At 63.8% G+C, this 52867-nt stretch carries 44 protein-coding genes; 18 read left to right on the plus strand and 26 right to left on the minus strand.

Translation table 11 applies throughout. The features are described from left to right. The coding region (locus RT028_RS06080; RefSeq protein ID WP_312933526.1) for an AlgP family protein at window positions 1-557 on the minus strand (557 nt) is incomplete at its 3' end. Between the two features lie 190 nt (window positions 558-747). Between RT028_RS06080 and RT028_RS06085 the strand changes: the two genes are divergently transcribed. Continuing rightward, window positions 748-1413 carry an FKBP-type peptidyl-prolyl cis-trans isomerase gene (locus RT028_RS06085; protein WP_312933528.1) on the plus strand — a complete coding sequence of 222 codons (666 nt, stop codon included), beginning with the start codon at window positions 748-750 and terminating at the stop codon, window positions 1411-1413. Window positions 1414-1415: 2 nt separating this feature from the next. Here the strand turns inward: RT028_RS06085 and rsd are convergent, their stop codons facing one another. The 7 genes from rsd to RT028_RS06120 all read right to left on the minus strand — a co-directional run bounded on the left by rsd (window position 1416) and on the right by RT028_RS06120 (window position 7711). Beyond that, complete coding sequence (gene rsd, locus RT028_RS06090; protein WP_312933613.1) at window positions 1416-1886, minus strand: sigma D regulator; 471 nt, start codon at window positions 1884-1886, stop codon at window positions 1416-1418. A gap of 224 nt (window positions 1887-2110) precedes the next feature. Beyond that, a complete protein-coding gene (locus tag RT028_RS06095; protein WP_312933530.1) occupies window positions 2111-2623 on the minus strand; it encodes a disulfide bond formation protein B in 513 nt (170 codons plus the stop codon). 220 nt (window positions 2624-2843) lie between these two features. After that, window positions 2844-4082 (minus strand): heme biosynthesis HemY N-terminal domain-containing protein, encoded by a 1239-nt coding sequence (locus tag RT028_RS06100; protein ID WP_312933532.1) that lies wholly within the window; start codon window positions 4080-4082, stop codon window positions 2844-2846. Next, window positions 4079-5188, minus strand: coding sequence for a uroporphyrinogen-III C-methyltransferase (locus tag RT028_RS06105; protein ID WP_312933534.1), 1110 nt, complete (start codon window positions 5186-5188; stop codon window positions 4079-4081). Before RT028_RS06105 ends, RT028_RS06100 begins: the two co-directional genes overlap by 4 nt. Window positions 5189-5223: 35 nt before the next feature. Continuing rightward, window positions 5224-5907 (minus strand): uroporphyrinogen-III synthase, encoded by a 684-nt coding sequence (locus tag RT028_RS06110; RefSeq protein ID WP_312933536.1) that lies wholly within the window; start codon window positions 5905-5907, stop codon window positions 5224-5226. Further along, window positions 5904-6845 carry a hydroxymethylbilane synthase gene (hemC, locus tag RT028_RS06115; RefSeq protein WP_312933538.1) on the minus strand — a complete coding sequence of 314 codons (942 nt, stop codon included), beginning with the start codon at window positions 6843-6845 and terminating at the stop codon, window positions 5904-5906. Before hemC ends, RT028_RS06110 begins: the two co-directional genes overlap by 4 nt. A 119-nt stretch (window positions 6846-6964) precedes the next feature. Next, window positions 6965-7711: a LytTR family DNA-binding domain-containing protein gene (locus RT028_RS06120; RefSeq protein WP_312933540.1), complete on the minus strand. Its 747-nt coding sequence runs from the start codon at window positions 7709-7711 to the stop codon at window positions 6965-6967. Window positions 7712-8018: 307 nt separating this feature from the next. Between RT028_RS06120 and argH the strand changes: the two genes are divergently transcribed. After that, complete coding sequence (argH, locus tag RT028_RS06125) at window positions 8019-9413, plus strand: argininosuccinate lyase (RefSeq protein WP_312933542.1); 1395 nt, start codon at window positions 8019-8021, stop codon at window positions 9411-9413. A 54-nt stretch (window positions 9414-9467) separates the two neighbouring features. Here argH and RT028_RS06130 read toward each other — a convergent pair whose 3' ends face one another. After that, window positions 9468-10136 carry a glutathione S-transferase gene (locus tag RT028_RS06130; RefSeq protein WP_312933543.1) on the minus strand — a complete coding sequence of 223 codons (669 nt, stop codon included), beginning with the start codon at window positions 10134-10136 and terminating at the stop codon, window positions 9468-9470. Between the two features lie 147 nt (window positions 10137-10283). Between RT028_RS06130 and RT028_RS06135 the strand changes: the two genes are divergently transcribed. From RT028_RS06135 to RT028_RS06145, 3 genes are all read left to right on the plus strand, one after another. Further along, window positions 10284-10598 (plus strand): hypothetical protein, encoded by a 315-nt coding sequence (locus tag RT028_RS06135; protein WP_312933545.1) that lies wholly within the window; start codon window positions 10284-10286, stop codon window positions 10596-10598. Between the two features lie 78 nt (window positions 10599-10676). Continuing rightward, window positions 10677-10922 carry a TIGR02647 family protein gene (locus RT028_RS06140; protein WP_312933547.1) on the plus strand — a complete coding sequence of 82 codons (246 nt, stop codon included), beginning with the start codon at window positions 10677-10679 and terminating at the stop codon, window positions 10920-10922. Between the two features lie 139 nt (window positions 10923-11061). Then, entirely contained in the window at window positions 11062-12636 is a 1575-nt protein-coding gene (locus tag RT028_RS06145; protein WP_312933549.1) for a class I adenylate cyclase, read from the plus strand. Between the two features lie 69 nt (window positions 12637-12705). Here RT028_RS06145 and rnk read toward each other — a convergent pair whose 3' ends face one another. The 3 genes from rnk to cyaY form a co-directional block, all read right to left on the minus strand. Beyond that, window positions 12706-13116, minus strand: coding sequence for a nucleoside diphosphate kinase regulator (rnk, locus tag RT028_RS06150; RefSeq protein ID WP_312933551.1), 411 nt, complete (start codon window positions 13114-13116; stop codon window positions 12706-12708). A 315-nt stretch (window positions 13117-13431) separates the two neighbouring features. Then, window positions 13432-13641, minus strand: coding sequence for a DUF1289 domain-containing protein (locus RT028_RS06155; protein ID WP_312933553.1), 210 nt, complete (start codon window positions 13639-13641; stop codon window positions 13432-13434). A gap of 1 nt (window position 13642) precedes the next feature. Continuing rightward, window positions 13643-13975, minus strand: coding sequence for an iron donor protein CyaY (gene cyaY / locus RT028_RS06160; RefSeq protein WP_312933555.1), 333 nt, complete (start codon window positions 13973-13975; stop codon window positions 13643-13645). 186 nt (window positions 13976-14161) lie between these two features. Here cyaY and lptM point away from each other — a divergent pair, with 186 nt between their 5' ends. Genes lptM through RT028_RS06190 form a run of 6 tightly spaced genes read left to right on the plus strand, consistent with a single transcriptional unit; the run spans window position 14162 to window position 18703 of the window. Next, on the plus strand, window positions 14162-14305 hold the full coding sequence (gene lptM / locus RT028_RS06165) for an LPS translocon maturation chaperone LptM (RefSeq protein WP_312933557.1): 144 nt from the start codon (window positions 14162-14164) through the stop codon (window positions 14303-14305). A 9-nt stretch (window positions 14306-14314) separates the two neighbouring features. Then, window positions 14315-15562, plus strand: a complete 1248-nt coding sequence (lysA, locus tag RT028_RS06170) for a diaminopimelate decarboxylase (protein WP_312933559.1) — start codon at window positions 14315-14317, stop codon at window positions 15560-15562. 4 nt (window positions 15563-15566) lie between these two features. After that, entirely contained in the window at window positions 15567-16397 is an 831-nt protein-coding gene (dapF, locus tag RT028_RS06175; protein WP_312933560.1) for a diaminopimelate epimerase, read from the plus strand. Between the two features lie 13 nt (window positions 16398-16410). Next, on the plus strand, window positions 16411-17112 hold the full coding sequence (locus RT028_RS06180; RefSeq protein WP_312933562.1) for a DUF484 family protein: 702 nt from the start codon (window positions 16411-16413) through the stop codon (window positions 17110-17112). Continuing rightward, entirely contained in the window at window positions 17112-18011 is a 900-nt protein-coding gene (gene xerC, locus RT028_RS06185; protein ID WP_312933564.1) for a tyrosine recombinase XerC, read from the plus strand. Before RT028_RS06180 ends, xerC begins: the two co-directional genes overlap by 1 nt. Beyond that, window positions 18008-18703 (plus strand): HAD family hydrolase, encoded by a 696-nt coding sequence (locus RT028_RS06190; RefSeq protein ID WP_312933570.1) that lies wholly within the window; start codon window positions 18008-18010, stop codon window positions 18701-18703. The genes xerC and RT028_RS06190 overlap by 4 nt, the downstream gene beginning before the upstream one ends. 66 nt (window positions 18704-18769) lie before the next feature. On the opposite strand, the gene sutA is transcribed toward RT028_RS06190, so the two are convergent. From sutA to glnK, 3 genes are all read right to left on the minus strand, one after another. Beyond that, window positions 18770-19090, minus strand: a complete 321-nt coding sequence (gene sutA / locus RT028_RS06195) for a transcriptional regulator SutA (protein WP_312933572.1) — start codon at window positions 19088-19090, stop codon at window positions 18770-18772. Between the two features lie 504 nt (window positions 19091-19594). Then, entirely contained in the window at window positions 19595-20926 is a 1332-nt protein-coding gene (locus RT028_RS06200) for an ammonium transporter (RefSeq protein ID WP_312933574.1), read from the minus strand. A 48-nt stretch (window positions 20927-20974) separates the two neighbouring features. Further along, complete coding sequence (glnK, locus tag RT028_RS06205; RefSeq protein WP_002555808.1) at window positions 20975-21313, minus strand: P-II family nitrogen regulator; 339 nt, start codon at window positions 21311-21313, stop codon at window positions 20975-20977. 382 nt (window positions 21314-21695) lie between these two features. Here glnK and RT028_RS06210 point away from each other — a divergent pair, with 382 nt between their 5' ends. From RT028_RS06210 to RT028_RS06235, 6 genes are all read left to right on the plus strand, one after another. Then, entirely contained in the window at window positions 21696-21965 is a 270-nt protein-coding gene (locus tag RT028_RS06210) for an accessory factor UbiK family protein (protein WP_312933580.1), read from the plus strand. 878 nt (window positions 21966-22843) lie between these two features. Then, complete coding sequence (mgtA, locus tag RT028_RS06215) at window positions 22844-25540, plus strand: magnesium-translocating P-type ATPase (protein WP_312933582.1); 2697 nt, start codon at window positions 22844-22846, stop codon at window positions 25538-25540. Between the two features lie 142 nt (window positions 25541-25682). After that, window positions 25683-26207: a sigma-70 family RNA polymerase sigma factor gene (locus RT028_RS06220; RefSeq protein WP_312933584.1), complete on the plus strand. Its 525-nt coding sequence runs from the start codon at window positions 25683-25685 to the stop codon at window positions 26205-26207. Next, window positions 26204-27133, plus strand: coding sequence for a FecR family protein (locus RT028_RS06225; RefSeq protein ID WP_312933586.1), 930 nt, complete (start codon window positions 26204-26206; stop codon window positions 27131-27133). The genes RT028_RS06220 and RT028_RS06225 overlap by 4 nt, the downstream gene beginning before the upstream one ends. Window positions 27134-27208: 75 nt before the next feature. Next, a complete protein-coding gene (locus RT028_RS06230; RefSeq protein ID WP_312933588.1) occupies window positions 27209-29734 on the plus strand; it encodes a TonB-dependent siderophore receptor in 2526 nt (841 codons plus the stop codon). A gap of 187 nt (window positions 29735-29921) precedes the next feature. After that, window positions 29922-31409, plus strand: coding sequence for a YifB family Mg chelatase-like AAA ATPase (locus RT028_RS06235; protein ID WP_312933590.1), 1488 nt, complete (start codon window positions 29922-29924; stop codon window positions 31407-31409). A gap of 17 nt (window positions 31410-31426) precedes the next feature. On the opposite strand, the gene RT028_RS06240 is transcribed toward RT028_RS06235, so the two are convergent. The 11 genes from RT028_RS06240 to RT028_RS06290 form a co-directional block, all read right to left on the minus strand. Then, on the minus strand, window positions 31427-32563 hold the full coding sequence (locus RT028_RS06240; protein WP_312933592.1) for an alginate O-acetyltransferase AlgX-related protein: 1137 nt from the start codon (window positions 32561-32563) through the stop codon (window positions 31427-31429). 9 nt (window positions 32564-32572) lie between these two features. Continuing rightward, entirely contained in the window at window positions 32573-33988 is a 1416-nt protein-coding gene (locus tag RT028_RS06245; protein WP_312933594.1) for an MBOAT family O-acyltransferase, read from the minus strand. Between the two features lie 9 nt (window positions 33989-33997). Beyond that, entirely contained in the window at window positions 33998-34654 is a 657-nt protein-coding gene (locus RT028_RS06250; RefSeq protein ID WP_312933596.1) for an alginate O-acetyltransferase AlgF, read from the minus strand. After that, window positions 34654-35313: an SGNH/GDSL hydrolase family protein gene (locus tag RT028_RS06255; RefSeq protein ID WP_312933598.1), complete on the minus strand. Its 660-nt coding sequence runs from the start codon at window positions 35311-35313 to the stop codon at window positions 34654-34656. Before RT028_RS06255 ends, RT028_RS06250 begins: the two co-directional genes overlap by 1 nt. 24 nt (window positions 35314-35337) lie before the next feature. Then, window positions 35338-39198 (minus strand): cellulose biosynthesis protein BcsC, encoded by a 3861-nt coding sequence (locus RT028_RS06260; RefSeq protein ID WP_312933600.1) that lies wholly within the window; start codon window positions 39196-39198, stop codon window positions 35338-35340. Then, window positions 39177-40355: a cellulose synthase complex periplasmic endoglucanase BcsZ gene (gene bcsZ / locus RT028_RS06265; RefSeq protein WP_409567182.1), complete on the minus strand. Its 1179-nt coding sequence runs from the start codon at window positions 40353-40355 to the stop codon at window positions 39177-39179. Before bcsZ ends, RT028_RS06260 begins: the two co-directional genes overlap by 22 nt. A 2-nt stretch (window positions 40356-40357) precedes the next feature. Beyond that, window positions 40358-42604 carry a cellulose biosynthesis cyclic di-GMP-binding regulatory protein BcsB gene (gene bcsB, locus RT028_RS06270; RefSeq protein ID WP_312933602.1) on the minus strand — a complete coding sequence of 749 codons (2247 nt, stop codon included), beginning with the start codon at window positions 42602-42604 and terminating at the stop codon, window positions 40358-40360. Then, complete coding sequence (gene bcsA / locus RT028_RS06275; protein WP_312933604.1) at window positions 42601-44769, minus strand: UDP-forming cellulose synthase catalytic subunit; 2169 nt, start codon at window positions 44767-44769, stop codon at window positions 42601-42603. Before bcsA ends, bcsB begins: the two co-directional genes overlap by 4 nt. Next, window positions 44766-45944, minus strand: coding sequence for a cellulose biosynthesis protein BcsP (bcsP, locus tag RT028_RS06280; protein WP_312933606.1), 1179 nt, complete (start codon window positions 45942-45944; stop codon window positions 44766-44768). The genes bcsA and bcsP overlap by 4 nt, the downstream gene beginning before the upstream one ends. 467 nt (window positions 45945-46411) lie before the next feature. Beyond that, the gene (locus RT028_RS06285; protein ID WP_312933607.1) at window positions 46412-47788 is read right to left on the minus strand and encodes an HlyD family type I secretion periplasmic adaptor subunit; all 1377 of its coding nucleotides are present in this window, start codon (window positions 47786-47788) and stop codon (window positions 46412-46414) included. Beyond that, window positions 47778-49934, minus strand: a complete 2157-nt coding sequence (locus RT028_RS06290; protein ID WP_312933609.1) for a type I secretion system permease/ATPase — start codon at window positions 49932-49934, stop codon at window positions 47778-47780. The genes RT028_RS06285 and RT028_RS06290 overlap by 11 nt, the downstream gene beginning before the upstream one ends. A gap of 742 nt (window positions 49935-50676) precedes the next feature. Between RT028_RS06290 and RT028_RS06295 the strand changes: the two genes are divergently transcribed. Further along, a partial coding sequence (locus RT028_RS06295; RefSeq protein ID WP_312933611.1) for a retention module-containing protein occupies window positions 50677-52867 on the plus strand: 2191 nt, incomplete at its 3' end.

The raw sequence follows: 52867 nt of genomic DNA on the forward strand, positions 1-52867 counted from the left end.
GGCTTGCGACCGGCCGGTTGGGCAGCAGCAGGTTTGCCAGCAGCCGGCTTGCCAGCTGCCGCTTTAGCGGGTGCAGCCTTGCCAGGCGCAGGTTTACCTGGCGCAGGCTTGCCAGCGGCAGGCCTGGAAGCGGAAGCGCCGGGCTTGGCATCGGCGGCGCGCTGGTCCAGGGCCTTGCTGGCCGCTTCGCGCACTTTGCCGACGCCTTGAGCCAACTTCAGGCTCTCTTGGGCATCGCGCTTGAGGTGTTGGATGTAGGTGCGGGTTTCGGACTGCCGCTCTTTCAACGAGTCGAGCAAGGATTCAAGCTCACCTGCCGCTTTCTGCGCCTTGCCTTGCGCCTTGGCTTTACCGGCCTTGGCCGATTCCTGCAACTTGAGGCGCGCGTCGTGAAGTTTGTCCTGGGCTTTGACACGCTGTTTTTCCAGCTTGGTCAGGAGCTTTTCAGCATCGGCCAGCGCTTGCGTGCAGGCCTCTTCCAAATGTTCCAACAAGCTGCCCGAAAGTTGCTGGAGCAGGTGCAGCGGTGTACTGACAGGTTTCTTCTTTGCCGACATGATTCACACCCTGGCTGAGGAAAGTGCGACTCATACTATGCTTCTGCTGCGCAGCCCGCTAGAGCCTGCGCAAGCCAACGCTCGGGCTTGCGTCCATGACATTGCACGGGCAACTTTCGAATGGACACAGGTCAGGTGTTGACGATGATTCAACGCTGGCATACTTGCCGCTCGTTTCAAGGAGCTCGCCGTGTCTCGCCCACTGATGTTCGTCCTGTGCCTGTGCATGCCGTTGTCGTCCCTCGCGGCCGATCCGTCGCCATCCGATCAACACGACCTTGCCTACAGCCTCGGCGCAAGCCTGGGCGAGCGTCTGCGCCAGGAAGTACCGGACCTGCAAATCGAGGCGCTGCTGGAAGGACTGGGCCGGGCGTATCGCGGCCAGCCGCCCACGCTGGACGCCCAGCGCATGCAGGCACTGCTCGAACAGCATGAAGCACACGTCGGCGCGTTGGCCGGGCAAGCGCATACGGCTGACGCGCAGGCCGCCGAGCAACGGTTCATGGCCGGCGAACAGGGCCGCGCCGGGACTCATGCACTGCCCGGCGGATTGCTCTATAGCGAGCTGACGGCTGGCACGGGCGCGCAGCCGCAGGCCGATGGCAGGGTCCAGGTGCGTTACGTAGGGAAACTGCCTGATGGCAGCGTGTTCGACCGGAGCACCACCGCGCAGTGGTTCAACCTCAGCTCGGTGATCGAAGGCTGGCAGCTGGCGCTGCCGAGGATGAAGGCCGGCTCGACATGGCGCCTGGTGATTCCTTCGGCCCTGGCCTATGGCGCCGAGGGCGCCGGTGACCTCATCGCGCCTTACACGCCGCTGGTGTTCGAGATCACCCTGGTGGCCGTGGCCAGTTAGGCTTAGGCCTTCACTGCACCTTCTTCCTTGTGGGCGTTGTGCAGCACTTCGATCAGGCAGTCTTCCAACTCAAAACGCTCACGCAGCAAACTGCCCAGTTCTCCCAGCTTCTTGGCAAAACGCTCGGCGTCCTTGCATTCGGCCTGCTCGCAATGATCGTTGAACGCCAGCGCGATCTGGGTGATTTCATCGATGCGCGGGTTGATCTCGTCAGCCAGACGCAACGCACGATCATCGCCAAAGGCCTTGGCTTCGTTGATCAGTTGTTCGCAAATACCGAAGTGCCAGCCGGAGACGTAATCGACGAGTATTTCGCAGAAGCCGGTGTTGTGCTGCTTGTCGGCGAACGCCGGTTTGGCATCGCGCATCGCTCGGAAGGATTTGACCAATTCGTGGCGTTCTTCCAGCCAACGGTCAATCAGCTGGTGAACCCCGCCCCAGCGTTCCTGAGCATTCTGACAACTATCTAGCATGGCGGTCCCATCCTTCTGGATTGACGCCCCTGCACCTGGCGCCGCCACCGTGCGACACGCGGGTGACATCAGCAAAAGGGCATCTAACAGGTGTATTTTTCAGTAAGCGCTGTGGGAGATTATTCCCGCACGTCCCGGCCATCAAGGTACGCAGGGCACTAACTTCATACAAGTGTTTAATCCGCCCGGCCGCCACCACTGGTCGAACCAGGTGAACACGCCAGCTAGGCGTATTCATTCATCCAATAGCGAAACCGACCCGCCAGCAGGTAGGACAGCGGCAGGCAGGCCAGTGCCAGAAATGCCAACAGGCTCCATTCCGGCAAGGTGAGGTCGAGAAAGCTCCAGCCGATCGGTGAGCAGTCAGGTAAACCGAGCAACAGTTGTTGCAACAATTGCCCCATCGACAATTCGGCCAGCCCCGCAACCGGCGCCGCGCAGGCAGTCGTTGCCCACGACTCACCTTGCAGCCAGACCTGCCGGGCTGCCAACCAGCACCCCAGCGCAGCGCTCATGACCAGCGCCGAGGCATAGCGCCGATCGCCACCCTCACCCGGCGTATGGCCCAACGCGCACAGACTGATGAACAGATACAGACCCAGCACGCCTCGCTGGCTGTAACACAGCGCGCAGCCGTCGATGCCGGTGACCGGAAGCAGACAGAAAGAGCCGCCCAGCATGGCCAGGGATGCCAATGCGGCAGGAAGGAACAGGGTACGCAGCCGAGACAGCGACATTGTTGAGGACATTCCCGGATGTGAATTAGTGGCTTGAGACGGTAAGGAAAGATGTCCTCTGTTTCAAGGCGCTACACAACCGACAAGTCGCTGAATGATCAAGAAAGGAGGTATCGCGAGGTAGGAAGCTTCCTAGGATCGCCAGGTACAGGTTGTTTGCCGGGTAGGGAAAAGTGCATGAACCCCGGCTCCCCGGGGTTTGTGGGGAGCCGGGGGGCCTTCAGGCGCGTACCGTTTCAGGCAACGGCAACGCCAGCAGACGTTCGTCCAGCAGGTTCAACCCTTCCTGGAACAACTGATTGCTCCGTTCGGTTTCACCCAACGCTGCAAGCAGCCGCGCCAGCTCGGCGCAGGCTTCAGGGTTGCGCTCCAGGCGCAAGCTGCTCTCGAAGTAGTCACGCGCTTTGCCCCACAGGCGATTCTGCAGGCTCAGGCGTCCCAGGGTCAGCAACAGGCTGGGGTCACGCGGGTGGTCCTTCAGCCAGCCCTCTGCGGTCTGCAGTTGGCGCGCCGGATCTTCACCACGAACCAGCCCGTACAAGCGGGCAAGGTGACTTTCGTACTGGCGCTTGATGGCGGCACGCAACACCTGTTCGGACTCACCTTGCGCATTGGCCTGGCGCATCTGCTCGGCGTAGGCCAGCACCAGCTGCGGCTCCTGGCGCTGTGCGGCGGTCAACTGCTGCCAGGCGCGCTCCAGTGACTGACGGGCCGTGCTCGCGTCTTCGCCACGGGTCGCGGCCAGACCAAGATTCTGCCCCCAGGCACGCTGCTCCAGCTGTGCCAGCTCATTCGCCGGCAAGGCCTTGTGCTTGCGCAGGTCGGGCAGCAAGCGAATCAACGCCGACCAGTCACCCCGCTCAAGGTACAGCCGCTGCAGCAAACGCAGCACCTGGGCATTGTTCGGATGGCGCTCCTGCATGGCCTGCAGGGTGTTCAGCGCGCCATCGCTGTCGCCACGGTCCATTTGCAGTTGAGCGTGGGCGAGCGCGATGGCCAGCTCAGCCTGGGGCTGACGCTCCAGGGCACGCTCGAGCATGTGGTCACTTTCTTCGGTGCGGCCCAGCTCATTGGCTGCACGGGCCGCACCGAGGTAGAACAGCAGGGGCTGGCGTTCAGCTTCGGCAGCGCGGCGCAGGTGCTTGTGGGCACTGGCCCAGCGGCCTTCGGCAAGGTCCAGCTGGCCTTGCTCGATGGCAATGCGGGTGCGTCGGCTGCGATTGCGCCGCGACCACGGGTTGACCACCCCGGTGGAAGTCAGCAGCAGACCGATCAGGTAGCGCAGCAGCCACAGCGCCAGCACCAGCACCAGCAACGCACCCAGTGCCGCCCACAGGCCAGACTGATAGCGAAAGCCGCCGTAGGCGATCATCACGTAGCCGCTGTGTTTGGCGATGGCAATGCCCAGCGCCGCCGCCACGACGATCGCGATGACCGCCAGCAGGTATACGCGCTTCATGGCTTGGCCCCTTCGCTGTCCGCTGGCAGGTTACGGCGCTGAATGTAAGCCTGCACCGCCGCCAGGCTTTCGCCGAGGTCCGGCACCTTTACCGCCACGGGCTGCTCGGCCAGCTGGTTGAGGCTGTCGAGCATGGCCTTGCTTTGCGGGTTGTCAGGGTTGAAGTTGGCCAGCAGCACGCTGCGAGCGTCATCCAGTGCTTTTTCATAGACCTTGGCCTCGCCGTTGAGCGCCGCCCATTGGGCTTGCTCAAGGGTCAGGGTCAGGGCCAGGCGCAGCTGGTTCAGCGACTGGCCCGCCAGCAACGGCTTGACGTTCTTGTCGGCATCGAACTCGACCTGGAAGTACTTGGAGATCTGCGCCCACCACTGCGACAGCCGGGTCGATACATCGCCTTCGCGGGTGAGTGCGCCCATGGCGTCGGCATTGGCATCGAACTCGGGCGTTTGTGCGCTGAGCTGCGGTACCAGCTCACGCTGGGCCGCCAGCTTGAGGAACAGACCGGTGCGATCAGGCTGCTCGGTGCTGTCGAGCACTGCCTTGCTGCGGGCCAGTTGCTCACGGGCGCCGAACGAGCCAGGGTCGCTTTGCTCACGAAGAATCTCGTCGGCCCCTTCGACCAGCGCTCGGGCACTGGTGATGTCCTGCAGGGCCGACAGGCGCAGCGTGGCCAGACGCAGCAGGTGCTCGGCTTCCGCCAGACGCCATTCCTTGCGGCTCTCGCCCAGCACGGTCTCGACCTTCTGGCTCAAGCGTTGCTGGTCACCCTGCAGTTGAGCCACCAGGCGACGGCGGTCCTCCAGCTCACTGGCGGCCGGCAGGCTGGACAGCTGGGTGGTGAGCTGCTGTTCACGCTGCTGCAGCGCGTTGGCACGCTCGACCAACGCTTGCAGGCTCTGCCCTTGGCCCTGCTCACTGCCTTGCAACTGGCGCACCTGCCAGACACTCCACCCGCCGAAGGCCACGCCTGCCGCGCCCAGCAGCAGGGCGAAGGTCGCCAGGCCATTGCCCGAACGCCTGGCAGGTTTGACGGGCTTGGTCGGTGGGGCTTTCGGCGTTTCCGGCGCCGAGGGTTGATCGTTCTTGGACAAGACAGTTTCGCTCACGTATCCATCCTTCGCAGAGGGGCGCCGCGCACGGCTCAATGCCCTGTCAAGGCAGGTACAGCGGTTCGCTGTACAGCTGCCAGCAAGGCCGCGGCACTGGCGCCACGGCATTCCACAACCTGTCGCGCACCCGCCTCACGCGCCTGTTGGGCTACACGGGGGCTGGGTACGAACAACGGCATTCGTGACAGACGAGGCCAATCGGCACCCGCCAGTCGTTGCAAATGTTCAAGACCTTGCCCACTGCTGACCACCAGGCCATTGAGGCGTTCCCCAATGACCCGCTCAGCCAGGGCTGTATCAGAATAATGCGGCAGGCAACGGCGATACAGTTCCAGATAATCGACACTAGCACCTTGCCCTGCAAGACGCTCGGCCAGCAGTTCGCGACCTCCCACCCCGCGCACGATCAACACCCGCGGCCGCACGCCGGCCAACGCCTGATGCAGCGCCGGCAGCGCCAGCAGCGCTTCGCTGTCATCGCCGTCAGCAGGCCACGTCGCCTGCAGGCCGCGTGCCGTCAGAATGCGCCCGGTGGCCTCGCCGACGGTGAACCAATGGACGGTGGGGGGCGTTAGCCCGGCGGCAGCCTCGAGCACTACCGGCTCTAGCTCAAGCAGCGGCAGGCAGCTGGTGGCAACGCCTGCCGCATGCAACAGCTCGGCGACCGCCAGGCTGTCCTCACGCGATCGCGTCAGCAGCAGACGCCATTCGCTCACGGGTGACCGCTCTCGCCGTAGATAGCCTTGAGAATCGCTTCAGCGCCCTGCGCGAGCAGCGCCTCGGCGACCTGAATGCCCAAGGCCTCGGCTTCGGCGCGAGGCGCACGCGCTTGCGCCGTCAGCAACAGCCCGCCGTCTGGCTGACCGACCAGCCCGCGCAGCCACAGCTGCTCGCCCTCGAGCACGGCATACGACGCGATAGGCACCTGACAGCCCCCATTGAGGTGTTTGTTCAGGGCTCGCTCAGCGACCACGCGGTGGGCCGTATCGAGGTGGTTGAGCGGTGCCAGCAGGGCGTGGATTTCGCTGTCAGCGCTGCGACACTCGATACCCACCGCGCCCTGGCCACCGGCCGGCAGGCTGTCGTCGACGCTGATACTGGAGGTGATGCGGCCCTCGAACCCCAGGCGGATCAGGCCGGCAGCGGCCAGGATGATGGCGTCGTATTCGCCGGCATCGAGCTTGGCCAGGCGCGTATTGACGTTGCCGCGCAGGAAGTGGATCTGCAGATCAGGACGCCGCGCCAGCAACTGCGCTTGCCGGCGCAAACTGGAGGTGCCGACCACGCTGCCGGCAGGCAGCGCAGCAAGGCTGTCGAAGCGGTTGGAAACGAACGCATCGCGCGCGTCTTCACGTTCACAGATGCAGAACAGACCCAGCCCTTCGGGGAAGTCCATCGGCACGTCTTTCATGGAGTGGACGGCGATGTCGGCCTGCTGCTCCATGAGCGCGGTTTCCAGTTCCTTGACGAACAATCCCTTGCCACCAATCTTGGCCAGCGGCGAGTCGAGGAGCTTATCGCCCCGGCTGACCATGGGCACCAGGGTCACCTGCAGGCCAGGATGGGCCCGCTCCAGACGCGCCTTCACATACTCGGCCTGCCATAGGGCCAGGGCACTCTTACGGGTGGCAATGCGGATTTCGCGAGTAGACATGAAGCACACCGAAGCAGGGGAAATGCTGCCGATGATAGCAAATCAGCCCAGCGTGCCAGCAGACTCAGGTCATGCCGCGCCATCCTTGGCGCACAGGTATGGACGTTCAGAGGAAGGGGTCAGAGCGTCTGCATCATCTTGCGCACGCCGGCCACGTGCCGACGGCTGACGGTCAACGCCTCGCCATCGAGGCCACGCAGGTACAGCTGGAAATGCCCGAGCGGGGTGCGCTGCAGCCGCTCGATCCGTTCGCGGGCGACCAGCGCATTGCGGTGGATGCGCACGAACCGGTTGCCGAACTCGTCTTCCAGCGCCTTGAGCGGCTCATCGAGCAGCACTTCGCCACCCTCATGGCGCAAGGTCACGTACTTGTGGTCGGCAATGAAATAGATCACCTGCGGCAGCGGGATCAGCTCAATGCCTTTGCGAGTGCGCGCGCTGATATGGCTGCGCGGGCCGCCGCCGGCTTCGTTGGCAGGGCGAGTCAAGGCGGCCAGTTGCGCCCGGTTGGGTTTTTCTGCGGTGCGCAGTGCGTCACGCAGCGCGCTCGATTCGATCGGCTTGGTGACATGGCTGAGCGCGCTATCGGAAAACGCCTGGCTACCGTACTCATCGTCGCCTGTGCAAAACACCACGGCAGGTGGCGCTTCACGCTCGCAGAGCCGCGCGGCGACCTGCAAGCCATCGAGCCCTGACATGCCGATATCCAGCAGCACGACATCCGGCTTGAGACTATCAATCAGAGCCAGAGCCTCTTCGCCATTGGTGGCGCTGGGCTCCAGTACGGAATAACCCTCTAGTTCACCTAACAACCGACTGAGGCGATCGCGGGATTGGGGTTCATCATCAACGATCAGGACATTCATAATTACGCTGGATTCCTGAGTGAGTCTCGCACGGGTGTGACGTAGACGGGTGCCGAATAACCGGGACCACAATTCACGCTCTAGACCAATGCAATGGCCAAAGATTCAGTGCTCCGACAGTTTCTGCCGAGCCTCTGTGCAACTGTAGACGGTCCATGGAACGCTGCCGTTCAATCGGTAAATATCTCCCGGTGAAGTTAATGCTCATTTAGTCGGCGATATTCTTCGGACTAGCGTCCTGCGGCAGGCCCGGCAACCCTGATATGATCTGCGCCACTTTTTCTTCACGCCTGCAATGAGTGAATCCATGAGCACCGACAAGACCAATCAGTCGTGGGGCGGCCGCTTCAGCGAGCCGGTCGACGCATTCGTCGCCCGCTTCACCGCTTCGGTCGACTTCGACAAGCGCCTGTATCGCCACGACATCATGGGTTCGATCGCCCATGCCACCATGCTGGCCGATGTGGGTGTGCTGACCACCACCGAGCGCGACACCATCATCGATGGCCTGAAGACCATCCAGGGTGAAATCGAGGCTGGCCAGTTCGACTGGCGCGTCGAGCTCGAAGACGTGCACATGAACATCGAAGCGCGCCTGACCGATCGCATTGGCATCACCGGCAAGAAATTGCACACCGGGCGCAGCCGCAATGACCAGGTCGCCACCGACATCCGCCTGTGGCTGCGTGATGAAATCGACCTGATCCTCAGCGAAATCACCCGTTTGCAGCAGGGCCTGCTGGCCCAGGCAGAGCGCGAAGCCGACACCATCATGCCGGGTTTCACCCACCTGCAAACTGCGCAACCCGTGACTTTCGGCCATCACCTGCTGGCCTGGTTCGAAATGCTCAGCCGTGACCACGAGCGCCTGGTCGACTGCCGCAAGCGCACCAACCGCATGCCGTTGGGCAGCGCCGCGCTGGCTGGCACCACCTACCCCATCGACCGCAACCTGACGTGCTCGCTGCTGGGCTTCGAGGCGGTGTCGGGCAACTCGCTGGACGGTGTTTCGGACCGCGACTTCGCCATCGAATTCTGCGCGGCCGCCAGCCTGGCGATGATGCACCTGTCGCGCTTTTCCGAAGAGCTGGTGCTGTGGACCAGCGCGCAATTCCAGTTCATCGACCTGCCTGACCGCTTCTGCACCGGCAGCTCGATCATGCCGCAGAAGAAGAACCCCGATGTGCCAGAGCTGGTACGTGGCAAGAGCGGCCGCGTATTCGGCGCCCTGACCGGCCTGCTGACCCTGATGAAGGGCCAGCCGCTGGCCTACAACAAGGACAACCAGGAAGACAAGGAACCGCTGTTCGATGCCGCCGATACCCTGCGCGACTCGCTGCGGGCCTTCGCCGACATGATCCCGGCCATCAAACCCCGCCACGCCATCATGCGTGAAGCGGCGCTGCGGGGTTTCTCCACCGCAACCGACCTGGCTGACTACCTGGTACGCCGTGGCCTGCCGTTCCGTGATTGCCATGAAATCGTTGGCCATGCGGTCAAGTATGGCGTCGACAGCGGCAAGGACCTGGCCGAGATGAGCCTCGAAGAGCTGCGTCAGTTCAGCGATCAGATCGAGCAGGACGTGTTCGCCGTGCTGACCCTGGAAGGCTCGGTCAACGCCCGTGACCACATTGGCGGCACGGCACCTGCACAGGTGCGCGCGGCGGTCGCTCGCGGTCAAGCCCTGCTGGCGTCGCGCTGAAGCGGGTGGTGCTGCCGTAACAAGAAGGGGGCGCCAGAGCGCCCCCTTCTTGTTTCAATTGCCTTGCTTCTTGTTGCGCATCATCTCCAGGAAGCCAGGCATGGCTGCGTCCTTGTCGGCCTGGATCCTGGCCAGGTGCGGGTGTTCGCCGAGCTTGGCGAGCAACGCAGCGGCTTTCGGGAAATCAGCCAACAGGTCCAGGTTCAGCACTTTCTTCGCTGCAGCGACCGCCAGATCGACCGAAAACGCGAACATCACGTCAGCCAGGCTGAGCTGTGCGCCGGCCAGGTACGGCGCGAACTGGCCATTGCGCTCCACGGTGGCAAAACCTGCCAGCAACTCGCTGCGGGCTTTCTCCTTGACCAGCGGCTCCACGGGCATACCGAAGAATGCTTCGGCGTAACAGGTGCGCGCAGGCAGCTCGATGTACAGCTCGATCTCTTTCATCAGCTCATGCACCTTGGCCTGGGCGAACGGCTCGCTCGGCAGCAGCGGCGTGCCGCCCTGGGTGCGCTCGATGTAGTCGAGGATCGCGCTGGTTTCGCTCAGGAAGCCCTGCTCGGTTTCCAGCGCCGGCACCTTGCCGCGCGGGCTGACCGACAGCGACCCTGAGTCTTGCCCGGGAAAGAACAGCACTTCCTCGAAGGGCACGCCCTTCTCCAGCAATGCCAGCTTGACCATGTTGTAGTAGTTGCTTACAGGGAAACCATGCAGCTTGAGCATTGGAACAGCCTCCGGGCCGTGTGGGGTTGGGCCCAACGTTTATAGCCCCTGGCGGGTACGCTGACCAGCGTCATGCCTGTTGTCGATGGCCGGACATTGCCAGGAACGTCGTGGCAAACTGTCTGCTCAACCCCCAGGAGCCCTGCTATGAGCCAGCCCACCGACATCGACCGCGAAGACGATGAAGCCTTTGCCGAAGCCACCCTCACGCAAGCCGTGGAAAACCAGATCGAAAGCGGCGAGCCGCCAGCGGCCAAGGCCACCTTCAACAAGCTGAGCCTGGTGGGTTACTCACGCGAAGACAGCTTGATGCTGATGGCCATGGTGCTGGCATACGAGATCGACACGATGCTTGCCGAAGACCGCCCGTTCGACAACCAATGGTACGAAGGCGCGCTGCGTGCCCTGCCGGACCTGCCCCCGGAACTGGCCGCTGAGATGGATCAAGGCGACGACGAGTAACTGTGACTACACTCCACGCTCAGGCGCCCGGCTGTCATCGCCGGCGCCGTTCTCCATCCCTTGAAGTCTGGAGTCGCCATGTCCTTTACCCCTGAGCTGATCGCCGAACTCGAAGTCCTTGCCCTGTTCAATCTCGATAGCACCCAAGAAGGCATCAAAGTCCATAGCAACGCCACCCCTGACCTCATCCACGCCGCCAAGCGCCTGCACCAGAAGCAGCTGATCAGCCAGCCCGATGGCGGCTATCTGACCAGCCTGGGCATCGATGCGGCGCAAAGCGCCCAACAGCTCCTGACCATCCTCGGCGTCGCGCAGCCAGCCTGACGCGGCACAGCGCAAGGCAGGGCTGCCAAGCCCCTGCCTTGCGCCTGGGCGCTGTAAAAATGACGTCAATGCTCGCCAGGCACTGATTCTTCCTGCCCACTCGGGCTACACTCGCCGAGCCCCTGCCGCCGAGTGCGCAATGAATCATCCCCACGAGATTCGTCCCGACCTTGATCAAGGCATCGACCGCACGGTTCTGAACACCCTGCGCGCGCGCTTTCTCCAGCTCAGCCGAGGTCGCCTGACCCGAGCCCGGGAAGCACTTTCAAGTCGTCAGCAACAGGTGCTGACCCTCCTTCCCCTGCTGTTGCACGTCAATCACCCGCTGATGCCGGGCTATATTTCCAGCGTCACCCCTGCCGGCATTTGTGGATACGAGCCCGATTTCGCCACCTTGGCCGAAGCAAAGCGCCTGACCCGCGCGTTCAGCTACAAGTCGCCGCGCGCCGAGGCCATGCGCGCCCTGACCGGCCTGTACCTGATCGGCAGCCTCGGCACGCTGGCCCACGCCGAACAGAGCGACATGGACCTGTGGGTCTGCCACCGCGCCGGGCTGAGCATCGATGCCCTGGACGAACTGCGACGCAAATGCCAGCTGCTGGAAAGCTGGGCCGCCACCCTGGGCGCCGACGCTCACCTGTTCCTGATCGACGGCGAAGGCTTTGCCAAGGGCGAGCGTGACGGCCAGCTGGGCTCGGACGACTGCGGCACTACTCAGCACTACTTGCTGCTCGATGAGTTCTACCGCACCGCCATCTGGCTGGCCGGACAGACCCCGTTGTGGTGGCTGGTGCCCGTCTACGAGGAAGGCAATTACCACGCCTATGCCCAGACCCTGCTCGACAAGCGCCTCATTCGCCACGACGAGTACCTCGACCTGGGCCACCTGGCGCACATTCCTGCCATGGAGTTTCTCGGCGCCGGGCTATGGCAGCTCTTCAAGGGCATTGAGTCGCCCTACAAATCGCTGCTCAAACTGCTGCTGACCGAAGCCTATGCCAGTGAGCATCCGGCGCCATACTGCCTGAGCCTGGCGCTCAAAGAGCGGGTGTACGCCAATCGCCTCGATCTCGACGAACTCGACCCGTACGTGATGGTGTACCGGCGTATCGAACAGTACCTGCTGGGGCGTGGCGAGCACCGGCGGCTGGAGCTGGTGCGGCGCAGCTTGTACCTGAAGGTCGACCAGAAACTCAGCCAGCTGGCGCGCGGACGTGGCGGCTGGCAGCGCGGTCTGTTGCAGCGCCTGACCAGCGAGTGGGGATGGTCTGAGCACACGCTGCAAGTGCTCGACAGCCGCAGCCTGTGGAAGGCTGGCTACGTGCAGCAGATGCGCCGCGAGCTGGTGGCCGAGCTGCACCGCAGCTATCGATTTCTGGCCCGTTTCGCCCGTGCCAGCAGCGCCGACAGCCGCGGCAAGATCGACGTGATCAACCCAGGCATCGCCCCCGACCTGGCCGAAGACACCCTGACCCTTGTCCACGCCCCGAATCACCAAGCCCCCGGCAGCCATCACTGGCGGCTGTACAGCGGCAGCCTGGCGGCCCACCAGTGGCCTGCCATGACGCCGATCAGGCACAGCCCTGAACTGATCGAACTGCTGACCTGGGCTTATCGAAATGGCGTCATCGACGGCGGCACGCGCTTGGCCCTGCACCCCGAAACAGCGCTCAACAGCGCGTTGCAACAGGTGCAGGCTCAGCTCGACCTTTGAGACGCCGGGCAACGCCAGTCAAGCCCGAGCAGACGCCCCACGACTCAAGAAGATCGTGCAGCGGGTGAATCAGAGGTCGAAATCACCGGCCGCTTCAGGCTGGTACTCGACATCCAGCAGCTTGAGCTTGAGGGTCTTGCCGCCGGGCGCCGGCCAGTCGATCTCATCACCGACCGACAATCCCAGCAGCGCACCGCCGATGGGCGCGAGCACCGAGACGTTGTTTTCCTTGCCCGCATCCTTGGGATAGACCAGGGTCAGGTGGTAGTCCTTGCCGCTGCCCTGCTCCTGGCAGTGCACGCGGGAATTCATGGTCACCACGCCCGCCGGCACCTCTCCATGCCCCACCACCTGCTCGGCACGGTCGAGTTCGTCCTGAAGGGCCAGCACGCCGGGAACGGACTCATCGAGGCTGTCGATGAGTTGCTCGAGACGCTGTACGTCCAGTCGGGTCAGGGTAAGGGAAGGCTTGGTGCTCATAATCCAGTCAGGCTCCTTTGAACAGGGAAAAAGTCATCAGGCAAATAAAGCAAAACCCCGCCCAAGGGCGTAATGCTGTTCATTTAAGCGACTGGGGCCGCCTTGCAGCCCATCGCGGCTGAAGCCGCTCCCACAGAGTACGCATATCCTGTGGGAGCGGCTTCAGCCGCGATGGGCTGCAGAGCAGCCCCAAGTGATATCGATGTCGCTTAAGTAAACAGCGTTACGCCCAAGGGCGGGGTTTGTAGAGGCGATTGGCGTCGTCGACGCGTCAACCGACACTATCACAGCAGGGCAAATACTCAAGCCCGTGCGTCACTGCTGGCGACGCGCCTCGGCTTCGCGGCAGATTTCCCGACGACGCGGGTCGTCGGCCGAACGCCATTCGCGGATGTGCTCGACCGGGCGCTGGCAGCCGGTGCAGACCTTGTGCTCATCCAGCCGGCAGACACTGATGCAGGGCGACTTCACGGCCGGGCTGACGTTGCTGTAAAGCGGTTTGGGCGGGCGGGCAGGCGTGCTCATGTCAGATCTCGGAAAAATCCAGCTTCTCGCCCGCGCGCTCCCAGACGATGCGCTCCAGCATTTCGCCCAGCAGCTCGTCGCTCTTCTCGCAGCTCCACTGGCCGCTCTCCTCGTCGTAGTCGAAATGAAAGCCCCCGGAACGGTCGGCCAGCCACAGCTGGCGCAAGGGTTCTTGCCGGCTGAAGATCAGCTGGCTGCCATTCTCGAACTTGATGGTCAGCACACCCGCCGAGTTTTCCATGTCCAGGTCCATGTCGCTCTCGTCGAACAGGTCTTCGAGCGCCTGTTGCGTGGCGTCGACCAGGTCGTGGAAACGTGCTTCGCTCAAACTCATTGCGGGAACCTCGGAAATGGCAGCTGACGGGCAAGCCGGGCAAGATACGGGCGCTTTGCCATGAATGCAAAGGATAGCGACGATCGCGCCAATCAGGCCGTCAGACCGACCGGCGCTTACATAGGCAATCCGCTGGTCGCTCGGTATACTCGGGCGCAATACTGCATATTTCAAAGGATTTCGCCCATGAAGCGCCTGATTTCCTCCCTCGCGGCGCTGCTCGCCGTGGCTTGCCTCGTTTCCGCCTGCGGCCAGAAAGGCCCGTTGTTCCTGCCCGATGACAGCAAGGACGGCCAAGACACGCACTCGTCGCACAAGCACACGCAGTAAGGGATTTCCATGGACGCTTTCAATTACCGCGACGGTCAGCTGTTCGCGGAAAACGTGGGCTTGTCGGCCATCGCCGAACGCTTCGGCACACCGACCTACGTGTACTCGCGCGCCCACATCGAGGCGCAATACCGCAGCTATGTCGACGCCCTGCAAGGCACCTCGCACCTTGTCTGTTTCGCGGTAAAGGCCAATTCCAACCTGGGCGTGCTGAACGTCCTGGCGCGCCTGGGCGCAGGCTTTGACATCGTGTCGGGCGGCGAGCTGGAACGCGTGCTGGCCGCCGGTGGCCGTGCCGATCGCGTGGTCTTCTCGGGTGTCGGCAAGACCCGTGAAGACATGCGCCGCGCGCTGGAAGTGGGCGTGCACTGCTTCAACGTCGAGTCGGCCGATGAGCTGGAGCGCCTGCAGGTGGTGGCTGCCGAACTCGGCAAGCAGGCCCCTGTGTCGCTGCGGGTCAACCCGGACGTCGATGCCGGCACCCACCCCTACATATCCACCGGCCTGAAGGAAAACAAGTTCGGTATCGCCATCAGCGATGCTGAAGCCTTGTACGTGCGTGCTGCGCAGCTGCCGAACCTGGATGTCGTCGGCGTCGATTGCCACATCGGTTCGCAGTTGACCACCCTCGAACCGTTCCTCGATGCCGTAGACCGTCTGCTGATGCTGATCGACCGTCTGGGCGAGTGCGGCATTCACCTGCGTCACCTGGACCTGGGCGGCGGTGTCGGCGTGCGTTATCGCGACGAGCAGCCACCGTCGGTGGCTGACTACATCAACGCCGTGCGCGAGCGTGTCGGCGCGCGTGACCTGGCGCTGCTGTTCGAACCCGGCCGCTACATCGTCGCCAACGCCGGCGTGTTGCTGACCCGCGTGGAATACCTCAAGCACACCGAGCACAAGGACTTCGCCATCATCGATGCGGCGATGAACGACCTGATCCGCCCAGCGTTGTACCAGGCCTGGATGGACGTCAGCGCCGTGACCCCACGCGAGGGTCAGGGCCGCGAGTACGATGTGGTCGGGCCCATCTGCGAAACCGGCGATTTTCTCGCCAAGTCGCGCCAGCTGGCGCTCGCCGAAGGTGATCTGCTGGCCGTTGGCTCGGCTGGCGCCTATGGCTTCGTCATGAGTTCGAACTACAACACGCGCGGCCGTTGCGCCGAGGTGCTGGTCGATGGTGACCAGGCGTTCGAGGTGCGTCGCCGCGAAACCATCCCTGAACTGTTCGCCGGCGAAAGCCTGCTGCCGGAGTGAACCCATGCTGCTGCGTTTCACCAAGATGCACGGACTGGGCAACGACTTCATGGTCCTCGACCTGGTCAGCCAGCACGCTCACATCCAGCCCAAGCACGCGCGGCAATGGGGTGATCGCCACACCGGGATCGGCTTCGACCAACTGCTGATCGTCGAGGCGCCGAGCAATCCGGAAGTGGATTTCCGCTACCGGATCTTCAACGCTGACGGCTCCGAGGTCGAACAGTGCGGCAACGGCGCGCGCTGCTTTGCCCGCTTCGTGCTGGACAAGCGCCTGACCGCCAAGAAGCTCATCCGCGTGGAAACCAAGGGCGGCATCATCGAGCTCGATGTGCAGCAGGACGGCCAGGTGTGTGTCGACATGGGTCCGCCGCGACTCGTGCCGATCGACATCCCCTTCGTCGCTGAAGCCCAGGCGCTGAGCTACCCGCTGGAGATCGACGGCCAGGCCTACCCGATTGCCGCGCTGTCGATGGGCAACCCGCATGCCGTACTGCGTGTCGAAGATGTCCAGACCGCTCCGGTGCACGCCCTGGGGCCGAAAATCGAACACCACCCGCGCTTCCCGCAACGGGTCAACGCCGGCTTCATCCAGGTGGTCGATCGCCATCATGCCAACCTGCGCGTCTGGGAACGGGGTGCGGGCGAAACGCAGGCCTGCGGCACCGGCGCTTGCGCGGCGGCGGTGGCAGCGATCAGCCAAGGCTGGATGGATTCACCGGTTACCCTCGACCTGCCTGGCGGACGCCTGCACATTGAGTGGGCTGGCCCGGGCATGCCTGTGCGCATGACCGGCCCAGCCGTACGCGTCTATGAAGGCCAGGTCCGCCTCTAACCGAGTAAGCGCCATGACCGATCAGCCAACACCCCAGGCCGCAAGCCTCGATGCCGAGGACGTGATTGCCTACTTGCGCGAACACCCGACGTTCTTCGCCGCACACGACGATCTGCTTCTCGAACAGCTCATCCCCCACCAGCGCGGCGACAGCGTGTCGCTGGTGGAGCGTCAGCTCAAACTGCTGCGCGAGCGCAACATCGAGATGCGCCATCGGTTGTCTCAGCTGATGGACGTTGCCCGCGACAACGACCGGCTGTTCGACAAGACCCGCCGCCTGATTCTCGACCTGCTCGACGCCAACAGCCTCGAGGAGGTGGTCATGGCCGTAGAAGACAGCCTGCGTCAGGACTTCAAGGTGCCCTTCGTCAGCCTCATCCTGTTCGGCGACAACCCCATGCCGGTCGGCCGCTGGGTCTCCAGCAGCGAAGCGCAAGTCGCCATTGGCGCCTTGATCAGCAGCGGTAAACCCATTAGCGGCAACTTGCGTGATCACGAGCTGGCGTTCCTCTTCGGCGAGGAGCAGCGCAAGGATGTCGGCTCTTCGGCCGTGGCCACGCTCGAGCACCAGGGGCTGCATGGCGTACTGGCCATCGGCAGCCGCGATCCGCAGCACTACAAGAGCAGTGTGGGATCGCTGTTCCTTTGCCACATCGCCGAAGTGCTGAGCCGGCTGATCCCGCGGTTCACGCAAACCCTGCGCTCGGTGCGCTGATGAACGAACAGCTGGACGCTTATTGCGCGCACCTGCGCAATGAGCGCCAGGTGTCCGAGCACACCCGCCTGGCCTACCGCCGGGACCTGGAAAAGGTGCTGACGTACTGCGCCAAACAGCAGATCGAACAGTGGTCGGACCTGCAGCTGCAGCATGTGCGGCAGCTGGTAGCGCGTCTGCACCATGACGGGCAGTCTTCAGCCAGCCTGGCCCGACTGCTCTCGGCAGTGCGTGGGCTGTACCGCTACCTGATCCGCGAAGGCCTCAGCCAGCACGACCCGGCCGCCGGCCTGGCGCCGCCCAAGGGCGAGCGCCGCCTGCCCAAGACGCTGGACACCGACCGCGCCCTGCAACTGCTCGATGGCGGGGTTGACGACACCTTCATCGCCCGCCGCGACCAGGCCATGCTCGAACTGTTCTATTCGTCCGGCCTGCGCCTGTCCGAGCTGATCCAGCTCGACCGGGTGCACCTGGACCTCAGCGCAGGCCTGGTGCAAGTGCTCGGCAAGGGCAACAAGACACGCATCCTGCCGGTCGGGCGCAAAGCGCGCGAAGCCTTGCAAGCCTGGCTGAAGGTACGCGGCCTCGGCGCGCCTTGCGATGACGCACTGTTCATCAGCCGCCAGGGGCGCCGCATCAGCCCGCGAGCCGTCCAGCAGCGGCTCAAGCTCGCCGGCGAACGCGAGCTGGGCCAGCACCTGCACCCGCACATGCTCCGCCACTCCTTCGCCAGCCATGTACTGGAATCCTCCCAGGACCTGCGCGCCGTGCAAGAGATGCTCGGCCACGCCGACATCAGCACCACGCAGATCTATACCCACCTGGATTTCCAGCACCTGGCGTCGGTGTACGACAGCGCCCACCCGAGGGCCAAACGCACTAAAGGCACAGACTCATGAGCATCCAGCTGATCACCTTCGACCTCGATGACACCTTGTGGGACACCGCGCCAGTGATCGCCAGTGCCGAGGTCGTGCTGCGCGACTGGCTCAAGGCCAATGCGCCCAAGCTCTCGGCGCTGCCCGTCGAGCACCTGCACAGCGTGCGCGAGCGGCTGGTGCAGGCCGAGCCTGGCCTCAAACACCGTATCAGCGAACTGCGCCGGCGGGTACTGTTCCATGCCCTGGCCGACGTCGGCTACGACCCGCACACGGCGCAATCGATGGCCGCCGAAGGCTTCGAGACGTTCCTGCACGCACGCCATCAGCTGGAGATCTTCCCCGAGGTGCAGCCGATGCTGGAGGTGCTCAGCCAGCGTTATGCCCTGGGCGTGGTCACCAATGGCAACGCCGACGTGCGCCGCCTGGGGCTGGCGGACTACTTCGACTTTGCCCTGTGCGCCGAAGATGTCGGCATCGGCAAGCCCGACCCTGCCCCCTTCCTCGAAGCGCTTCGGCGCAGCGCGGTGTCGCCGGCAGCGGCGGTGCACGTGGGCGATCATCCGCGTGACGACATCGCCGGGGCGCAGCGCGCGGGCCTGAAAGCGGTGTGGTTCAACCCGCAGGGCAAGCACTGGGCCGGTGAGGCGCCACCCGACGCGCAGATTCAGTGCTTGTCGCAACTGCCGGGTGTGCTCGCGCGCTGGAACTGACAGGCGCTGTCACTGACACGCACAAAAAAGCCCGCAGCGACGGCGGGCTTTCCGGTGTAGCACCACTCAGATAGGGCGGCTGCCGTACTTGTTGTCCGGCTTCTTGGGCGGGTCAGCGACCACATTGGCCTCGACTTCCTGCACCTTGCCGCCACGGGAAAGAAACTCTTCCATGGCGCGGGCCAGTGCATCGCGCTCCTTCTGCTTGGCTTCCATGCTCGGCATTTCTTCTGCCGTTACGGCCTTGGACTTGCCCTTGGCAGCAGGTGCCGGGCTATCGTCTTCGGCTGCATCTTCTGCACCGTCATCGGCGGCGGTTTCAAGGCCATCATCAGCCTCGTCGTCGCCAGCTTCCAGTTCGTCGTTTTCCAGATCGTCGTCGCTCATGTTCTACCTCATGACTTGCGAAAAGCAGATTTAGTTGGTTTTTTCGCCTGGTGTCGCCGTAGACCGGCGAGCATCAGAAATAATTCCCGGCAGTGTGAGTCGATCCTGCCAGTCAGCGTTGCGCTTGGGCGGTGAGCCATAACTGGCGGTCTGTCGCAGATGAGCCTGCTCCCGCACGTCATGCAACAGCCGCTGTGGGCAAGTCGCCAGGCACCTGCGTACTGCAATGATGCGGGGCGTGCGAGCCTTGCTTTCAGCCCCCGCCACACCTTATGCATGACCGCGCCCGTTCAACCACGACCCACATCGCCAAGGAGGCGAAACGCAGTGTGGCGCGCATTCTAGCGTGCTCGCAGAAAAAGCAAAGCTCCCTTAATGCTCTGTTGCGTGTAAGTTTTTGCACCCGGGAAGCATTGCCAGGGATGCAAGGATTGCCAGCATGCTTTGTTGAATACGCAGACAAAAAAAAGCCCGGCGAACCGGGCAGTGACGAGAGCGTCGCGGTCAGAGGTTGTAGCCGCGCTCGTTGTGTTGAGCCAGGTCGAGACCGACCGCTTCTTCTTCTTCATTGACCCGCAGGCCCATCAGCACATCCAGCACCTTGAGAATCACGTAGGTGACGATTGCGGTGTAGATGACCGTGAACAGAACACCCTTGGTCTGTACCCAGACCTGCGCGGCGATGTCGGTCACTTCCCCGAAGCCGCCCAGTGCCGGTGCGGCGAATACACCGGTCAGAATCGCGCCGACGATCCCGCCGATACCGTGCACGCCAAATGCATCGAGCGAGTCGTCATAGCCCAGCTTGCGCTTGAGGCTGGTCGCGCAGAAGTAGCAGATCACACCTGAGGCCAGACCGATTGCCAGGGCGCCCATCGGGCCCACCGTGCCGGCTGCCGGGGTGATGGCCACCAGGCCAGCGACCACACCCGAAGCGATACCCAGGGCGCTGGGTTTGCCATGCCCGATCCACTCGGCGAACATCCAGCCCAGGGCCGCTGCAGCGGTCGCGATCTGGGTCACCAGCATGGCCATGCCGGCCGTGCCGTTGGCGGCTGCAGCAGACCCCGCGTTGAAGCCGAACCAGCCGATCCACAGCATGGCTGCGCCAATCAGGGTGTAGCCGAGGTTGTGCGGCGCCATCGGCGTGGTCGGGTAGCCTTTGCGCTTGCCCAGCACCAGGCAGCAGATCAGGCCGGCGACACCCGCATTGATGTGCACCACGGTGCCACCGGCGAAGTCCAGCACGCCCCAGTCCCACATCAGCGCACCGTCGCCGCTCCAGACCATGTGCGCGATTGGCGCATAGACCAGGGTGAACCAGATGGCCATGAATACCAGCATGGCCGAGAACTTCATGCGCTCGGCGAACGCACCGACGATCAACGCAGGCGTGATGATGGCGAAGGTCATCTGGAAGGTGATGAACACCGCTTCCGGGAACAGCGCCGTCGCCGACGTCAGGCTGCTGGGCGTAACGCCGCTGAGGAATGCCTTGGAAAGCCCACCGACGAAACTGTGGAGGTTGGTCACGCCCTTTTCCATGCCGCTGGTGTCGAAGGCCAGGCTGTAGCCGTAGATCATCCACAGCAGGCTGATCAGGCCGGTAATGGCAAAGCACTGCATCATCACCGAGAGCACGTTCTTCGAGCGCACCATGCCGCCGTAGAACAAGGCCAGGCCAGGAATGGTCATGAACAGCACCAGGGCGGTTGCCGTGAGCATCCAGGCGGTGTCACCGGAGTTGAGAACCGGGGCGGTTTCGTCTGCCAAGGCAAGGCCTGGCAGGACGAGAGGCAATAGGGCGCCAAGCCCTGCGATCTGACGCAGAGTCATGTTGTTTTCTCCTGGGGCGTTGGGGTTTGCTGAGGCGGTGGTGCGGTGTCAGATCGCGTCGGTATCGGTTTCGCCGGTACGGATGCGGATCGCCTGCTCCAGATTGACTACGAAGATCTTGCCGTCACCGATCTTGCCGGTGTTGGCGGCCTTGGTGATGGCTTCGATGACCCGGTCCAGGTCCTTGTCGTCGATGGCGACATCGATCTTGACCTTGGGCAGGAAGTCGACGACGTATTCGGCGCCACGGTACAGCTCGGTGTGGCCTTTCTGCCGACCGAAGCCTTTGACTTCAGTGACGGTGATGCCCTGCACGCCGATTTCCGACAGCGACTCACGGACGTCGTCCAACTTGAACGGCTTGATGATGGCAGTGACTAGTTTCATGCAACTCTCTCCCGATGTGGTGGACTTGCCCCAGGAAAACAAACCCGTCTCAAGTCTAAGCGCAGTGCCTGGCTTTGTAACGCGTCGTAAGCGACGTCCCGTCTGCTGCCGATGCACTGGCCGATTGCCCGTCTGCGGGCTCACTCAGCCTGTTGCCTGAACACCTGGCAGAGACCTAGCAGAAACCTTGCCAATTCCCTGCAGCCTACGGTCTAGACGCGTTGGCGTGGGTTCGGCAGATCCGAATCAAGTGCCATCATCTAGCCCATGCACAAGTGCAGTGCACGCACGTATTCCTCAGTGCTCGAAAACTGTGCACGACAGGCCTGTACAGGCTGCGTGGTACACTCGCGCACTCATTTCCCTTACGGACCGCTCGATCATGCTCGCGCCCAAAGCTTTCCTCGATGCGCTCAGCGACCAGGCTTCGCGCCTGTTCAGCGGCGATGCCTCTCAACCTCGCGCCGAAATCGAAAGCCAGTTCAACGCATTGATGCAGGGCGCGTTCAGCAAACTGGATCTGGTCAGCCGCGACGAATTCGACAGCCAGATGGTGGTGCTCGCGCGCACTCGCGCGCGTCTGGAAGCACTGGAGCAGCAAGTGGCCGAGCTCGAAGCGCGCATGGCGCCGGCTGCGCCAACTCAAGACTGACCCCCCCTCCCTCAACGTCGCGCGATGTGCGCGACGGTGCTTTCTTGCCTGTGATTGCTACTCCGTAATATTTCCTACAGGTTTTTAGGAATATCCAATAGATGAAAATTAATTAAAGTGCCGACTTCAGGTTGACGCGTACACGCTCTGTTAACTAAAGTTCGCTCGCTTCGCCAGCGAGGCGTTTTTCATTACTTGAAGAGTTCAATGGACACAGTCAATAGACGCAGCCTGGCTGTTGCGCGTCGCAACGGCCAGGTATCAGAACCCATCTTCCGGTTTCGACACCCAGGTCGGCCGAGTCACGCAGGCGCCTAGCCCTGCCGTCACTTGCCTGCTCCGGTATCAGACCGGCTGGAGGCAAGCCCATGCACCTCAATTTCTGCATGTCCTCGTGGTATCGCGCCCGTCATCCGGCGCCGCCTGCCCCTGTCCGAGCCTCGGACTCGCTACCTTCCAGCTCATTGCTGGCCCCACGCTGTCGGTTGCAGGCCGTATGGCATCGTGCGCCTGCGCATTGCTCGCCGCAGCTGCAATGGCAGCAACTCGATGGTGAAGAACCGCCCAGTCGGGGGCATCACCTTCAACTGTGGCGCTGAGTTCGACTCACACTTCAGCTGAAACACTACATTCAAACAGCTCACACTTTTCATAATTGAAAGTGTGCGATCTCCTGTCGCCTCGAATAACTAAACGAGATAAAAACGCATGGAAATTCCGAGTAGAAAGTTCGCCGCCCTTCATACCCTCGACACCCGGCTGCGAGCACTCAATCGTCGAACATTGCAACTTCATCGCCCAATCGTGTCGAGACCGGCCTGTGCTTCAGGATGATCCACAGCGCTGTCTCGTCACCTCCTGTCACAGGAGTACTGACAATGACCGTCAAAGACCGCACCCCCTCCTCCCCGAAACTGTCCATGCGCGCCGCCCGTGAGGCGCGTAACGGCCTGTCCGTCACGTACGCCAACCTCGACGCCACCGAGCATGGCCTGACCGAACGCGAAGCCGCCAAGCGCTTGCCGCGTGATGGTCGCAATGAGGTGGCCCATGACCGGCCACCTTCAGCTGCCACGCAATTTCTCCTGGCGCTGCACAACCCCTTCATCTATGTGCTGCTCACCCTCGCCGCCATCAGTTTCGTCACCGACTACTGGCTGCCGCTGCGTGCAGGTGAAACCGATGAGGCCGACCTGACCAAGGTCATCATCATCCTCACCATGGTCAACCTCAGCGCCGTGCTGCGTTTCTGGCAGGAATACCGCTCCGGCAAGGCCGCCGAGGCGCTCAAGGCCATGGTGCGGACAACCGCGAGCGTGCTGCGCCGCAAGCAAGGCCGCGATACTGCCACCCTGCGCGAAGTGCCCATGGGCGAACTGGTCGCCGGCGACATCGTGCAGTTGTCGGCCGGCGACATGATCCCCGCCGACCTGCGCCTGATCGAATCCCGTGACCTGTTCATCAGCCAGGCCGTGCTGACCGGCGAAGCCTTGCCGGTGGAAAAATACGACACCCTCGGCAACGTGGCGCAAAAATGCGCCGCAGACACGGTCAGCGATTCGGCGAACCTGCTCGATCTGCCCAATGTCTGCTTCATGGGCACCAATGTGGTCAGTGGGCGCGCACGCGCTGTGGTGGTGGCGACAGGACACCGTACCTACTTCGGCTCGCTGGCCAGGTCGTTGTCGGGCCATCGCAGCCAGACCGCCTTCGACCGCGGCGTGAACAGTGTCAGCCGCCTGTTGATTCGCTTCATGCTGGTCATGGTGCCGGTGGTGTTCATGATCAATGGTCTGGTCAAAGGCGATTGGGCGGATGCCTTCATGTTCGCCCTGGCGGTTGCCGTAGGCCTGACCCCGGAAATGCTGCCAATGATCGTCAGCGCCAACCTGGCCAAGGGAGCCCTGGCCATGGCCCGGCGCAAAGTGGTGGTCAAGCGCCTCAACGCCATTCAGAACCTGGGCTCGATGAATGTATTGTGCACTGACAAGACCGGCACCCTGACCCAGGACCGGATCATTCTGGAGCACCATGTCGACCCCAACGGCCAGCAAGACCCGCAGTTGCTGCAACTGGCCTGGCTGAACAGCCACCACCAGAGCGGCGTTCGCAACCTGATGGACCAGGCCGTGCTGAACTTTGCCCAGGCCACCGCCGGCTTCAAAGCGCCCTTTGCCTACGCCAAGGTCGACGAGCTGCCCTTCGACTTCGTCCGCCGGCGCTTGTCCGTGGTACTCGACAATGGCGCCGGCCATCACCTGCTGATCAGCAAGGGTGCCGTCGAGGAGATGCTGGCGGTCGCCAGCCAGATTCAGCAGGGCGAGGCTGTTCTACCGCTCGATGACGCACAGCGCGAAGCCCTGCTGGCACGAGCCAACAGCTTCAACGCGCAAGGTTTCCGTGTACTGCTCCTGGCCACCCGGGACATCCCGATGGCTCAGTGCAAGCGTCAGTACGCGGCCGAGGACGAGCGCGAACTGGTGGTGCGCGGCCTGCTGACCTTCCTCGATCCACCCAAGGAAACCGCCGGCCCGGCCATCGCCGCGCTGCGTGAAATGGGCGTGTGCGTCAAGGTACTGACCGGTGACAACGCGCTGGTGACCAGCACCGTATGCCGGCAGGTGGGCATCGACCCGGGTGAGCCGCTGCTCGGCCAGGAGGTCGAACGCCTGGGCGATCAGGCGCTGAAAGACCTGGTCGAACAGCGCACGGTCTTCGCCAAGCTCACCCCGCTGCAGAAGTCCCGCGTGCTCAAAGCCCTGCAGAGCAATGGCCACACCGTCGGCTTCCTGGGCGATGGCATCAATGACGCACCGGCCCTACGGGATGCCGATGTGGGGATCTCGGTCGACAGCGCGACCGACATCGCCAAGGAGTCGGCCGACATCATCCTCCTGGAAAAAAGCCTTCTGGTGCTCGAAGAGGGTGTGACCAAAGGCCGTGAGACCTTCGGCAATATCATGAAGTACCTGTGCATGACCGCCAGCTCCAACTTTGGCAACGTGTTCTCGGTGCTGGTGGCCAGCGCATTCATTCCGTTCATGCCCATGCTGGCGTTGCACCTGCTGCTGCAAAACCTGCTGTACGATTTCTCCCAGCTCTCGCTGCCCTGGGACAAGATGGACAAGGCGTTCCTGAGCCGTCCACGCAAGTGGGATGCTGGCAACATCGGACGCTTCATGCTGTGGATCGGGCCAACCTCGTCCATTTTCGACATCACCACCTTCGCCCTGATGTGGTACGTGTTCGCCGCCAACAGCGTGGAGATGCAGGCGCTGTTCCAGTCTGGCTGGTTCATCGAGGGCCTGCTGTCGCAGACGCTGGTCGTGCACATGCTCCGTACCCGCAAGGTGCCATTCTTCCAGAGCACGGCGGCATGGCCGGTGATTCTGGCTACCGGGCTGGTGATGGCCCTGGGCATCTACATTCCCTTCTCGGCACTCGGCGCGATGGTCGGCCTGGTGCCACTGCCGTGGGAGTACTTCCCTTGGCTGGTGGTGACACTGCTCGGCTACTGCATCGTCGCGCAGGGCATGAAGACCCTGTACATCCGCCGCTTCGGTCAGTGGTTCTGATCATCCAGACGCTGGGCTGAACCGAGCCCGGGGCCATTGATGGCACCGGGCTCAAACACACCTTGAGCCTGCTACCGGAAACGCCGTAGGATTGCGATCGATTCCCATCTGCATCCCAGCGTATCGCTCGCGAGGCTCCAGCGTGTCACCGACTCCTGCTCCCCTGTTTCCCGTGCCAGGCAGCGTCAATGCCCTGTACCACGACCATCACGCCTGGCTGTTGGGCTGGCTGCGCCGTCGTCTGCACCATGGTGATCAGGCCGCCGATCTGGTCCAGGACATCTTCGTGCAGGTGCTGGGCCGCCCTGAGCAGATCAACGGGCTGCGCCAACCCCGCGCGTGGCTGAGCAGTGTGGCCAAAGGCCTGATGATCGACCGTTTGCGCCGGCAGAAGATCGAAGCCAATTACCTGCAGGCACTGGCGCAACTGCCTGAGCCTGAAGCGCCGTCGCCCGAGCGGCAGTTGATCCTGCTGCAGACACTGATGCAGATCGATGCCCTGCTCAATGGCTTGAGTGGCAACGTGCGAACGGCGTTCTTGCTGTCGCGCCTGGAAGGCCTGACGTACCAGGCCATTGCCCTGCGCCTGGGCGTCAGCCTGAGTAGCGTGGAGAAATACATGGCCCAGGCCCTGCGCCATTGCTACCTGGCCAGGCTCGAACCGTGAGCGACACGGTGCTCGACCAGGCCATCGACTGGCTGGTGAAACTCGAGTCCTCGCAACACGCTCCCGGCCCCAGCGCGGCCTGCCTGGCCTGGCGACAGGCCGACCCCCGTCACGAAACCACCTGGCAGGCCTTGCAGGAGGCTCAGCATTGCTTCACCCAGGCCCGCGAACTACCCACCGGCGTGGCACTGCGCAGCTTGCACAGCCCGAACCGTCGCCACACCCTGAAAGTGCTGGCCCTGGGCATCCTCGCGACCGGCCTGGGCAGCGGCGCACTGCAGCAATCCCCCTGGCGTGTCAGCCTGGCGGACTACAGCACGGGCGTCGGCGAACGGCGGCGTATCACGCTGGCCGACGGCTCGCTGCTGCAACTCAACAGCCGCAGCGCCGTCGATGTGCACTTCACCGCCAGCCAGCGCCTGATCACGCTGCGCGAAGGCCAGATCCACCTGCGCTGCGCAGCTGATCCGACCAATCGCCTGCTCTGCGTCGACAGTGGCAGCGCCCGCCTCAGCACGCTCGATGCCACCTTCGATGTCAGCCTGCACGCCCAGCGCAGCCAACTGAGCGTGGATCACGGCGCTGTGGCCATTCAACTGCCGGGCCAGCGACCGCTGCGTGCCACCGCTGGCCAGCAGTACCTGCTCGATGAACACGCCGAGCGCCTGACCGATGCGCCACCCGAGGCGTCGGCGTGGACGCGCGGCCTGCTGGTCGCGCGGCACATGCCGTTGCAACAACTGGCGCAGACCCTGGGTCGGCAACGGGCCGGCTGGGTGAGCTGCGATCCGGCTGTTGCGGCGCTGCGGGTGTCTGGCGTGTTCCAGCTCGACGACAGCGCCAACGCCCTGCAAAGCCTGACGCACACGTTGCCAGTCCGACTCACCTGGCGCACGCCGCTCTGGGTGCGCATCGTTCCTGCCTGAAACATTCGCATTTCGATTACGGGTTTGTGCGCCTGCTTCGACATAGAGGAAACACCTGCCAGGAGCTTCCCGTCGATGGAACTGTTGTCCCGCTACCGCCCCCACCTGCTTGCCCACATCCTGCTCGTGGGCACCGGCCTGCCGGCGTGCCAATCCGCGCTGGCCGCCCCGGCCCCTCAGGCCGAGGTGCGTTACGACGTGCCGGCGGCGCCCCTGGCAGATGCACTCACCCGCTTCGCCGAGCAAAGTGGCATCAGCTTGCCCTACGACCCGACGCTGGTCGACGGCAAGCGCGGTCGCGCGGTGCAAGGGCAGATGCCGACCGACCTCGCCCTGAGCCTGCTTCTCGAAGGCACCGGCCTGACGGCCGTGCAGGCGAGCGATGGCAACTGGTCCCTGCAGCCGGCGGCGCTGACCACCGGGCAGACCGTGGAGCTGGGCAGTATCACCATTCAGGGCCAGGGCATGGGCGAAGCGACCGAGCATTCGCGCTCCTATACCACCGGCCGCGTGAGCATCGGCACGAAATCCCCGGTCAGCCTCAAGGATACGCCGCAGACGGTCTCGGTGATCAGCCAGAAACTGATCGAAGACCGCCACATCACCGACCTCAACGAGGCCATGAAGCGCACGCCAGGCATCACCGTGCGCAACGTCAACTTCAACACTCAGGAATTCGTTTCGCGCGGATTCGCCATTGAGAACGTGCAGATCGACGGCGCTGCGCCCATGGACATCGGCACCGGCCTGGGCACCTTCTACAGTGACCGCCAGTACGACATGGCCGCCTACGACCACGTCGAAGTGCTGCGCGGTGCAGCCGGGTTGCTCGGTGGCAGCGGCGATCCGGGCGGCATCGTCAACCTGGTGCGCAAGCGGCCACTGGACTACTACCAGCTCAAGCTCGAAGCCTCCGCCGGCTCCTGGGACAACTACCGCAGCCAGGTCGACCTCACCGGCCCGCTGGGCTTCGATGGCAAGTTGCGCGGCCGGGTGGTTGCGGCCTACACCGACCGTCATTACTTCACCGACTACCGCAGTACCGAACGGCCGTTCCTCTATGGCATCGTCGAGGCGGACGTCAGCGATGACACCACCCTGACGCTGGGCGGCAGCTATGACGAAGCCCACCACAACGGTACCGGCGACGGCCTGCCGCGCTACAGCACCGGCGGCGACGTGAAGCTGCCCCGCCACACCTGGTACACCACCAGCGACGCCTGGAGCGATGGCTACACCCGCGAGGTGTTCGCCAAGCTCGACCACCGATTCACGGATGCCTGGAAGCTAAACGTTTCCTACACGCACTCGTACAACAGCGCTGATACAGACGGCGTGATTCCCTACGGCTCGGTAGACGAAACCACCAACAGTGGCCCCTACTGGTGGGGCAGCTACGTCTCCAGCTGGAGCCGCCAGTCGGTGTTCGATGTCAACCTGTCGGGCACTTTCGAGGCCTTTGATCGCGAGCACGACCTGCTGATCGGTGCCGACTACGGCAAGGTCACCAGCCAATGGCGCGCCGCCCGCGGCAAGTTGGGCATCGGCGGTACCATCGACCTGTGGGACCCGAAAGCGACGCCACTGCCGACCAAGGCCACCAACCACAGTTTCTACCGCGACTACTCGCCCAACGCCCGTGAACAGTACGGCCTCTACTCGACCCTGCGCCTGCAACTGACCGACCCGCTCAAGCTGGTGGTGGGCGCTCGCGCGCAGCGCTACAAGTTCGAGCAGGCCTACCAGATGCGTGACCGTGACGGCACTGGCGAGTGGCAGCCACAGGATGACGTCGCCTACCGCGAGCCCACTACCCTGGTGCCTTTCGGTGGCCTGATCTACGCCCTGGACGACCAATGGTCCACTTACGCCAGCTACAGCGAGGTGTTCAAGCCCCAGGCGCAGAAACGCAAGGGCCCCCCGGAACACACCGGCACCCTGGAGCCGCTGGTGGGCAAGAGCTACGAAACTGGGGTAAAGGGCGAGCTGTTCAACGGCGCCCTGAACGTCAGTGCCGCGCTGTTCTATACCGAGCGCGAGAACGAGGCGCTGAGCGACCGCGCCTATCCGGACCCGGCCTTCAGCTACAGCAGCGCGTGTTGCTTCCTCAACCAGGGCAAGGTGGTCAGCAAGGGCATCGATCTGGAAGCCACCGGTGAAGTGCTGCCGGGCTGGGACGTGATGGCGTCCTACACCCTGAACCTGATGAAGAACGGCAGTGAAAATACCCTCTACAGCACCGTGACGCCCAAGCACCTGCTCAAGCTGTGGAGCACCTACACCCTGCCAGGCGCGTGGTCAAAATGGCGTGTCGGCGGCGGCGTGACGGCGCAGACCGCCAGCTACGTCACCGGCTCCGCCTACCGCTTCGACAACCAGGGCAACGCCATCGACGTGACCCCTTACGACTTCAGCCAGAGCGGCTACGCCATCTACGATGCACTGCTCGAGTACCAGGTCGACGATCACTGGACCGTGGCCCTGAACGGCAACAACCTGTTCGACCGCACCTACTATGCCAGTGTCGGCACCTCTGAATACGGCAATTACTACGGTGAACCGCGCAACTTCACCCTGACCCTGCGCGGCGTGTTCGACTGAACGCACCGCAGGTCTACCTCAGCCCATCAGGCGTTCGGCTTCGTCCAGGCGCCTGAAGGCGCTGCAGCGCCTCCCCCACCTGTAAAACCCCGACGCACTTCCTTCTCAGCCGTTCTGCCACCGCGCTCTATGCTTGCCCTGCCGCAGGATGCGGCAACCCTTTCCTCTTGGTGACAACGGAGTGTCCATGGCTCTAGCTCTCGTCCACAGTCGCGCGCAAGTCGGCGTGCAAGCGCCCGCCGTCAGCGTCGAAACCCACCTGGCCAACGGCCTGCCAACCCTCACCCTGGTGGGCTTGCCGGAAACCACGGTCAAGGAAAGCAAAGACCGCGTACGCAGCGCGATTGCCAATTCCGGGCTGCAATACCCGGCGCGGCGCATCACCCTGAGCCTGGCGCCTGCCGACCTGCCCAAGGACGGCGGGCGCTACGATCTGGCCATCGCGCTGGGTATCCTGGCAGCCAACGGCCAGGTGCCAGCAACGCACCTGGGGGACTACGAATGCCTGGGCGAACTGGCGTTGTCGGGTGCACTGCGCGCGGTGCAGGGCGTGTTGCCGGCCGCCCTGGCCACGCGAGAGGCCGGGCGCGCGCTGGTCGTGCCGAAGGAAAACGCCGAAGAAGCGAGCCTCGCCAGCGGCCTGGTGGTGTATGCGATCAGCCACCTGCTGGAGCTGGTCGGGCACCTCACCGGGCACACCCCGCTTACGCCCTACGCCGCCAACGGCCTGCTCCTGCAGAGCCACCCCTACCCCGACCTGTGCGATGTGCAAGGCCAGGTGGCGGCCAAGCGCGCGCTGATGGTCGCCGCCGCGGGCGCACACAACCTGCTCTTTACCGGCCCGCCTGGCACCGGCAAGACCCTGCTCGCCAGCCGCCTGCCCGGCCTGCTGCCGCCGCTGGATGAACACGAAGCGCTGGAGGTGGCGGCGATACGCTCGGTCAGTGGCCACGGCCCGCTGAACAGCTGGCCACAACGGCCGTTTCGCCACCCCCATCATTCCGCCTCCGGCCCGGCGCTGGTGGGCGGCGGCAGTCGGCCGCAACCCGGAGAAATCACCCTGGCGCACCATGGCGTGCTGTTTCTGGACGAGTTGCCGGAGTTCGAGCGCCGCGTGCTGGAGGTACTGCGCGAGCCGCTGGAGTCAGGCGAGATCGTCATTGCCAGAGCGCGCGACAAGACCCGTTTTCCCGCGCGTTTCCAGCTGGTTGCCGCGATGAACCCCTGCCCGTGCGGCTACCTGGGGGATCCTGGCGGCCGCTGCCGGTGCAGCGCCGAACAGGTCCAGCGCTACCGCAACAAACTTTCCGGCCCCCTGCTCGACCGCATTGACCTGCACCTCACCGTGGCCCGCGAAAACACCGTCCTCAGCCATGCCCCGAGCGGCGAGCGCAGCGCCGACATCGCTCAAGTGGTGGCGCGGGTGCGGGCGCTGCAACAACAGCGCCAGGGCCGGCCCAACGCTTTTCTCGACATGAAAGGGCTGCAGGCGCATTGCGCGCTCCAAGCCGAAGACCAGACCTGGCTGGAAACGGCGTGCGAGCGGCTGACGCTGTCGCTGCGCGCAGCGCACAGGTTGCTGAAGGTGGCACGGACGCTGGCAGACCTGGACGGCGCCCAGGCCATCGCCCGCGCGCACCTGGCCGAGGCGTTGCAGTATCGGCCGAGTCATTGAGCGCGTACGGCGAGGTGTCAGGGCAGAGTCAGGTCGTCCACAAAAGGCTTCTGCACGTCGCGCTCGTTGATCTCCCAGATCAGCAGCTGCGGTGGCGTCTGGCGGAAGGCCTCACTGGTGAAGTACGCCTTCGCCGCCCCGGAAAACTCGCCGCCGTCCTTGGCGAAGTTGCCGACCGGCGCACCGATGGCCTGCTCCAGGAACGGCACGAAGTTGCTGTTGCGCGAGAACGAGGTGCCGATCAGCGCGACATTCGGCAACTGCGCGTCGCCAAACAGGTCATCATCGCTGCCGGCACTCGTTTCGCCGCGCTGCTCGAACGTCGAGGCAGCGACCCGTTCGCCTTCGGGCTGCAGGCGCTCTGGCAGCGTCTCCAGCCCCGCCAGCCGCACCAGATCGCCTGGCCGGCGAGCGGCAGGCAGCACCGAGCGATGCAGAGACTGCGGGGGGGATGGCGCAACCCCCGAAGCCAGGACTGCGGCGCCGAGGCGCTGGGCGACCGCTTCGGCGCCCTGCTCGCTCCAGTGCGTGTCGGTGCGCAGGAAGGTGCCACTGCCCAACGCCTGCAGCGCAGCCACCGGGTTCACTGTCACGATGCCAGCCTGGCGCAACTGCCCGTCCCATGCGTCAAGACGCCCTGCCAGTTGCGCCGCCCGCGGCAGCCCGCACAGTTGGTCCGCTGCCATACGGCTCTTGTCTGGCACGGTCAGTACCAGCAAGCGGATGTTGCGCGCAGCCAGCCAGTCGCGCACTGCAGCCACCTTCGCCGCATGGGCCTCGGCGTTGCTCCGGGCATGCGGATAGATGCGCATTTCGTCACTGAGAAACAACCAGCCGGGGCAACCCGTACGCACCCGCGCACCGGTATCGCCCAGGGTCAGCCAGCTCAGGGCGCGCTCGAGGTTGGCGGCCTCCTGAGCCACGGCCACATGGGACAGTTCGTGGGCGATGTGATGGGTGATCTCCCCATTGCGCACCGCCTGCCAGTCGAGGTGGTCGGGCCACAGGTCGACCTTGCCGGTGACCATGGCCCATATGCACGCAACCAGGCCGACCGCCATGAACGCGAGCATGCTCAGCCCCGCCAGCGGGCTGAGGCGAATCATCAGCGGACTCGGCGGCACAGGCCGTAACGACGGATCGATCTTCGACATGGCTGCTCGCTAGAACTGGAAGTAGAGGAACGGTACGGTCTCGCGACTGGCGATCAGCGCGAACGACAACGCAAAGCCCAGCACCGGCCATAGCGCACCCACGGTGCGAAACACCAGGTGGTCGGCGAAGCGCTGCTCTGCCCATGGCTTGAGCAGGGGCAGCAGCAGGCAGGCGATGCCCAGCGCCGCTGCCAGGCCATGAACCGGGCGCAGGGTGGCCGCCAGCGCATCGCCCAAGGCATAGCCGTGCAAGCCGAACTGCCCGGCGTACATCTGCAGCGCGGTGGCAAAGTCGGGCGCGCGGAACAGCGTCCAGGCCAGACAGACGAACAGCAGCGTCACGCTGTGCGCCAACCAGGCCGGCAAGTCGGGCAGCCCGGCGCGGCTCCAGGCGCGATCGATGCACAACGCAGTGCCATGGGCAGCGCCCCACAACAGGTAGTTCCAGCTGTCGCCGCCATGCCACAGGCCGCCGATCAGCATGATCAGGAACAGGTTGCGGTAGGTTTTCCACAGCCCATGGCGGTTGCCGCCCAGGCCGATGTAGAGGTAGTCCCGTAGCCAGCTCGACAACGAGATGTGCCAGCGTCGCCAGAAGTCCTGGATGTTGCGCGCCCAGTAAGGCCGATTGAAGTTCTCGGGAAAGTGGAAGCCGAGCATCAGCCCCAGGCCGATGGCCATGGCGCTGTAGCCTGCAAAGTCGAAGAACAGCTGCAGCGAGTAGGCCAGGCAACCGATCCAGGCATCCACGAACGAGGGATCTTCCTGGGCGAATGCCACGCCCACCAGCGGCGACAGGCTGTCGGCCACCAGCACCTTCATGCTCATGCCGATCATGAAGCGCCGCGACCCCAGGGCGAAATTCAGCGCGTTGAAATAACGCTGTTGCAGCTCCTGACGCACCCAGTCGTAGCGAATGATGGGCCCTGCGATGGAGTGCCCGAACATCGCCAGGTAGGTGGCGAAATGGGTGAAGCGACGCTCCACCGGAACCACCTTGCGCTGCACATCGACCAGATAGGAAATGATCTGCAGCACGATGAACGACAGCCCTGCCGGCAGCGCCACCTTCTGCCACTCGAACGACATGGCGCCATGGCGGGTGAGCAGCTCATTGAACGTCGCGGCCAGAATGTTGGCGTACTTGTACCAGGCCAGCACCAGCGTGTTGAACGTGATCAGCCCGGCGAGCAGGCGCAGGCGCGAGCGCGAGCCCTCGGCGGTGCGCTGCAGCATCAGCCCGCCGAGCCAACCCAGCACGGTCAGCAGCACGTGCAGCAGCAGGAACGCCGGGCTCAGCCAGCCGTAGAACAGCCAGCTGCCCACCAGCAGCACGTGGTTGCGCCCGGCCGGTCTGGCCAGGGCGTATACCAGCATGAACGCCGGCAGGAACAGCAGGAGAAACTCGAGTGAGGCAAAGACCATGGGCGTGTGTCAGCGGGCCAGCGTGTCATGGACCAGCGACAACCGCGACCCCTGGGCATTGGGCACCAGCAGCAGCGAGTAGCGCTGGCCGGCTTCCAGCTGCCCCAGGTCCAGCGGATCGCCACTGCGCTTGCCGGCGCATGTCAGTTGCACCGACAGCTTGACCGGGTTGATCGAGCGGCGCTGGGCTGTGCCGGCAGGTACATCGGTGAAGATCTGGGCCTTGCCGTTTGCCGAGCTCAAGCCCGATTGCTTGCAGGTTTCGTCCAGGCTATAGAGCGCCAGCGAAGCCTTCAGCGCGTTGAAGTCGTCAGGCTGCTCACGCACGGTCAGCAGGCGCAGGCCCGTGGCCTCAGGGACGCTGACCACGGTGGCGAACTCTCCCGCGGCCACATTGACGTCCAGCGGCTGCTGCTGGTCTGCCAGCGCCAACTTGCCCTCGACGCGCTTGCCTGCCGGCACGGTCAGAAACGCCGAGGCGCTGCCCGCAGGCAGGCGCAGGCCGGCGCCATTGCTGGCCGTCAGCGCAAGCTCACCAGGCCCGGCGTTGAAAAAACGCAGGAACGCTGCGTCTTCGCTGGGGCCTGTGGGGTACAACGGAATGTCAGCCGCGTGCACGGCCGCCATGCCCATCAGCGCGGCCAGGCCGCAGGTCAGACGGCGCATCACTTGTCCCCTTTGAGGCTGCTGGCAGGCAACTGGCTGATGGCATTGACCACGGCGCCCGCCCAGGCCTTGTAGCCCGCGACGGTGAAATGCTGGCCGTCGGTGGTCACCCACTCGCCCGGTTTGGACAGGGTCAGCGAATCGATGTACGTGCAGGGCGCCACGTTGGTGGCCAGGAACTGCGACAACTGCTGCACGCGCTGATCGTTCTTCTTGTACATGCCACCGACCTTGCCCCACGCCGGTCCGACCCAGACGCACTTGGTACCGGTTTCACCGATGGCCTTGGTCAGGCTGGTAACGCTCTGCCAGGCCCAGGCTTTGGGGAACGCCGGCTTGTCGTAGCTGCCCATGGTGTCGCCGATCACCAGCACCACCACATCCGGCTTGTGCGCCGCGATCAGTTCCTTGACCGGCGTGGTGGTGGCTTCACGGCCCTTGACCTGCAGCTTGCCGTTGTCCTGCTGCTCGGCGCCGCAATCGACCTTCTTGGTGAGCAGCCAGTCGCCCGGGCTGGCGCCGCAGGCACCGATGGAATAGGCATGACCGCCCTGGGCCACCACCGCAGCGTTGAAGGGCTCGGTGAAATGATCGGCCAGGCTCATGTGGCTCTCGCCGAGCACCAGCAGGGTCAGGCCAGCAATTGCAGAAGCAGGCATGGTGGGACTCCTCGATAAATCTGATCAGTTGGAATACGGAGAACGGTACGGGCTGACAGGCAGCGCGGGCGGCAGGGACTGGTCCTCGAACATGTAGCGCAGGTACATGCCGCCTTTGAACTCGCGATAATCCTGGGCGTTGTTCAAGCCGAGCTGGCCACCCAGGAAGAAATTGCGACCCATCTGGTACTCGGCGTTGGCCGCCAGGCTGTAGCCAAAGCCGGTCTTGCTGCTGCCTTCATACGAGGCGTCGCGGCCGAGCGCGGTGGTGGCATCCCTCTGCAACGTATCGTCAGTGGGGTAGTAGTCCGCGCCTTCCTGATTGAAGAACTGCACGCCGACCGAACCTTTGACGGCCACGCTCCAACGGTCGTACCGCTGCGCCCAGCCAATCGGCAGGCCAAGGGCGAAGAAGCTCTGCGGGCTGAAGTAGCCGCCGTGTCCGTAGGTGTAGAAGTTCTGGTTGTTCTGATAACGCATGGCCATGAGGCTCAGGCCCAGGGTGAACTGGGTGGTGTCGTTGTTCTTCAGGTACCAGTAGACGCCACTGCCCAGTTCGGCGCGGGTGTTGTTCTCGACATGGTTGCCACGCAGGCCATGCAGCGAGCCGTAGACATAGGTGCCGACCTTGCGGTTGTCATAGCCCAGCTCGAGACGCCCGCCGTTGGCACTGACGCCGCCCCATTTCAGTTTCTCCCCGTCACGGTTGTCTTCGGAGCCGGCAAACGAGGTCACGCTGTCGGTCACCGCGCGGCGCGATACCGCCGCACTCCAGTGCAGGTCCGGATGCCGGGCGAACGGCTGCTCCATGCTCACACCGCCGACTGCGGTGCTGTACAGAAACCCCTGCGGCGTGGTGCCGATGTCCGCTTTCAGGCCGTGCGGCTTGTTCTCGAAGGCCACTGCGACCCCGACGCCCGCGTCACGCTGCACCCCGGCGTCATCGCTGGTCGCGCTGGCCTCTGGGCCACCGCCAAAGCGGCTGGCAGGTTCGCCACTGACGCGCCCGGAATACAGCGCCACCGGCGTCACCCGCAGGGCCAGGCGGTTCTCACCCACAGGCATGCTGGCTTCCACCGGCGCCTCGACGCGGGTCATGCGGCCCAGGCCTTTTTCGCTGTCGTTGCCGGTGACTTCCAGCCCCTGTACCACATAGGCGCTGCGTTCCTGACGTACATCGCTGAGAGCCTTGGCCGCCTCGCTCATGCCGGCACGCGGATCGATCCGGCCCTGGCTGTCCAGGTTGGCGAAGGGGTTGCCAGGGTTGGCGCTGGCCACACGCTCAGGCAGGCCGCGGGCAGGCGCAGGGGCATTGATCGGCGCCAGCACGTCGTCGACCGATTGCGCAGTGCCACGCGGCAGGCGAGCGAACGGGTTCTGCGCTTCCCGCGCAGGGGTCGAGGTGGCGAACTGCTCGGTCTGCTGACGCGACTCCTGGCCGACCACCTTGCTCAGCACTTCGGCAGCTTTGGCGGTACGGCCCTGGGCGCGGTAGATGCGCGCCGCGCCTGTCAGCACGTCAGGGTCATCGGGCGCGATGCTCACGGCCTGGTCGGCATAGTTTAGTGCAGCACTGTCATCACGCAGTTGCGCGGCGACATCCGCAGCGCCGATCAGCAATTGCGCATCGCGAGGGTTGCGCTGGACCAGCGGTCGGTAAATCTTCAGCGCCTTGGGCAGATCACCATTGGCCGCATACATCCGCGCCAGCGCGGCACCGGCCAATGGATCTTGCGGGCGCTGCAGCAAGGCCGGCGACAGCGTGTCATAGGCGCCGGCCAAGTCACCCTGCTCACGCTGCTTGTCGGCCTTGCGCACACGATAGAGGAACAGCAGGTCGTCGTACTGACGCCGTTGCTGCACGTTGAGCGCCTGGCCTTGCAGATCGCGCATGATCACCGCGACCTCTTCGTCGTGGCCCGTTTGCAGCAGCACGCCGGCATAGGTCAGGGTCAGGCCGGGGTCGGCCTGCGGGCTGGCGGCGATCAGGCCGCGCAGCAGGGTCAGGGCGCGCTGGTCATCCTTGGCTTCGGCGTAGGCCGAGGCCAGTTGCGACTGGCGCTCGGGCGAGCCCTGCGCCAGCGGCTCCAGGCGCGAGAGGAACACCCGCGCTTCCTGATAACTGCCCCGCTGGTTGAGCGCCTTGATCTCTTGCAGGCGCTGCTGGAACTCGGCATCTCGCAGCAGCTGGTTGACCTGCGTGCCGCGATTGCCGGCCGGAATGTCCGAGAGCAACTGGCGCGCCTTGCCCCAGTTGTTCTGCTCGATGGCGAACAGGGCCGAGGTGTACAGCGCGTCAGGGTCATCGGGCTGGGCCCGGGCCAGGCCGTCCATCAGGCTGTTGGCTTCCTGTTGAGCCCCCATGTCCTGATACAGCCGGGCCAGCCCGTAGCGCGCCCACGTGTTGTTCGGGTCGTTGCGCAGCGCCTCTTCAAGGGCCGCGCGCTGGGCGCTGGTGTCACCCTGCTGTTCAGCGCGCTTGGCTTGTTCGAGGGCCAGGTTGGCGCGCAGCTTGCCCAGGCCACCCAGCTTGGCCTGCTCGGCAGCCGGTAATTGCTGTAGCTCGCGCAGGGACTGGTCCTGTTTGCCTTGCTGGGTCAGCGCAGCGACCAGGCCGGTGCGCGCCTGCTGGTTGTCCGGATGCGCGGCGAGAACCTGCCGGTAACGCGACTCAGCGCCGGCTCCATCGCCACTGTCGGCCAGCAGGTCTGCCAGGGCCAGATTGGCCTGGGGCGCCTTGGGCTGCAGGCGCAAGGCCTGCTGAATCTGCTCGCGCGCCTGCGCGGTGCGACCCTGCAGGCGGCTCTGCTCGGCCTGTTGCAGCAGGGACCAGTAGCGCACATCGTCGAATGCCTTTTGCCAGGCCTTGCCGCCGCCTTTTACCGCACGGGCGAGCAGTTGCTGCGCTTCTGCAAGACGATCCTGCTGCTGGCGCAGTACGCCCAACCCACCCAGTGCATCAGCATCGTTCGGGGCTGTTTTCAGGCGTGCGCTCAGTTCACGCTCGGCCGTCACCTGGTCGCCTTTCTCCAGCGCTTTCAGGCCACGGGCCAGTTGCGGGTCCTGCTGGTACGCCCCTGCGGTGCCGGCCTTCGCCTCGCTGCGCCCCTTGGCCCGCAAGTCGCGAATCTCGGTGTCGTTCGGGTGGCTGGCCAGGAAGGCATCGAACAATGGCTGCTGCGCGTTGTTCGGCGCACCCAGCCAGGTCAGCGCCAGGCGCCAGGTTTCATCGGCATCGCCGCCGATGTCCTGGCGTTTGGCCAGGCCCTGCAAGGCGCGGATGCCGGCTTCGCGCGTGTCTTCGCGGCGCACCTGGTGCTTGGCGTAGAACAGCGCGACATAGGGATCATTGGGCTGTTCCTGGCGAAGCCGCTCGAAGCCTGCCCGGGCCTGCGGCCATTGATTGTCCAGAAAGCCCAGGTTGTTGTAGTACTCACGGCCCACCAGCCCTTGCCCCGGTTGCCCACCCAGTGCCTGACGGTACAGATCGTCGGCTTTGGCGCGCTCGTCGTTGTCCACGGCCTGGCGCGCCTGCGCCAGCAGCTGCGCATTGGCCGGCTGGGCCAGGCGCACGTCTTGCGCCAGTTGCAGGGCCTGGTGCGGTGTCGGCGTCAGGGCCTGTAGACGCTTGAGGTAGTCCCCGGCCTTGGACAGCTGCTTGTCCTGCACCGCGATCAGACCGAGGCCATACAGCGCTTCTGGCTGCTGGGCGTCGAGCAGCAACAGCTTGCTCCAGACCTCGGCAGCACGCTTGGGCTTGTCCTGCGCTTGCCAGAAAAGCCCCTGATCGACCAGCAGACGTTTCGGGTCAGTGCTTTCGGCCAGAACCTGACCCTGCAGGAGAACGGCCAGCAGACCGAGGGTCAGGGGGCTTTTGCGGAACATTCGGACTCCCAGGAGGGCTTCAATTGGCCATTGGCGGCAAAGCGATACTGTTTATCGCTCCAGCCCAGACCAAACAGGCTGAGCATGTAGTCGTAGTAAACCGGCGGAGCGTTCGCATCGCGTTTGCCTTGCAAGGCGTCCTGCATGCCTTGCCGGGCTCGGCGTTGCTGCAGATCAGCCAACCAGGGCTGGCCGGCGGCCTGGAAAAAAGGCACCAGCGCGGCAGAGAAGCCGAACGGCCCGGTGCCTTCATAGCTGCCACTGGCGGTGGAGACCTTTTCCGGCGGCAGGCCGGTGGACGCCGTGGCACGGCTGATGCCCTGCAGGGCCGCAAGCACTGCAGCAGCTTGCGGATCGGCCGGATCGGTCATGCCGGCCCACAGGTACACACGGATCGCGTCATAGCTGCCGACGGCGCCGGTGACCGTGTCAGGCGCGAACAACCCAGCCGCGTCCGAGGTGCCACGGTACGACACCCAGTCAGCGGCAAAGCCCCGCCCGCCACCTTCACGCAACAGCTTCACGCTGCTCTGGGCGATGGCCTTCCACGGCCCTTTCGGGTCGGCAGCGGCCAGGCGGCGCAGCACGGGCAAGGGCACGTAGCTGGGATTCAGGCGCCACAGGTGATCGGGCTGTACATAGCCGACCGGGCCGGGCAACAAGGTGGGACCGAGCCCAGGCAGGTCGGCGACTTCCTGAGCCTTGACCTGAGCGAGCAAGGCCAGCGCATCGGCGCGGTAATGAGGCGCCTGCCAGAGCCGATCGGCCTCGAGCAGGGCGTAGGCGAACCACAGGTCGGCGTCGGAGGCCGCGTTGCGGTCCTGGATTTGCCAATTGCCATCGGCCCCCTGGCCCCACAGCCAGCCCGGCAGACTCTGCTCAGGCTGGTTGCCGGCAAGGTTCTCGCGGCTCCAGCGCCAGATCTGCGCAAAACGCTCACGGTCATTGGCCACCAAGGCAAAGAACAGCGCATACGACTGTCCTTCCGAGGTGCTGTGGTTGGCCTTGAGGCTCGACTCCAGCACCCGGCCGTCACCCTGTACCCAGCGCTGCGCAAAGGTGTTCCACATCGCCCACGGTGCCTGGCAGGCAGCCTGGACCGGCAGGCCGAGCAGCATCAGAAGCGCCAGCCAGGCGCGGGATTTCAGACGCCGCATGATCAGTCCTTCAGCCGGCTGCGGGCACGGGCACGCAGGCTCAGGAACAACAGGCCGCTGGCCAGCGCAACACCCAGCGCCAACAGCGCCAGGGTGCTGAACAGATGACGTGACAGCCACCACTGCACATAACCGAACGGCCCAAGATCACCGATGAAGTACTGCTCTTCAGCGACCAGCGAACTGACGCGTGTGCCGTTGACCACGGCCAGGCTGCCCTGAATCGAACCCTGGGCCTGTTCCTGCTTGGTGGCGTTCATGGCGGCGGTCACTTCATCCCAGCCTTTGTCGCTCGCCGCAGACAGCACGACGACGCTGCGGCCACTGTCCAGCGGCGACTCGAAGCCGGTCAGGAAGTTGTCCACCGTGCCGCCGTCCAGGGCCAGGCTGGTGCGCGAGCTGCGACGGTCGATGCGGTCATTGCCGGTGACCCAGTCGCGCACGCGGTACACCAGGTCCGAAATTTCGAAGGTCGACTGGCCACTGATGGTTGCCGGCAGGTACTGCGCCCAGCGCTTGAGCAGCGGCTGGTTGGCGGCAGAGCCGAGCACCAGCAGATCCTTGCCCTGCAACCTGGCGTCGTCGTTGCCCTGCACCACGCTGACGCCCGTCACCGGCAGGCCGGTGGAGTCACCAAAGCGGCCGACCACATCCAGCATGGCCGAGATTTCGGTGGTGCTGAAATCATCCGGCATGACGATGGCGGTTTCTGACAGGTCGGCCATGCGCGTGAACGGGAAGCCGCTGTCACGGAACACACCCAGATTGGGCATGCCGATGAAGTGGCGGTAGGCGCTGAAATCGATGGTCGAATCGGGCTCGATGGTGCCGCGCATGTTGTCGATGATGATGTCGCGGCATTCGCCCTGCTTGATGTAGTCGTACATGAAGCGCAGTTGCAGCGCTGACTGCAGCGGGAAGCTGGCCACTGGCACCTTGAGCGTGACCTCGCGCAGCAGCGTTTCATCGTCCTTGAGCCGCGCCATCAGCGGCTGCTGCTCCTTGAGCGTCTGCTGCGATGGCAGCGGCAGGGATTCGAGGTACTTGCCGTTCAGGCTGATCAGCAATGAAGAGTTGGTCGACACCGGCTGCGGCGTGTAGCGGTATTTGAGGTGCAGCGGTACGCCCTTCTCGCGCCAGGTGAACAGGTCGGGGGGCAGGCGCATCGGCACGCTGATGGTGCCTGGGTCATAGCCGGCGACGCTGAGGCGCTTCGCATCGATCAGTTCACCCACCTGCACCGGGCGGTCGCTGGGCAACCAGTTCGGCGCATCGTATGGCGCGCGTGCACGCACCTGGGTCACGCCATCGACCGTCGCCAGTTCACCCTTGAGTACACGGCTGCCACCCACCAGGGCAGCGGCGGCCTGCTTGAGCTCTGCGCCGTCGCGCCCGGTGATGACCAACAGCTTGCCATTGGGGTCGTTGGGGTTGGTGATCACCCGCAGACTCGGCTTGCTGCTGGCCTCGAGGGCAAGGCCGGTCGGCAACTGGTCGCCGACGACCAGCACCACCGCGTTGCCTTGCGCGGGCAACTGCCCGAGCAGGGCCGGGAAGTGCGCGCCGCGGTAGCTGGCCTGCGCACCGAACCACGAGGCCACGGTCGCGGCGGCTTCCAGGCGTGCGGAGTCCGGGCTCTGGGCGAACACGAAGGGCAGCTCCAGGCGCTGCGCATCGCGGCGGTCGAAGAACGGCTCGGGCAGCAAGCCCAGGTCGTTGGGCAGTGCCAGCGGCGCAAGCTGCAGCTGCAGTTCGCTGCTGTTGCTGACCTTGGCCCACAGGCTGGAGTGCAAAGGGTCTTCGCACTGCATGGTGTAGTGGCCGATCAGTTGCAGGGTCAGGCGGTTGAAGTCGGTGACCAGGTGCGCGGGGATCTCCACCACCTGCTTCTGCAGGCTGCCGGCCGTTTCCTTGGGCAGGGGAATGCTGGCAGCGACCTGGTCGTTGACCAGCACGTTGAGCTGCGACATCTCCGGCAGCAGCGCCGGCGAGTAGCTGTATTCCAGATTCAGCCTGGCGCCGGTCACCAGGCGGTCGCTGCGCACATCGAAGCTGACGCTGTCGCTGCCCTGCACACCGCGCAGGTTCATGGTGTAGCCCGTGCCCATCTGCTCGAGCGTGGCGTTCTGTGCCAGCACTGAGGCGGGCGTCGGTTCATCTGCATGGGCAATCGGCATGGCCAGCAGCAGGGACAAAGGCAACGCGCAGGCGAGCTGGCGTTTCGGTGTGCGGCGATGACGGATGCTCATGGATTCCTCGGAGGGCGATTACCGGACAAGAAGGAGGCAGGACGCACACGCGAGGAAACCTCGGCGATACTTGCCCGGGACAGCTGGCAGATCCCGCGCCAGCCTATGCGTGAAACCTCGGCCAGCGCCGACAACGGTGTATCGCTGCCCTGCCCCCAGGCCTTGGCCCAGGTGTCGGCGCGCGAGAAGGTCAGGCGGGTCAGGTCGAACTGTTGTTGCAGGGTCAGTTCCAGGAAGGTCAGGCCGAGCAGATTGCCGCGGCTGAACATCACCTGGCCTGGCAGAACGCATTCCTGCTTGTCGAGAAACAGCGACACGTGCACCTGCTGGCCGCGCTCGACCTGGACGCCGTCGGGCAGCGTCAGGCCAACGCCGCGCTGGGAAAAATCGTTGGTGGTGCAGACCACGGTCTTGCCATCTTCGAAGCTGAGCATCGCCGGCAAGGTGGCGAACACCCGCGGCTCGGCGCGGATCTGCCGTGTTTCACTGGCGACCGCCACGGCGGCAGAGCTGATGATGATGTTGTAGAGCGTCCAGGCCAGGTTGATCAGGATGGTGGTGGCGCTGGCGTCAGGTTCGAAGGCCAGCTTGTACAGGCCGAACCCGGCACCGGTGAGGTTGAGCAGCAGCACCGCAATGTACGGACGCGCCAGCTTCCAGGCGAAGTAGCCTTCCTCGATACGCCCGCCCTTGCTCGTCACGTTGAAGTCGCCGAACTTGGGGTTGATCATCGCCAGCATCACCGGGCGCATGATGTACCAGGCCAGCACGGTCTCGTAGACCTCGTTCCAGAACGAGTGGCGGAATCGCCCCTGGATGGTGGAGTTGGTCACGCTGGCGATCATGATGTGCGGCAACGCGTAGGCCATGATCAACAGCGCCGGGGCCTGGAACACCTGGGCTTCGAAGATCAGATAGGCCAGGGGCGCAGTCAGGAACACCAGACGCGGCAGTCCGTAGAAGAAGTGCAGCATGGCGTTGACGTAGCAAAACCGCTGCCCCAGTGTCAGGCCTTTGCCCAGCAGCGGGTTGTCGGTACGGAAGATCTGCGCCATGCCCCGCGCCCAGCGTACCCGCTGGCCGATGTGGCCAGACAGGCTCTCGGTGGCCAGCCCTGCCGCCTGCGGCAGTGGCAGGTAGGCGGTGTTGTAGCCGGCACGGTTGAGCTTGAGCGCGGTATGGGCGTCTTCGGTCACGGTCTCCGTGGCAATGCCGCCGACTTCCTCGAGCGGGCCGCGCTTGATCACAGCGCACGAGCCACAGAAGAACGTGGCGTTCCACAGGTCATTGCCGTCCTGGATCAGGCCATAGAACAGCTCCCCTTCGTTGGGAACGCTGCGGAAGGTCTGCAGGTTCTTTTCGAACGGGTCGGGCGAGAAGAAGAAGTGCGGCGTCTGCAGCAACGACAACTTGGCGTCCTTGAGGAACCAGCCCATGCAGACCTGCAGGAAGGAACGCGTCGGCACGTGGTCGGCATCGAACATGGCGATGTATTCGCCATCGGTGCAGCGCAGGGCATTGTTGAGGTTGCCGGCCTTGGCGTGCAGGTTGTCGGGTCGAACGATGTAACCCACGCCCACAGACTCGCAGAACTCGCGAAACGCCGGGCGGCGGCCGTCGTCGAGTACATGGATCTTGAGCTTGTCCTGTGGCCAGTCGATGGCCATGGCGGCCAGCGTGGTGCGGCGAATGATGTCCAGCGGCTCGTTGTAGGTCGGAATGAAGACATCGACACTCGGCCATTCACGGCTGTCGGGCGGCAAGGGATGCGGCTTGCGCTGCAGTGGCCAGGCCGTCTGCACGTACCCGAGCAACAGCACCACGAGCGCATACAGCTCCGCAGCCACCAGGCCGTAACCAAAGAACATGTCCAGCGAGCCTTCGAAGCCCAGGGATGAGGTCACTCGCCAGTACATGTAGCGCGTGGAGGCAATCACCGACATGACGATCATCGCCAGCACGGCCAGCCGCCCACCTCGGCGGCGCAGCAACATCGCTGCGCCCAGGCACATGGCGCTGAACAGCATCTGCTCTTCGAGTTCGAAGGGCACGGCCACGACCACCGCCAGCATCACCAACGCCAGCACAGCCAACGGGATGTTCCAGCCCCGACGGGCCCGCACAGCTTCGCCTGCCTTGTGCAGCGAATGGCGCAAGCGGCTCATTCGACGGACGCAGTGGCAAGACGTCCGATCAGCGCTTGCGCGCAGAGCAGAATGTCGTGGCTGCCGCGTCCGTTGGGGTCATACCCAAGCACATTGCGATTGAAAGCCAGTGCCTCGTTGATGGACTGGTCGCGGTGCACGACGCCGATCATCCGGGTACCGAGCAAGCCTTGCAGGATCTGCGTGATGTCCTTGTTCATCTGGCGCGAAAAATCGACCTGGTTGATCAGGTAGCAAACGCCCGTGAAATCCTCGCGCCCCTGGGTATAGGCGGCGACCAGCTTGTCGATCTGTGGCAAGGAGGTGTACGACGCAGGATCGGCCAGACTGACAGCCAGCGCCACGTTGGCCACTGACAGCGCCTGGCGTAGATAGATGGAGGGCCCGGGCGGGGTATCCAGCAGCACGATGGCCCCTTCACCGAGGTGCAAGTCGGCCAGGTGATGAGCCAGCCACAGCGGCGCATGCTGCAAGGTCGACTCGAATGCCTGCCGACGTTCTTCATCGATGCCGCCGTGGGGCAGGATGAATACACCCTCCTCACTGGGCATGCCGAGTGCCAGCCAATCGTCGGACGGCTGGGCAACACCGATCTCTTCCTGGTCATGAACCTGTTTGTCGGCAGGCTGAAAATGCTGGTGCAGGCCGTTCTGCGGGTCGAGATCGATCACGACGACCTGCCGCCCGGCGCGGCGCATAGCGCTGGCCAGGTTTGCCGTGAGGGTGGTTTTACCTACCCCGCCTTTGGCCGACATCACGCTGATCACACGGATGTGACTGAGGTCTGGCCGCTCGCGACAGGCCATGGCCGGAACGCTGGCCGCAACGGTGGGCTCAGGGCGCGTCGTTTCCGACAATTTGGCCAGCAAGTTGCGCAAGCCGGCGGCGGACCAGTCAGCGGCCTCGGTCACCGCCTGGGCGATCGGGGTCGGTTGGGCGGCGTCGGGCGGCAGAACGGGCGCAGGCGTCGGGACAGGCAGGCTGGCCGTTTCGAGGACCGGAGCGGGTTCAGGTAACTGCGCACTGGGCGTTGCGGGCGTTGACGCTGAACGGGACAGCAGCGGCCAGCGCTCGGAGGCGTCACGGCCGGACGCTTCGCGGGTGAATTCCTGATAGTGCTCGGGCTGACCACCGAATTGCTTGAACAAGCTACGAATATCGTTCGAGGTACTCATCTACTACGCACTCATCGGTTAGTCAAAGTTCAGGCGTTCAGGCGGCCAAATAAATGTCAAAAAAATATCATTTGTTGGAATACCAAGCGATTTTGTCAATTTTACAACGGTCTCGACGAGCGATGTCAAGGTGCCATTCATCTTGCCCCCTAAGGCCGACGAGTGGTTACTTTTTGAACACAACACTGTACGCCCGTACCAGCAAAGCCCCGCAAATGTTGAAGAATTGGGCAGGAGTGCATTTAGGGGTAGGTAGCAGTCTGAGGATCAGAGGCGCGGCATGCGGGGGCGAATGATGAGGGAGGATAGTAGGTAAGATGAATTTAAGTAATGCCTAAAAACGGCAAAAAGCGTCGCCTGACGGGTTTAGATCGTCGGATATTTGACGTTGACCAAGATATATCCAGGATTGTCACAGCGGACGCCTCGGGCCTGCCAAGGCGTCCGCATGAGTGGCACCTATGCTATCAACGCTCGCGCATGGCCTCGTCGCGACCCTTGATGATCGGCTTGAGCAGGTAGCTCATGATGGTTTTCTTGCCGGTCTTGATGTCAACGGTCGCCACCATTCCGGGAATGATCAGCAGCGGATTGGCATCGGTGCCGAGGTGGCTGCGCTCAGTGCGAAGCCGGATGGGGTAGTACGTGGTCTTCTTGTCTTCGTCGGTGATGGTGTCGACGCCGATCTGCTCCAGTGTGGCTTTCAGACCGCCATAGATGGTGTAGTCATAGGCGGTGAACTTGACGGTCGCCTCCTGGCCCGGATGCAGGAAGGCGATGTCCTTGGGCAGGATCTTCGCCTCGATGACCAGCGTGTCGTCCAGCGGAACGATCTCCACGATATCGCTGCCTGGCTGGATCACGCCGCCAATGGTGTTCACCAGCAGCTGCTTGACGATCCCGCGCACCGGCGAGGTCACCAAGGTGCGATTGACCCGGTCGTCCAGTGCCTTGCTGGTGGCGGTCGCCTTGTTCAGGTCGGTGCGCGCCTCATTGAGCTGAGTCAGTGCGTCACTGCGGAACTTGCCGCGGGTTTCCTCGATCTTGCTCTGGATCTCACGGGTTGCCGCCTCGGCGCGGGGAATGGCCAGGGCAGTTGCATCCAGCTCGCCGCGCAGCTCGACCTCGGAGCGGCGCAAGCGCAGGATCTCGACCGGCGACACCGCCCCCTTGGCCACCAGCGGCTCGGACATGCCGATCTCCTGGCGAAGCAGCTGCAGGCTGTTGGCGTATTGCGCGCGCTTGGAGCCGTACTCGCGCAGTTCTTGCTGACGCTGCACCAGCTGCTGTTGCAGGCCGCCGATCTCGTCCTGAAGCTGCTGGCGACGGCTCTGGTACAGCGATTCTTCGCTGGCAGCCTGATTGGGCGAGGTCTGGCGCAGTTTTTCGTCGATATTCAAAGCCCTGCCCTCGACCTCGGCACTCAGGCGCTCCACGCGCAAGGCCATGGATACTCGCTCGGCTTCGGTTTCACCCACGTTGGACACGAACCGGGTTTCGTCCAGACGCAGCAGCGGCTGGCCGACTTCGACCACCTCGCCTTCCTTGGCGAAAATCTGCGCAACGATACCGCCTTCGAGGTTCTGGATCTTCTGGATCTTCGACGACGGGATGGCCTTGCCCTCGCCTCGCGTCACCTCATCGATGGGCGCGAAACTGGCCCACAACACGAAGAAGACGAAGAACAGCAAAATGCCCCAGATGGTCAGACGCGCCACGCGCGGTGAGTCTTCGATGAGCGCCTTGTTGACCTCGGGCAGCGGTTGCCCGGCCAGCGAGCGCTTGCCTTTGAAGTACTCACGCAGACCGTTCTTGAACTGACCGACATCGAGCTTATGCGACACTGATCTGCCCCTTCTTCAGCGCATCCATGACAGCAGCTTTCGGGCCATCGGCCACCACGCTGCCGCGGTCGATGACGATCAACCGGTCCACCAGCGACAGCAACGACGCACGATGGGTGACCAGCAATACGGTGCGGCCTTCGATGACCGCCTGCAGCCGCTGTTTGAGCCGCTCTTCGCCGGTGTTGTCCATGGCGCTGGTGGGTTCGTCGAGCAGCAGGATCTGTGGGCTCAACAACAAGGCCCGACCCAGCGCGACGTTCTGCCGCTGACCGCCAGACAGGTTCTGGCCGCGCTCACCCACTTGCAGCTCGTAGCCGTCGGGGTGCAGCCGGGCAAATTCATGCACGCCAGAAAGCTCGGCGGCTTGCAGGATCAGTTCATCTTCGATGTAGCGCGCACCGCTGACGAGGTTGTCACGCAAGGTGCCAGCGAGCAGCTGAATGTCCTGTGGCACATAGCCGATGTTATGGCGCAGCTCGCTGACGTCGATCTGCCGGATGTCCACGCCATCGACCAGCAATGAGCCGCGATCGGCTTCATACAGGCCGACGATCAGCTTGGCCAGCGAGCTTTTGCCCGACCCGCTGCGACCGATGATGCCGACCTTCTCGCCGGGCCGGATCACCAGGTTGATGCCTTTGAGCGCCTGGTTCTGCTGGTTGGGGTAGGTGAAATCCACACCCCGGAACTCGATCGCCCCCTGCAGCACCTGGCGGCTGAGCGGGCGCTCTTCGAAATTGCGCTCCTGCGGCAGGCTCATCATCTGGTCGGTGGCAACCATGGTCACCTTGGCTTGCTGATAGCGCGCCAGCAGGCCGTTGAGCTGCCCCAACGGGCCCAGGGCGCGCCCGCTGAGCATGTAGCAGGCCACCAGGCCGCCCATGCTGAGGTCGCCAGCGATGATCAGGTACACCCCGACACAAATCATCGCCACCCCTGCCAGCTGCTGGATCAGCAGGGTGATGTTCATGGCCAGGCCGGAAAGCACCTTGACCCGCAGTTCCAGACGACTGAGGGTGCCCAGGGTCTGCTCCCAGAGGTACTGACGCTCGCTCTCGGCGTTGTTCACCTTGATTGCGTCGAGCCCGGCGAGCGTTTCGATCAGGCTGGACTGGCGCTCGGAGGCCAGAGCCATGGTGCGCTCCATGGTCGCCATCAGCGGCTTCTGCAGGGCATAGCCGATCCCCAGCGCCAAGGGAAAGGCCAGCACCGGAATCCACACCAGGTGCCCGCCAATGATCGCAATGACCATGAGGATCAGCAGTGTGAATGGCAGGTCGATCAGGCTGGTCAGCGTCAACGATGCCAGGAAATCACGTAGCCCCTGGAATTCATGGATGTTCTGCGCATAGCTGCCGACCCGCGCGGGCCGGTATTTCATGGCCATGCCGACGATACGTTCGAACAGCGTGGCGGAAATGATCAGGTCGGTTTTCTTGCCCGCCAGGTCCAGGCACAGGCTACGCAGGCCTTTGAGAATCAGGTCGAAGACGTAGGCACCGGCGATGCCTACCGCCAGCACCCAGAGGGTGGAGGTGGCCTGGTTGGGCACCACGCGGTCGTAGACGTTCATCACGAACAACGGCGCAGCCATGGCAATGATGTTGATGATCAGGCTGGCGGCAACCGCATCAGCGTAGAGCCACTTGCTGCGTAGCAGGGTGTCGCGGAACCAGGATTTGGTGCGTGGAATGAGGTTGCCATGATTGATGTCGTACTTGTGCTGCGGCTGGGCGAAAAACACCTTGCCGCTGTAATCGGCTTCCAGCGCTTCGCGGGGAATGTGCACTTCACCACCGTCGCTCTCGCTGAGCAGCAGGCGGGCGGTGTATTCGTTCTCCCACCCGAGCATCACTGCACTGCGGCCGTCCTTGAGCAAGAGCATGGCCGGCAACGCGATCTTCGGAATGTGCTCGAGTTTGCGCTGGAGCAGGCGCCCCTGGAGGCCTGCACGGGCAGCCGCACGTGGTAGCAGCTCCGGGCTCAGGCGCTGAGCCGGTAGCGGCAGGCCGGTGGTGAGCATGGCGCGGCTGGCGGGTTTCTGGTGCAGGACACACAACGTCAGCAGGCTGTCGAGCAGCGGGTCGTCGTGCTGACTGCGGGGGTCATGGCTGAGGTGCACTCGACTGACTTCGGATTCCACGCGGACGCTCTCTCCGTACTTGCGAAGTTCGACCAGACTGCGGCGTGGCCAGGACCGCGCTGCACAATCTGGCGTATTTGTGGGGCTGTCTTGCGCTATTCAGCGCTCATCCCGGGAGTTCGATTCACTGAAGGCAGCTTCGTACAGTGCAGACGGTTCGATTTACCTCATAGTTCAAAGCTCCGAGGCCACGGGTCGGCAACTAAGGTCCCGACACCTGTGACGCTCTGCAACGAACTTTGGGTACACTGGAAACGCACTATGAAATATTCGTCATGTAGTGCTGCAAGCCTAACCCCAGTTTGGCGGTATGCAAGGCGTTTTTTGCGCAATACGCGTGCTAAAGCGTGCGGCTTCCGGTTGACAGGCCATCAAAAAGTCATCACTGCATCATCATCGAGGTTATTGGCCTGTATCCCCCAGCGCAGAGAGGCTATTCTGGATTGCAGCAATTGTCAGACAATACTGCCAACTTCCCAATTAGACCCAGCTAACTATTCCAGAGCTACTAATACAAAAGTAGGAGTTGGCAGGGAGCTGATTTACGATATGTCATGTCACCAATTTGCGCGGAAATAATGCCTGGCCCGCGCAGACAGCAGCGACCCGCTTATTTAGTGCGTTAACCATAAATTCAGCAATTTCCGCGCCCCGCGGCATCGAGATTTCCCTCTGATTAATCGCGCGCCTGAACAGGCGCGAGGCTCGCAAGCCGTCAGAGGTGTCAACCGGAGAAAGTCCAATGAGCAGTGTCGTCGCCATCGTCAAGAGCATCGTGGGTCAGGTCATCGCAGTGTCCGCCGAAGGGGTTCGTCGGGTCCTGATCGAAGGCGACCGGATCTATGCCGGGGAGCAGATCCTGACCGGTGAAGCGGGCGCCGTGACGCTGGAATTTGCCGATGGCCGCATGCTCGATCTTGGCCGCGACACGCAATGGGGCGCTGTAGTGCCGGATCAGGCGGCTGAGCTTAGCGAAGCCACCGCGCAGTCGGCGCCGTCCGTGAAAGAGCTGCAGCAGGCGATCGCTGCAGGCCTCGATCCGACCACGGAACTCGAAGCGCCAGCGGCCGGCCAGACCGGCAGTCCGGGCGGGGCAGCCGGCGGCGGACACAGCTTCGTATTGCTGAGCGAGGTGGGCGGCGCAGTCGACCCGACCATTGGCTATCCGACTGAAGGGTTGCAGTCCGAGGCTGCCATCGAAAACCTCCGTACGGGTGGGCAGGACGACACCTCGGGCAACACCGCCGCAACGGCGGCCCTGAGCGTAGCGCTGAGTGCCACGCCCGCCATCAGTGAATCCGGCGGCGTCATCGTCTACACCGTCACAGCCAACCGCCCGCCGCTCGCTGACCTGAGCGTGACGCTCTCCAATGGCGCCGTCGTTGTCATCCCGGCCGGGCAAAGCCAAGGTACCGTCAACGTCGGTGTCGAGCCTGGCGATACCGTTTACATCGACGACCGTGACGTGTCGGCGACCATCGTGAGTGGCAGTGGCGGCGGCGCACCGGTACTGGCCGACACGACGCCAGCCGTGACCCAGATCGTCGATACCATCGACACCACGACCGTCAACCTGATTGCCACGCCCAGCGTCAACGAAGGCGGTGTGATCACCTATACCGCCACCTTGACCAACCCTGCACAGACGCCCGTGACCGTCACGTTGTCCAATGGCCAGACACTGGTGATCCAGGCCGGGCAGGCTACGGCCAGCGTCGAGGTGCCCGCACCGGCCAATGACGCCTATGCGAATCAGCCACCGGTGAACGTTAGCATCACGGGCGCGAGCGGCGGCAACTTCGAGAACCTGGTCGCCGATCCGACCCCTGCGGTCACCCAGATCAACGACGTGCCCGATACCACCACTGTGGCGCTGACCGCGACACCAACGGTCGCCGAGGGTGGCTCGATCGTTTACACCGCTACCTTGACCAACCCTGCTGGCTCGCCAGTGACTGTGACCTTGAACAACGGCCAGGTCATCACCATCGCTGCCAATCAGACGTCGGGTAGCGTTACCGTCGCAGCGCCTGCCGATGATCCGTATCTCGATGCCAGCCAGGTCAGTGCGCAGATCACCAGTGCGTCGGGTGGAAACTTCGAGAACCTGGCAGTCGATCCTGCGCCGGCGGTGACTGCGGTTACCGACACCATCGACACCACCACTGTCACGCTGACAGCTGCGCCTTCGGTGGTAGAGGGAGGTGTGATTACCTATACCGCTTCGGTTGGCGCGCCAGTAACTGGCTCGGCTGTTGTTGTCACATTGGCCAACGGTCAAAACATCACGATTGCCGTTGGTCAAAGTTCCGGCACCGTGAGTGTGGCGGTGGCTGACGATGCTTACCGCAATGCACCGGTTACTACGAATATCACCAGTGTGTCAGGTGGTAATTACGAGAATCTGGTTGCCAACCAGTCGCCGGTCACTACTGCTGTAACCGACGTACAGACCACTACGACAGTGTCCTTGGCGGCAACTCCGTCTGTGGCTGAAGGCGGTTCGATCGTTTACACCGCCACTCTGACCAATCCCGCTGGCTCGCCAGTGACTGTGACACTGAGCAATGGCCAGGTCATCACCATCGCTGCCAATCAGACGTCGGGTAGCGTTACTGTTGCTGCGCCTGCCGATGATCCGTACATCGACGCGGGTCGAGTCACTGCCCAAATCACCAATGCCACCGGTGGCAACTTCGAGAATCTGGTAGTCGACTCTGCGCCAGCGATTACAGCAGTTACCGACACTATCGATACCACCACCGTCACGTTGACGGCGGCACCGTCGGTTGCTGAAGGTGGCGTGATCACCTACACCGCTTCGGTGGGTGTTCCAGTCACTGGCTCGGCTGTTGTTGTCACATTGGCCAACGGCCAGAACATCACGATTGCAGTTGGTCAAAGCTCAGGGACCGTCAGCGTTCCGGTCAGCG

The organism is Pseudomonas sp., from assembly GCF_032058845.1.
Lineage (GTDB): Bacteria > Pseudomonadota > Gammaproteobacteria > Pseudomonadales > Pseudomonadaceae > Aquipseudomonas.

Coding starts and splice junctions, on each gene's coding strand:
- rsd (WP_312933613.1), bottom strand. CDS start 1,886: ATGCTAGATAGTTGTCAGAATGCTCAGGAACGCTGGGGCGGGGTTCAC.
- RT028_RS06095 (WP_312933530.1), bottom strand. CDS start 2,623: ATGTCGCTGTCTCGGCTGCGTACCCTGTTCCTTCCTGCCGCATTGGCA.
- RT028_RS06100 (WP_312933532.1), bottom strand. CDS start 4,082: ATGAAGCGCGTATACCTGCTGGCGGTCATCGCGATCGTCGTGGCGGCG.
- hemC (WP_312933538.1), bottom strand. CDS start 6,845: ATGTCTACTCGCGAAATCCGCATTGCCACCCGTAAGAGTGCCCTGGCC.
- RT028_RS06120 (WP_312933540.1), bottom strand. CDS start 7,711: ATGAATGTCCTGATCGTTGATGATGAACCCCAATCCCGCGATCGCCTC.
- argH (WP_312933542.1), top strand. CDS start 8,019: ATGAGCACCGACAAGACCAATCAGTCGTGGGGCGGCCGCTTCAGCGAG.
- RT028_RS06130 (WP_312933543.1), bottom strand. CDS start 10,136: ATGCTCAAGCTGCATGGTTTCCCTGTAAGCAACTACTACAACATGGTC.
- RT028_RS06135 (WP_312933545.1), top strand. CDS start 10,284: ATGAGCCAGCCCACCGACATCGACCGCGAAGACGATGAAGCCTTTGCC.
- RT028_RS06140 (WP_312933547.1), top strand. CDS start 10,677: ATGTCCTTTACCCCTGAGCTGATCGCCGAACTCGAAGTCCTTGCCCTG.
- RT028_RS06145 (WP_312933549.1), top strand. CDS start 11,062: ATGAATCATCCCCACGAGATTCGTCCCGACCTTGATCAAGGCATCGAC.
- rnk (WP_312933551.1), bottom strand. CDS start 13,116: ATGAGCACCAAGCCTTCCCTTACCCTGACCCGACTGGACGTACAGCGT.
- RT028_RS06155 (WP_312933553.1), bottom strand. CDS start 13,641: ATGAGCACGCCTGCCCGCCCGCCCAAACCGCTTTACAGCAACGTCAGC.
- cyaY (WP_312933555.1), bottom strand. CDS start 13,975: ATGAGTTTGAGCGAAGCACGTTTCCACGACCTGGTCGACGCCACGCAA.
- lptM (WP_312933557.1), top strand. CDS start 14,162: ATGAAGCGCCTGATTTCCTCCCTCGCGGCGCTGCTCGCCGTGGCTTGC.
- lysA (WP_312933559.1), top strand. CDS start 14,315: ATGGACGCTTTCAATTACCGCGACGGTCAGCTGTTCGCGGAAAACGTG.
- dapF (WP_312933560.1), top strand. CDS start 15,567: ATGCTGCTGCGTTTCACCAAGATGCACGGACTGGGCAACGACTTCATG.
- RT028_RS06180 (WP_312933562.1), top strand. CDS start 16,411: ATGACCGATCAGCCAACACCCCAGGCCGCAAGCCTCGATGCCGAGGAC.
- xerC (WP_312933564.1), top strand. CDS start 17,112: ATGAACGAACAGCTGGACGCTTATTGCGCGCACCTGCGCAATGAGCGC.
- RT028_RS06190 (WP_312933570.1), top strand. CDS start 18,008: ATGAGCATCCAGCTGATCACCTTCGACCTCGATGACACCTTGTGGGAC.
- sutA (WP_312933572.1), bottom strand. CDS start 19,090: ATGAGCGACGACGATCTGGAAAACGACGAACTGGAAGCTGGCGACGAC.
- RT028_RS06200 (WP_312933574.1), bottom strand. CDS start 20,926: ATGACTCTGCGTCAGATCGCAGGGCTTGGCGCCCTATTGCCTCTCGTC.
- glnK (WP_002555808.1), bottom strand. CDS start 21,313: ATGAAACTAGTCACTGCCATCATCAAGCCGTTCAAGTTGGACGACGTC.
- RT028_RS06210 (WP_312933580.1), top strand. CDS start 21,696: ATGCTCGCGCCCAAAGCTTTCCTCGATGCGCTCAGCGACCAGGCTTCG.
- mgtA (WP_312933582.1), top strand. CDS start 22,844: ATGACCGTCAAAGACCGCACCCCCTCCTCCCCGAAACTGTCCATGCGC.
- RT028_RS06230 (WP_312933588.1), top strand. CDS start 27,209: ATGGAACTGTTGTCCCGCTACCGCCCCCACCTGCTTGCCCACATCCTG.
- RT028_RS06235 (WP_312933590.1), top strand. CDS start 29,922: ATGGCTCTAGCTCTCGTCCACAGTCGCGCGCAAGTCGGCGTGCAAGCG.
- RT028_RS06240 (WP_312933592.1), bottom strand. CDS start 32,563: ATGTCGAAGATCGATCCGTCGTTACGGCCTGTGCCGCCGAGTCCGCTG.
- RT028_RS06245 (WP_312933594.1), bottom strand. CDS start 33,988: ATGGTCTTTGCCTCACTCGAGTTTCTCCTGCTGTTCCTGCCGGCGTTC.
- RT028_RS06250 (WP_312933596.1), bottom strand. CDS start 34,654: ATGCGCCGTCTGACCTGCGGCCTGGCCGCGCTGATGGGCATGGCGGCC.
- RT028_RS06255 (WP_312933598.1), bottom strand. CDS start 35,313: ATGCCTGCTTCTGCAATTGCTGGCCTGACCCTGCTGGTGCTCGGCGAG.
- RT028_RS06260 (WP_312933600.1), bottom strand. CDS start 39,198: ATGTTCCGCAAAAGCCCCCTGACCCTCGGTCTGCTGGCCGTTCTCCTG.
- bcsZ (WP_409567182.1), bottom strand. CDS start 40,355: ATGCGGCGTCTGAAATCCCGCGCCTGGCTGGCGCTTCTGATGCTGCTC.
- bcsB (WP_312933602.1), bottom strand. CDS start 42,604: ATGAGCATCCGTCATCGCCGCACACCGAAACGCCAGCTCGCCTGCGCG.
- bcsA (WP_312933604.1), bottom strand. CDS start 44,769: ATGAGCCGCTTGCGCCATTCGCTGCACAAGGCAGGCGAAGCTGTGCGG.
- bcsP (WP_312933606.1), bottom strand. CDS start 45,944: ATGAGTACCTCGAACGATATTCGTAGCTTGTTCAAGCAATTCGGTGGT.